55 protein-coding genes (2 of these 55 only partly in view) are annotated in these 56745 nt (G+C 64.8%); 10 read left to right on the top strand and 45 right to left on the bottom strand.

Going from position 1 to position 56745, the window contains the following annotated elements; genetic code table 11:
* From X268_RS10380 to X268_RS10350, 7 genes are all read right to left on the bottom strand, one after another.
* Positions 1-226 carry the 5' end (the start) of a calcium-binding protein gene (locus X268_RS10380; protein ID WP_128924857.1) on the bottom strand. It extends 977 nt beyond the left edge of the window, so 226 of the gene's 1203 nt are visible here — the first part of the coding sequence; its start codon is at positions 224-226; its stop codon lies beyond the left edge, outside the window.
* 518 nt (positions 227-744) lie between these two features.
* Complete coding sequence (locus tag X268_RS10375) at positions 745-2238, bottom strand: ABC transporter substrate-binding protein (protein ID WP_128924856.1); 1494 nt, start codon at positions 2236-2238, stop codon at positions 745-747.
* Between the two features lie 56 nt (positions 2239-2294).
* On the bottom strand, positions 2295-3299 hold the full coding sequence (locus X268_RS10370) for an ABC transporter ATP-binding protein (protein ID WP_128924855.1): 1005 nt from the start codon (positions 3297-3299) through the stop codon (positions 2295-2297).
* Positions 3296-4309, bottom strand: a complete 1014-nt coding sequence (locus X268_RS10365) for an ABC transporter ATP-binding protein (protein ID WP_164937650.1) — start codon at positions 4307-4309, stop codon at positions 3296-3298. The genes X268_RS10370 and X268_RS10365 overlap by 4 nt, the downstream gene beginning before the upstream one ends.
* Before the next feature lie 2 nt (positions 4310-4311).
* Positions 4312-5205 carry an ABC transporter permease gene (locus X268_RS10360; RefSeq protein WP_128924853.1) on the bottom strand — a complete coding sequence of 298 codons (894 nt, stop codon included), beginning with the start codon at positions 5203-5205 and terminating at the stop codon, positions 4312-4314.
* Positions 5202-6152: an ABC transporter permease gene (locus tag X268_RS10355; RefSeq protein WP_128924852.1), complete on the bottom strand. Its 951-nt coding sequence runs from the start codon at positions 6150-6152 to the stop codon at positions 5202-5204. The genes X268_RS10360 and X268_RS10355 overlap by 4 nt, the downstream gene beginning before the upstream one ends.
* An 84-nt stretch (positions 6153-6236) precedes the next feature.
* Complete coding sequence (locus X268_RS10350) at positions 6237-7658, bottom strand: amidase (RefSeq protein WP_164938116.1); 1422 nt, start codon at positions 7656-7658, stop codon at positions 6237-6239.
* 123 nt (positions 7659-7781) lie between these two features.
* On the opposite strand from X268_RS10350, the gene X268_RS10345 reads away from it, so the two are divergent.
* Positions 7782-8669, top strand: a complete 888-nt coding sequence (locus X268_RS10345; protein WP_128924850.1) for a LysR family transcriptional regulator — start codon at positions 7782-7784, stop codon at positions 8667-8669.
* Between the two features lie 7 nt (positions 8670-8676).
* On the opposite strand, the gene X268_RS10340 is transcribed toward X268_RS10345, so the two are convergent.
* The 15 genes from X268_RS10340 to X268_RS10270 form a co-directional block, all read right to left on the bottom strand.
* Positions 8677-9612 carry a carbohydrate kinase family protein gene (locus X268_RS10340; RefSeq protein WP_128924849.1) on the bottom strand — a complete coding sequence of 312 codons (936 nt, stop codon included), beginning with the start codon at positions 9610-9612 and terminating at the stop codon, positions 8677-8679.
* Positions 9613-9617: 5 nt separating this feature from the next.
* Complete coding sequence (locus X268_RS10335) at positions 9618-11264, bottom strand: FGGY-family carbohydrate kinase (RefSeq protein ID WP_128924848.1); 1647 nt, start codon at positions 11262-11264, stop codon at positions 9618-9620.
* Positions 11265-11304: 40 nt separating this feature from the next.
* Positions 11305-12078 (bottom strand): SDR family NAD(P)-dependent oxidoreductase, encoded by a 774-nt coding sequence (locus X268_RS10330; RefSeq protein WP_128924847.1) that lies wholly within the window; start codon positions 12076-12078, stop codon positions 11305-11307.
* Positions 12079-12109: 31 nt separating this feature from the next.
* On the bottom strand, positions 12110-13117 hold the full coding sequence (locus X268_RS10325) for an ABC transporter ATP-binding protein (RefSeq protein WP_128924846.1): 1008 nt from the start codon (positions 13115-13117) through the stop codon (positions 12110-12112).
* 9 nt (positions 13118-13126) lie between these two features.
* Positions 13127-13957: a carbohydrate ABC transporter permease gene (locus tag X268_RS10320; protein WP_128924845.1), complete on the bottom strand. Its 831-nt coding sequence runs from the start codon at positions 13955-13957 to the stop codon at positions 13127-13129.
* Between the two features lie 3 nt (positions 13958-13960).
* Positions 13961-14833, bottom strand: coding sequence for a carbohydrate ABC transporter permease (locus X268_RS10315; RefSeq protein ID WP_128924844.1), 873 nt, complete (start codon positions 14831-14833; stop codon positions 13961-13963).
* A gap of 85 nt (positions 14834-14918) precedes the next feature.
* Positions 14919-16265, bottom strand: a complete 1347-nt coding sequence (locus X268_RS10310; protein WP_164937649.1) for an ABC transporter substrate-binding protein — start codon at positions 16263-16265, stop codon at positions 14919-14921.
* Between the two features lie 215 nt (positions 16266-16480).
* Entirely contained in the window at positions 16481-17431 is a 951-nt protein-coding gene (locus X268_RS10305) for a sugar-binding transcriptional regulator (RefSeq protein ID WP_128924842.1), read from the bottom strand.
* A 6-nt stretch (positions 17432-17437) separates the two neighbouring features.
* Positions 17438-18100, bottom strand: coding sequence for an HAD family hydrolase (locus X268_RS10300; RefSeq protein ID WP_128924841.1), 663 nt, complete (start codon positions 18098-18100; stop codon positions 17438-17440).
* A 79-nt stretch (positions 18101-18179) separates the two neighbouring features.
* A complete protein-coding gene (locus X268_RS10295; protein ID WP_128924840.1) occupies positions 18180-20099 on the bottom strand; it encodes a nitric oxide reductase activation protein NorD in 1920 nt (639 codons plus the stop codon).
* Between the two features lie 9 nt (positions 20100-20108).
* Complete coding sequence (locus X268_RS10290) at positions 20109-20918, bottom strand: CbbQ/NirQ/NorQ/GpvN family protein (protein ID WP_128924839.1); 810 nt, start codon at positions 20916-20918, stop codon at positions 20109-20111.
* Between the two features lie 63 nt (positions 20919-20981).
* On the bottom strand, positions 20982-22328 hold the full coding sequence (locus tag X268_RS10285; RefSeq protein WP_128924838.1) for a cbb3-type cytochrome c oxidase subunit I: 1347 nt from the start codon (positions 22326-22328) through the stop codon (positions 20982-20984).
* A gap of 100 nt (positions 22329-22428) precedes the next feature.
* Positions 22429-22881: a c-type cytochrome gene (locus X268_RS10280; protein ID WP_128924837.1), complete on the bottom strand. Its 453-nt coding sequence runs from the start codon at positions 22879-22881 to the stop codon at positions 22429-22431.
* 113 nt (positions 22882-22994) lie between these two features.
* Positions 22995-23255 carry a cytochrome C oxidase subunit IV family protein gene (locus tag X268_RS10275; protein ID WP_164938115.1) on the bottom strand — a complete coding sequence of 87 codons (261 nt, stop codon included), beginning with the start codon at positions 23253-23255 and terminating at the stop codon, positions 22995-22997.
* Positions 23255-23833, bottom strand: coding sequence for a cytochrome c oxidase subunit 3 family protein (locus X268_RS10270; protein ID WP_128924835.1), 579 nt, complete (start codon positions 23831-23833; stop codon positions 23255-23257). Before X268_RS10270 ends, X268_RS10275 begins: the two co-directional genes overlap by 1 nt.
* Positions 23834-24006: 173 nt before the next feature.
* Between X268_RS10270 and X268_RS39330 the strand changes: the two genes are divergently transcribed.
* A complete protein-coding gene (locus tag X268_RS39330) occupies positions 24007-24174 on the top strand; it encodes a hypothetical protein (RefSeq protein ID WP_164937648.1) in 168 nt (55 codons plus the stop codon).
* Positions 24175-24277: 103 nt separating this feature from the next.
* On the opposite strand, the gene mmsB is transcribed toward X268_RS39330, so the two are convergent.
* The 16 genes from mmsB to X268_RS10190 form a co-directional block, all read right to left on the bottom strand.
* The gene (gene mmsB / locus X268_RS10265; protein WP_128924834.1) at positions 24278-25468 is read right to left on the bottom strand and encodes a multiple monosaccharide ABC transporter permease; all 1191 of its coding nucleotides are present in this window, start codon (positions 25466-25468) and stop codon (positions 24278-24280) included.
* A complete protein-coding gene (mmsA, locus tag X268_RS10260) occupies positions 25465-27042 on the bottom strand; it encodes a multiple monosaccharide ABC transporter ATP-binding protein (protein WP_128924833.1) in 1578 nt (525 codons plus the stop codon). Before mmsA ends, mmsB begins: the two co-directional genes overlap by 4 nt.
* Before the next feature lie 73 nt (positions 27043-27115).
* Complete coding sequence (gene chvE, locus X268_RS10255) at positions 27116-28189, bottom strand: multiple monosaccharide ABC transporter substrate-binding protein (RefSeq protein ID WP_128924832.1); 1074 nt, start codon at positions 28187-28189, stop codon at positions 27116-27118.
* A gap of 74 nt (positions 28190-28263) precedes the next feature.
* Positions 28264-29145, bottom strand: a complete 882-nt coding sequence (locus X268_RS10250) for an SMP-30/gluconolactonase/LRE family protein (RefSeq protein ID WP_128924831.1) — start codon at positions 29143-29145, stop codon at positions 28264-28266.
* Complete coding sequence (locus tag X268_RS10245; RefSeq protein WP_128924830.1) at positions 29142-30218, bottom strand: aldose epimerase family protein; 1077 nt, start codon at positions 30216-30218, stop codon at positions 29142-29144. The genes X268_RS10250 and X268_RS10245 overlap by 4 nt, the downstream gene beginning before the upstream one ends.
* 2 nt (positions 30219-30220) lie before the next feature.
* On the bottom strand, positions 30221-31147 hold the full coding sequence (locus X268_RS10240) for a Gfo/Idh/MocA family protein (RefSeq protein ID WP_128924829.1): 927 nt from the start codon (positions 31145-31147) through the stop codon (positions 30221-30223).
* Entirely contained in the window at positions 31144-31920 is a 777-nt protein-coding gene (locus tag X268_RS10235) for a FadR/GntR family transcriptional regulator (protein ID WP_128924828.1), read from the bottom strand. The genes X268_RS10240 and X268_RS10235 overlap by 4 nt, the downstream gene beginning before the upstream one ends.
* The gene (gene yjfF, locus X268_RS10230) at positions 31917-32897 is read right to left on the bottom strand and encodes a galactofuranose ABC transporter, permease protein YjfF (RefSeq protein WP_128924827.1); all 981 of its coding nucleotides are present in this window, start codon (positions 32895-32897) and stop codon (positions 31917-31919) included. The genes X268_RS10235 and yjfF overlap by 4 nt, the downstream gene beginning before the upstream one ends.
* A complete protein-coding gene (locus tag X268_RS10225; RefSeq protein ID WP_128924826.1) occupies positions 32894-33886 on the bottom strand; it encodes an ABC transporter permease in 993 nt (330 codons plus the stop codon). The genes yjfF and X268_RS10225 overlap by 4 nt, the downstream gene beginning before the upstream one ends.
* Positions 33883-35427, bottom strand: coding sequence for a sugar ABC transporter ATP-binding protein (locus X268_RS10220; RefSeq protein ID WP_164937647.1), 1545 nt, complete (start codon positions 35425-35427; stop codon positions 33883-33885). The genes X268_RS10225 and X268_RS10220 overlap by 4 nt, the downstream gene beginning before the upstream one ends.
* 118 nt (positions 35428-35545) lie before the next feature.
* Positions 35546-36511 carry a galactofuranose ABC transporter, galactofuranose-binding protein YtfQ gene (ytfQ, locus tag X268_RS10215; RefSeq protein ID WP_128924824.1) on the bottom strand — a complete coding sequence of 322 codons (966 nt, stop codon included), beginning with the start codon at positions 36509-36511 and terminating at the stop codon, positions 35546-35548.
* A 418-nt stretch (positions 36512-36929) separates the two neighbouring features.
* Positions 36930-38102, bottom strand: a complete 1173-nt coding sequence (locus X268_RS10210; protein ID WP_128924823.1) for a fumarylacetoacetate hydrolase family protein — start codon at positions 38100-38102, stop codon at positions 36930-36932.
* Between the two features lie 131 nt (positions 38103-38233).
* Positions 38234-39211, bottom strand: coding sequence for a HEAT repeat domain-containing protein (locus tag X268_RS10205; RefSeq protein WP_164937646.1), 978 nt, complete (start codon positions 39209-39211; stop codon positions 38234-38236).
* Positions 39212-39213: 2 nt separating this feature from the next.
* On the bottom strand, positions 39214-39447 hold the full coding sequence (locus X268_RS10200) for a 4Fe-4S dicluster domain-containing protein (protein WP_008141081.1): 234 nt from the start codon (positions 39445-39447) through the stop codon (positions 39214-39216).
* A gap of 31 nt (positions 39448-39478) precedes the next feature.
* Positions 39479-41221 (bottom strand): fumarate reductase/succinate dehydrogenase flavoprotein subunit, encoded by a 1743-nt coding sequence (locus X268_RS10195; protein WP_128924821.1) that lies wholly within the window; start codon positions 41219-41221, stop codon positions 39479-39481.
* Positions 41222-41323: 102 nt separating this feature from the next.
* Positions 41324-42097, bottom strand: a complete 774-nt coding sequence (locus tag X268_RS10190; RefSeq protein WP_128924820.1) for a ferredoxin--NADP reductase — start codon at positions 42095-42097, stop codon at positions 41324-41326.
* A gap of 194 nt (positions 42098-42291) precedes the next feature.
* On the opposite strand from X268_RS10190, the gene X268_RS10185 reads away from it, so the two are divergent.
* The 5 genes from X268_RS10185 to X268_RS10165 all read left to right on the top strand — a co-directional run bounded on the left by X268_RS10185 (position 42292) and on the right by X268_RS10165 (position 46994).
* Entirely contained in the window at positions 42292-42606 is a 315-nt protein-coding gene (locus X268_RS10185; protein WP_128924819.1) for a gamma-butyrobetaine hydroxylase-like domain-containing protein, read from the top strand.
* A gap of 237 nt (positions 42607-42843) precedes the next feature.
* Positions 42844-43617 carry a Crp/Fnr family transcriptional regulator gene (locus X268_RS10180; protein ID WP_128924818.1) on the top strand — a complete coding sequence of 258 codons (774 nt, stop codon included), beginning with the start codon at positions 42844-42846 and terminating at the stop codon, positions 43615-43617.
* A gap of 181 nt (positions 43618-43798) precedes the next feature.
* A complete protein-coding gene (locus X268_RS10175) occupies positions 43799-45220 on the top strand; it encodes an ABC transporter substrate-binding protein (RefSeq protein WP_164937645.1) in 1422 nt (473 codons plus the stop codon).
* Entirely contained in the window at positions 45217-46125 is a 909-nt protein-coding gene (locus X268_RS10170; RefSeq protein ID WP_128924816.1) for an ABC transporter permease, read from the top strand. The genes X268_RS10175 and X268_RS10170 overlap by 4 nt, the downstream gene beginning before the upstream one ends.
* Positions 46122-46994: an ABC transporter ATP-binding protein gene (locus X268_RS10165; protein ID WP_164937644.1), complete on the top strand. Its 873-nt coding sequence runs from the start codon at positions 46122-46124 to the stop codon at positions 46992-46994. Before X268_RS10170 ends, X268_RS10165 begins: the two co-directional genes overlap by 4 nt.
* Before the next feature lie 132 nt (positions 46995-47126).
* On the opposite strand, the gene X268_RS10160 is transcribed toward X268_RS10165, so the two are convergent.
* The 7 genes from X268_RS10160 to X268_RS10130 form a co-directional block, all read right to left on the bottom strand.
* Complete coding sequence (locus X268_RS10160) at positions 47127-48185, bottom strand: YeiH family protein (RefSeq protein WP_128924814.1); 1059 nt, start codon at positions 48183-48185, stop codon at positions 47127-47129.
* Positions 48186-48296: 111 nt separating this feature from the next.
* Positions 48297-48515 (bottom strand): hypothetical protein, encoded by a 219-nt coding sequence (locus X268_RS10155; protein ID WP_128924813.1) that lies wholly within the window; start codon positions 48513-48515, stop codon positions 48297-48299.
* A 164-nt stretch (positions 48516-48679) separates the two neighbouring features.
* Positions 48680-49393, bottom strand: coding sequence for an ABC transporter ATP-binding protein (locus X268_RS10150; protein WP_128924812.1), 714 nt, complete (start codon positions 49391-49393; stop codon positions 48680-48682).
* On the bottom strand, positions 49390-50145 hold the full coding sequence (locus tag X268_RS10145) for an ABC transporter ATP-binding protein (protein WP_128924811.1): 756 nt from the start codon (positions 50143-50145) through the stop codon (positions 49390-49392). The genes X268_RS10150 and X268_RS10145 overlap by 4 nt, the downstream gene beginning before the upstream one ends.
* A gap of 2 nt (positions 50146-50147) precedes the next feature.
* Complete coding sequence (locus X268_RS10140) at positions 50148-51167, bottom strand: branched-chain amino acid ABC transporter permease (protein WP_128924810.1); 1020 nt, start codon at positions 51165-51167, stop codon at positions 50148-50150.
* The gene (locus X268_RS10135; RefSeq protein WP_128924809.1) at positions 51164-52066 is read right to left on the bottom strand and encodes a branched-chain amino acid ABC transporter permease; all 903 of its coding nucleotides are present in this window, start codon (positions 52064-52066) and stop codon (positions 51164-51166) included. Before X268_RS10135 ends, X268_RS10140 begins: the two co-directional genes overlap by 4 nt.
* Before the next feature lie 90 nt (positions 52067-52156).
* Positions 52157-53416, bottom strand: coding sequence for an ABC transporter substrate-binding protein (locus X268_RS10130; RefSeq protein WP_128924808.1), 1260 nt, complete (start codon positions 53414-53416; stop codon positions 52157-52159).
* Positions 53417-53587: 171 nt separating this feature from the next.
* Here X268_RS10130 and X268_RS10125 point away from each other — a divergent pair, with 171 nt between their 5' ends.
* The 3 genes in view from X268_RS10125 to X268_RS10115 are tightly spaced (each overlapping or abutting the next) and all read left to right on the top strand, a layout consistent with a single transcriptional unit that may run on beyond the window.
* Positions 53588-55081 carry an AMP-binding protein gene (locus X268_RS10125; protein WP_128929209.1) on the top strand — a complete coding sequence of 498 codons (1494 nt, stop codon included), beginning with the start codon at positions 53588-53590 and terminating at the stop codon, positions 55079-55081.
* Positions 55078-55725, top strand: a complete 648-nt coding sequence (locus X268_RS10120; protein WP_128924807.1) for a TetR/AcrR family transcriptional regulator — start codon at positions 55078-55080, stop codon at positions 55723-55725. Before X268_RS10125 ends, X268_RS10120 begins: the two co-directional genes overlap by 4 nt.
* Positions 55722-56745, top strand: partial view of a flavin-containing monooxygenase gene (locus tag X268_RS10115; protein WP_128924806.1) — the 5' portion only. 887 nt of this gene lie beyond the right edge of the window; only the first 1024 of its 1911 coding nucleotides appear in the window; the start codon lies at positions 55722-55724; its stop codon lies off the right edge, out of view. Before X268_RS10120 ends, X268_RS10115 begins: the two co-directional genes overlap by 4 nt.

The raw sequence follows: 56745 nt of genomic DNA, 5'->3' as shown, positions 1-56745 counted from the left end.
CCGCGATCAGCGTGTCGTTTCCGCCTTGGGAATGACCGAGCAACACGGTGTGGTCGTCGCCGAAGATCGTGAGTCTTGCATTGAGCGCGTCGACGTTGGCCGTCACGGTGTCGTTGCCGCCGACGACGTCGGTGGAAGCCGGAAAGGCGGGGTCTCCGTCAATGGCCGCGATTTGACCAAATTGGTCAAGCGTGACGTCGTAGGTATCGTTCGGCAGATGCTGCATGGCGTACTCCCATTTCATTGTCGGAAGCGGGCCTGACGCCTGCAGATTTTCGTTTCTTGCAAGACGCGTTGTTGACCACGCTTCACCGGGAGCGAATCTACCTTCGGTAGATGGCAGAGATTTGCAGGAATTCGGGAGAGAGTTTGCGGATGGAACTTCAGCTAGCGTCGTTGCGCTCGAAGCCGAGATCCGGCTTGTCGGTACGTGTGATCCGCAGCACCTGTTCGCTGGCCAGCGCGGGAGCCGTGAAGTCTCGGTCGATCAGCCTCGCCCGGCGGCCTTCCGAACCATGAGGCCGCGCTGATGATCGATTGCCGCTGTTTTGCCCGACGGATCAAGCTCCGGCGCCCCCGTCTCGACCATGAGCTGCGCCACGCGCAAGCCATTGAAATGACTGCGCCCGGCTACTGTGCATGGGGTTGTTTTTCAGTTTTCTGTTTTGGACGGCCCAAACGATTGGCCTCCCCCGATGGGAGAGGCCAAGATTGAAGCGACAGACCCCACGCGATCGAGCGTTGCTACTCCCAGGCCCAAGTCGAGAAATCGTTCTCGAACTGCGGAACTTCCTTCCAGACGCCCTTCAACTTCTTGTTGATGACGGTGGGCCATTGCGGCTGGAACAGGTAGGCGGACACGGCATCGGTGGCCAGCATGCGCTGGGCGTCGCCGAGAAGCTTGGCGCGGGCAGCTTCGTCCGGCGTCGACACGATCTGTTTGTAGAGCGCGTTGAACGCCTCGTTGTTGTAGCCGAGATAGTAGTCCGGCTCGGTAATCTTGACGAGGTCGAACGGTTCGACATGGCTGACGATGGTAAGGTCGAAATTGTGCGGACCGTTGGGTGCGAACACCTGCGACAGCCACTGTGCCCATTCGACGTTCTCGATCTTGGCGACGATGCCGACCTTGGCGAGCTGGGCTGCGACGATCTCGCCGCCCTGCCGCGCATAGGGCGGCGGCGGCAGCTTCAGCGACAGCTCGAGCGGCGTGGTGACGCCGGCCTCAGTCAGCAGCTTCTTGGCCTTCTCGGGGTCGTAGGGGTTGACGCCGGTGGTGTCGACATAACCGAGCGATCCGGGCGTGTAGAAGCTGCCGATCGGGGTGCCGAAGCCTTCGACCGCGCCATCGATCAAGGCCTTGCGGTCGATCGCAGCGAGGACGGCGCGGCGGACGCGGACATCGTCGAGCGGCTTCTTGCGATGATTGATCGCGACGATGGTCTTGGCCCTGGATCCGCCGATCAGCACGGTGAATCGCGGGTCGCTCTTGAACTGAGCGACGACGCGGGTTGCGATGCGCGGAAATGCGTCAACGTCGCCCGACAGCAGCGCCGCGGCCTGCGCGGCCGGATCGGAGATGAAGCGGATCGTCACCTTCGAGAGCTTGATCGCGGAGGCGTTGCGGTAGTCGGCCCATTTGGTCAGCGTGATCGAGGAGCCCTTGGCCCAGGCCCCTAACTGATAAGGTCCGGTTCCGACTGGCTGCGTGACGTTGGTCGCCGCGCTCTTCGGCTCGACGATCGAGCCGCTCGCCTGCCCGAGCAGGAACGGCAGGTTCGGCTCGGAATATTTCAAGGTGAGCACGACCGTGTCGGCATCGGGCGCGTCGACCTTCTCGAACGCCTGGAACAGGCTCTTGTCCTTGTTGGTGCTGGTCGGTGCCGCGTTGCGTTCGAACGAGAACTTCACCGCCGCGGAATCGAACGGCTCGCCATTGTGGAATTTGACGCCCTTGCGCAGCTTGAACGTGTAGGTCTTCAGGTCGGGCGAAGCGGTCCAGCTCTCCGCCAGCAGCGGCGACGTCGAGCCGTCCTCGTTGATCTTGGTCAGGGTCTCGTAGATGTTGTAGAGCGTGACCTCGGCGATCGCTGCGGCGGCGGCATTGGTGGGATCGAGCCCCGGCGGCTCCAGCGTCATCGCCATGACGACGCTGTCCTTCTTGCTCTGCGCCAGCACCGGCAAAGGCGCCGCGGCAAGCACGGCGGCAAACGCGACGATCGATAATTTCCTGAACATGCGCAACTCCCCGGCCCTGTTCTGTTCTTAAGCCTACGCCAATCCAGCTCCGGACACTAACCTTCCATGGCCGCCTGCGGCAACGCCATCACGGCCTCCGCCCTATGGCAGGCGGCAAGGTGTCCCTCGCCGACCTTGCGTAACGCAGGCAGGGCCTCGCGGCAATGCTGGTCGGCAAGCGGACAGCGGGCCACATAGGCGCATCCGGCCACTGCGGCCGATTGCGAGGCGATCGCCTGGCCACCGCGGCGGCGCCGGACGCCTCCGGCGCACGCCCGCGGCACGGCCTCCAGCAGCGCCCGCGTATAGGGATGGGCGCAGCGCTCGAACAGATCCTCCGGCCGGCCCTGCTCGACGATGCGGCCGAGATACATCACCGCGACCTCGTCGCAGAGATAGTCGACCACGGCGAGGTCATGGCTGATCAGGATGTAGCTGAGACCGAACTGCTCCTGGAGATCCTGCATCAGGTTCAGCACCTGCGCCTGCACCGAGACGTCGAGGGCGGAGACGGGCTCGTCGGCAACGATCAGCTTGGGCTGGGTGATCAGCGCGCGCGCAATGGCGATACGCTGGCGCTGGCCGCCGGAGAATTCGTGGGGGTATTTGTCCATGTCGGCATCGCGCAAGCCCACCTGGCGCAACACCGTGGCGACGCGCTCGCGGAAGGTGGCGCGGTCGGCCCCTTCCAGCACCGTCAGCGGCTCAGCGACGATGCGGGCGATGGTCTGGCGCGGATCGAGCGAGCCGTAGGGATCCTGAAACACCATCTGGAAATCGCGGCGGGCGCGGCGCAGCTCGTCGGCCGGCAGACAGTTGAGATCGCGGCCGAGCAGCGCGACCTGCCCCGAGGTCGGCCGCTCCAGTGCCATCACCACGCGCGCGAAGGTCGACTTGCCCGAACCGGATTCGCCGACGATACCGAGGCTCTTGCCGGCCTGGATCTGCACGCTGACGCCGTTCAGCGCGCGCACCTGGCCCGGCGGGCGAAACAGACTCTCGCGCGGCAGGGCGTAGCGCTGTTCGAGATCCCTCACGTCGAGAAGCGGTACGGCGGTCATGCGGTCAGCGCTCCGACGCGTTCCGCCATCGAGACATCGGTCCTGATGCAGCGGACGAGATGTCCGGGTCCGACCTCGACCATCGCCGGAAGCGCGGCGCGGCACTGATCGATCACAAGCGGACAGCGGTCCGAGAATCTGCAGCCGGACGGCAGATCGGCAAGCTCCGGCACAGTGCCCGCGATCGTCTTCAGGCGTGTGCCCTTGCGCGCGCCGAGCTTTGGCCGGGCGCGGAACAGGCCCTGCGTGTAGGGATGGCCCATGCGGCGGAAGACCTCGTCGGTCGGCCCGCTCTCGACGACGGTGCCGCCATACATCACCATCATGCGCCGCACGTTCTCGGCGATGACGCCGAGGTCGTGTGAGATCAGGATCATCGACATGCCGCGCTCCTCGACGAGATCGGCGATGAGGTCGAGAATCTGGCCCTGGATGGTGACGTCGAGCGCGGTGGTCGGCTCGTCCGCGATCAACAGATCCGGCTCGCAGGCGAGCGCCATGGCAATGGTGATGCGCTGGCGCTGGCCGCCGGAAAACTGGTGCGGATAGGCATCGATGCGCTTGGCCGGATCGGGCAGCCCGACGCGGTCGAGCAAGGCGATCGCCTCCTTGCGCGCCTGCGCCGCCGAATGCTTCTTGTGACGTTGCAGCGGCTCGGCCACCTGATGCCCGATCGTATGCATCGGATTGAGCGCGGTCATCGGCTCCTGGAAGATCATGCTGATGCGGTTGCCGCGCAGGCGGCAATAATCCGCATCCGGCAGCCCCGCGAGCTCGTTGCCGTCCAGTTTGATGCTGCCGGAGACCACCGCGCTATCGGGTAGCAGCCCCATCAGGGACATTGCAGTGATCGACTTGCCGCAACCGGACTCGCCGACGAGTCCCAGCGTCTCGCCGCGCTTCAGCGAGAAGCTGACGCCGCGCACGGCCTGCGCCGGCCCGCGGTTGGTATTGAGCCGGACGCCGAGATTGTCGACCTCGATCAGCGGCATGCCGGAGCGTTCGCCCATCGTCATCGCTCCCGCGCCAGTCGTGGATCGAGCAAATCGCGCAATCCGTCGCCGAGCAGATTGAGGCCCAGCACCGCGACCGCGATCGCAGCGCCCGGATAGACCGCGAGCATCGGCGACTGGAACAGCAGCGTCTGCGCATCGTTCAGCATCCGTCCCCAGGACGGCTGCGGCGGCTGCGTGCCGAGGCCGAGATAGGACAGAGCGGCCTCGGCGAGAATGGCAAGCGCGAACTGGATGGTGACCTGCACGATCAGGATCGACAGGATGTTGGGCAGAACGTGCTCGATGGTGATGCGGAAGGCGCCCTTGCCCGCAGCGCGCGCGGCCAGCACGAATTCGCGCGCCCAGATCGCATTGGCCGAGCCGCGCGTCAGCCGGGTCAGCGTCGGGATCTGGAAGATGCCGATCGCGACGATCGAGGTAACCATGCCGGGTCCCACGACCGCGGCAAGCATGATCGCGGAAAGCACCGCCGGAAAAGCGAAGGTGAAATCGGAGAAGCGCATGATGATCTCCTCGGTCCAGCCGCGCCGGGCCGAGGCGACCAGGCCGAGCGTGACGCCGAAGGTGAGACCGATGCTGACGGCGATGACGCCAACCATGATGGTGGAGCGGGCGCCGGCGAGCAGCAGCGAGACGATGTCGCGGCCGAAGGAATCGGTGCCGAGCCAGTGCGCGGCCGACGGCGGCCGCAGCTTCGAGGCGATATCGATCTCGTACGGCGACCACGGCGTCCACACCAGCGACAAGAGCGCCGAGCCCAGCACCAGAAGGCTCAGCATGCCACCGAGGACGAAGCTGCGGTGGCGCAGCGCGCGGCCCCAGAACGTGCGCGCCGGCAAACGGCGCGCTGCCACCGGAACGTCAACCGGCGTGGTCAGAGGCGCGCTCACAGGTCGTGCACCTTGATGCGGGGATCGATGAAGGCATAGAGCACGTCGACCACGAAATTGACGATGACGACCATCGTCGCCAGCAGCATCACACAGTTGCGCACCACGATCAGGTCGCGGTTGGCGATCGACTGGAAGATCAGCCGGCCGAGACCCGGCAGGTAGAACACGTTCTCGATCACGATGGTGCCGGCCAGGAGATTGGCGAATTGCAGCCCCATCACGGTCATGACCGGAATCATCGCATTGCGCAGCACGTGGCTCCACAGCACCTCGCGCTTGCCGAGCCCCTTCGCGCGCGCCGTTCGAACAAAATCCTCGCGCAGCACTTCGAGCACCGCCGAACGCGTGACGCGCGCGAGGATCGCGGCCTGCACCACCGCGAGCGAGATCGCCGGCAGCAGCAGCGACTTCACGCCGAGCCAGATGCCGTCCTCCCAGCCGGCAAAGCCGCCCGCGGAGAGCCATTGCAGCCGCACCGCGAACAACAGCACCAGCAGGATCGCGAACCAGAAATTCGGCAGCGCGATGCCGACCTGCGTCAGCGACATTACGCCGACGTCGCCGAGCTTGTTGTGGTTGGCGGCGGTGTAGATGCCGGCCGAGAGCGCCAGCGTCACCGTGATCGTCATGGCCATGATGGCGAGCGGAACGGTCAGCGCCAGCCGCTCCGCGATCAGGCTGGCGACCGGCGTGCCGTAGACATAGGAGCTGCCGAGATCGCCGACGAGGAGACCCTTGATCCATTGCAAATAGCGAACCGCCAGCGGCTGGTCGAGCCCGAGCTTGACGGTGAGCGCGCGCACCGCATCCGCCGAGGCATCCGCGCCCATCAGCATCTGCGCGGCATTGCCGGGAAGAGCATCCAGCACCAGGAAAATGATCAGGGACGCGCCGACCAGCGTCGCCAGCAAGGTCACCAGACGTCGGAGGAGAAATACGCTCATGCGCGCTCGGCTTCAGGGCTCAACCGCGGCACGAACATCATGTCCGGACGCCGGAGGCAAGCTCTTTGCTGCATGCCCATCTCCTCAAGCCGGCCGGCGGGACAGAAGGTCGCTGGACGCCTCGAACAGCGCGCTCACGCGCAGCAATTCCGCATCGCCGCGGAAACGGCCGACGAGCTGGAGCCCGATCGGCAGGCCGTCGCGGCCAAAGCCGCAGGGCACGCTGATGGCGGGGGGGCCGGTCATGTTGAACGGCATAGTCCAGGGGAACCAGTGCGGCCGAACGCTGTCGAAATGTCGGCCATCAATCTCGATGCTGCCAAACAGATCCTGGCTGATCGGCAGCGCCGTACGCGTCAGGGTCGGCATCGCCAGGATGTGCCCGCGCGCAAGCAGCGATTCCACGCGGCGGAACAGCGCGGTCCGCGCGAACATCGCCTCCTGGTAATCGACGCCGCTCACCTCAGTGGCGAGCGCGAGCTGCTTGAGGAAGGCCTCGCTCAACTCATCCTTGTGCTCGGCGGCGAGCCTGGCAAAGCGCGTGCGCCAGACCGTGTGGTTGATGGCGCGCCAGATCGGCTCGATGTCGAAGCCATCGCCGGAGAATTCCTCCAGCTCGGCGCCGAGGCCTGCCAGCCGGTCGAGGCCGGCCTTGAAATTGGCCGCGACTTCGGCGGACACCGGACGGCCCGGCGGCGTCGGACAGTATAGGATCCGTTGTCCGCGCAGATCGCCCCCCGCCGCAATCGCGCCGACGAAATCGGGCACGGGGAGACCGATCGACCAGGGATCGCAAGGGTCTTCGCCGGCCATCGCCTGCATCATCAGCGCGGTGTCGGCGACGGTGCGGGTGGTCGGCGTGACATAGGTCTGGTTGCCGAACACATCCAGCGCCTGGCTGTGCGGGATGATGCCGTTGCTCTGCTTCAGGCCGACCACGCCATTGCAGGCGGCGGGAATCCGCGTCGAGCCGCCGCCGTCGGTCGCGATCGCAAGCGGCGCGATGCCGCTCGCCACCGCCACCGCCGCGCCGCCGCTGGAACCGCCAGAGGAACGGCAGGCGTCCCAGGCATTGCGGGTACGGCCGAACAGCGGCGAATCCGTCAGGCACTTGCTGCCGAATTCCGGCGTCGTGGTCTTGCCGATCAGGATCGCGCCTTCGCTGCGCAACCGCGCCACCGCGACCGCATCCTCGTTCGGCACATTGTCCTTGTAGGGAACGGCGCCGAAGGTGGTCTTGACGCCCTTGGTGTTGACGATGTCCTTGACGGTGACGGGGATGCCGTGCAGCAGGCCGATGGGCTCACCCGCCATCACCTTGCGCTCAGCCGCGCGCGCCTGCGCCATCGCCTCCTCCCCGCAGAGCGTAATGAAGCAGTTCAGCTCGGGCTGGAGCGCCTCGGCGCGCGCGAGCACGGCACTGATGATCTCGACGGGCGAAATCCGCTTGGCGGCGATGAGGCCGCGCAGCTCGGTTGCGGACAAGAGACAGGGATCGCCGTTCATCGTCACATCACGCTCCGCAGCTGGCCCTCGTTGGCCCAAGGCATTGACAGCGAGAATGACAGTTTTGTTAACTCGCCGTCCAATACGATTTTGGTCGCCAACCCATACGCTTTCGGTATGCCAATGGATCTCCGCCGGCTCCGCTATTTCGTCGCCGTCGCCGAGGCGCGCAGCATCGGCAAGGCCGCCGAGCGGCTGCGGAGGGCGCAGCCGCCGCTCTCGGTCCAGATCCGCAAGCTGGAGGCCGAAATCGGCGCGCCGCTGTTCCGGCGCGGCACCCGTGGCATGGACCTGACCGAGGCAGGCCAGGCGCTGCTGGCGCGCGCAAGCGAGGCGCTGGCGCTGGCCGTCGACGGCGCCGAAGCGGCGCGCGCGGTCGCCGCCGGCAAGCGCGGGCGGCTCTCGGTCGGCTACATGTTCGTGCTGGCGAATGCGATGCTGCCGCGGCTGATCCCCGAGCTGCGCCGCTCGGTTCCCGGCGTCGACCTCGAATTCGCCGAGCTCAGCGCTTCGACGCGGGAGGCGCGGGTGCTCGATCGCAGCGTCACGGTCGCGCTGTGCATGCCGGCCATCAACCATCCCGAGATCCAGGTGGCGCGGATCGGTGCGCAACGCTTCATGCTGGCGATGCCGAGCAGCTCGCCGCTTGCCCGCCTGGGCTCCGTGCCGATGGCGCGGTTGCAGGGCCGGCCGCTGATCGCACTGCCGCATCCGGATCATGGTCCCGCATCGTCCGCCGTGGTCCCCCTGCTGCGCCGCCACCAAGTGGTGATGCCGATCGCGAGCCGAGTGGAGACGGTGCATTCGGCGATGAGCCTGGTTCTGGCTGGCGAGGGCCTTGCCATCCTGCCGGCCTGTGCGCAGCTTGGCGCGCCGCGCGGCATCGTGTTCAGGCCGCTGCGCGATGCCACCGACTCCCTCGACATCGCGGTATGCTGGCGGCGGGATTCCCAGAGCCCGCTGATCGCGACCTTCATCAAATGCGCCGAAAAGGCCGTCGCGCGGATGTGAGGTAACCCTACCAACTCCAATGGATCTCGTGGCTCCAGGGCGGATCGGCGCCCGGGCGCGTGCAGGTCAGGCCGGCGCACTTGGCGGCAAAGGACAGCGCGCGGCGAAGCTCGTCGGCACCGATGTTCTTTAATGCTTGCCGGGCGATACGACCCTGCTTGTGCAGAGCAAACAGCAGCGCCGCCTGAAAGCTGTCGCCGGCACCGATGGTGTCGGCGACCACGACCTGCGGCGCTTGCACCTCGATCTGCCCTGCCCCCGCGTGCCAGGCGACCGCGCCATTGTTGCCGCGGGTGATGACGACGAGGCTGGTGCCCTGCCCCAGCAGAGTGCGCGCGCGCTGCTGATAGGGCTCGTCGCCATGGAGATAGGCGAAATCGACGTCCGACATCTTGACGAGGTCGGCGCTCGCGGCGAACTCCGCCATCCGCGCCAGATAAGACGGCTTGTCCTTGACGAGGTTGGGTCGGCAGTTCGGATCGAAGGAGATCGTCGAGGCCACGCGCGCATCCGCGATCAGCGCCTTGGTCTCGGCGGCCCCCTGGTCGTTGACCAGCGTGGTCGAGCCGACATGGACGGCCTCGATGTCAGCGAACGGAATCGTCCCGCGCCGATAAGTCCAGTTCCGCGTCGCGGTCTCGGCATCGTAGAAGGCGTAGTGCGACTCGCCGGCGACGATGCGGACGAAAGCGAGCGTGGTCTGGTGTTCGCTGCGAGTGGCGAGGCTGAGATCGACATGCGAGGCTACGGCGTGGTCCGCGATCATCCGCCCGAACAGATCGGTCGAGATGCCGCCGACGAAGCCGGCCGGCGCACCGAGCCGCGCCATGCCGATCGCGACGTTGAGGCAGGAACCGCCGACCGCCGGCATCACGGCCTCGCGCCCCTCGGCGTTACGCGTCGGCACGAAATCGATCAGCGCATCGCCGCAGGCAATCAGCATGTTCCTCACCCTCTCGCGATGCCGCCCATGGCGGCACGGCTGCCGCGATCGACTTCGCGCAGCAGCTTGTAGACCTGACGCTTGCGCGTGTGAAACGCGGCCATGTCGGGCGCGGTCGGCTCGCTCTTCCCTCCCAGCGCCGACATCCCAGCCATGGTCTCGCCGATCGAAGCATAGGCGCCGCCCGCTACCGCCCCCAGCATCGCCGCACCCAGCAGCACCGGCTCTCTGGTCTGCGGCAGCGCGACTGTGAGGCCGGTCGTATCCGCCATGATCTGCCGCACCAGCGGACTGCGGCTCGCACCGCCACCCATGATCATGATGCTGGAGCGCACGCCATGCGCGGCAAAGGCCTCGATCACCTCGGCGAGCCCGTAGGCGAGCCCGCACAGGCCGGCGATGAACAGCCGCTCCATCGAGGCAATGTCGGTGTCGAGATCGAGGCCGGCAATGACCGCGCGGGTGTCCGGATCGGCGTAAGGCGAACGGTTGCCGATGAACTCGGGCAGCACATGGATATCGCGGGCCAAGAGGGCGGCGCGACTTGCATTGCCGGCGCGCGCGATGATGCGGCGCTCGAGGAAGTCGATGAGGTCGAGGCCCTCGCTGCGCGCTGCCGCGCTCGCCTCGGCATGAGCCGGATGCGACTTGAGGAGATGGTCGATCGCCGCGCCTGCCGCCGACTGGCCGCCCTCGTTGAGCCAGAAGTCCGGGACCATGCCGGAGTAATAAGGTCCCCACACGCCCGGCACGAAAAAAGGCTCCTTCGTCGTCGCCATGATGCAGGCCGACGTTCCCATGATGTAGGCGAGGCGGCCACAGACATCGCTCGCCCCGCCCGCGCCGTCGCGGCCGCCGATCGCCCCGATGCCGCCGGCATGGGCGTCGATCAGCGAGGCACCGACCGGTATGCCCGCCGGCAGGCCAAGCTCGGCCGCGGCGGTGCGGGTGAGACCGGTGCCGAGCCGCGTGCCGGGGGCGACGATTTCGGTGCCGATGCGAGCATATTTCTCGTTGACGAAGTCCGACAGGCCGATGCGCTTGAAGAATTGCGCGCTCCAGCCGCCGCCGTCATGGGCGAGGTAGTTCCATTTGCAGGTGACGGTGCAGGTCGAGCGCTGCAGCGAGCCGGTCGCGCGCCAGGTCAGATAATCCGAGAGATCGAAGAAGTGGCCGGCACCGTCGAAGCTCGCACGAAGGTGTCGCTTCAGCCATAGCAGCTTCGGCATCTCCATTTCGGGCGAGATCGAGCCGCCGACATAGCGCAACACGGCGTCCTCGGTCTCGTTGATCAGCCGCGCCTCGGCAACGGCGCGATGATCCATCCAGACGATGACATTGCGTTGCTTGTCGCCGGATGCGCTGACGGTAAGCGGCTCGCCCTGCCTGTCGAGCACGACCAGCGAGCAGGTCGCGTCAAAGCCGATACCGCCGACGCTGTCGGGCGCGATCGCTGCGTCCGCCATCGCCGCACGCACCGATCTGACGCAGGCCTCCCAGATGTCCTGGGACGACTGCTCGACGATGTCTCCGGCCTCGTGCCAGATCCTGATCGGATGCCGAGCGGTGGCCAAAAGCGTGCCCGCCTCGTCAAACACCCCTGCCCGCGTGCTCGTGGTCCCCACGTCGACGCCGATATACGCTCGCGGCATTTTCGCTCCCGGTCGCTTTCCGTCTGTTTTGACGGTGAGCCTACCAGCAAGTGTAACCGCCATCCACCAGCACGATGCTGCCGGTCATCAGGCTCGCGGCCTCGGACGAGAGGAACAGCACGACGGAGGCGATCTCCTCGACCTGTCCCATCCGCGCCATCGGAGTTCCACCGATCCAGGCGTCGTACATTTTCGGATTGCTCTTCACGAAAGCGTTAAGCGGCGTCTCGATATAGGTCGGCGCCACCGCGTTGACGCGGATGCCACGCGCGCCCCATTCGGCGGCGAGCGACTTGGTCAGATGATGCACCGCCGCCTTGGAGGCATTGTAGAAGCACTGCTCCTGCGGCTTGTTGACGATGAAGCCGGACATCGAGCCGACATTGACGATAGCGCCGCTCTTCGCTTTCAGCATGTGCTTGCCGAATTCGCGGCAGCACCAGAAGGTGCCGTTGAGATTGACGTCGATGACGTTGAGCCAGTGCTCGTCGGTGACGGTCTCGGCCGGGGTCTCACTGCGGGCGATGCCGGCATTGTTGACGAGAATGTCGACCTTGCCATGGCGGGCGACGAGGGCGTTCGCGACCTCCGCCACCCGCTTGGTGTCGGTCACATCCATGATCGCGGTCTCGACGTCGAAGCCCTTCGCCTTCAGGCTGGCCTTGGCGCTGTCGGCGATCTTGCTGTCGCGGTCGCCGATGACGACCCTGGCGCCGGCTTCAGCCAGCGCTTCCGCGCAGCCAAGGCCGATACCCTGCCCGCCGCCGGTGATGAACGCGGTCTTGCCGTTAAGCTTGAATTTTTCCAGGTACATGGTGGTCTTTCCGTACTATTGCCGTTTCTTCTCAGCTTCGAAGCGCGTTGCCGGCCTCGTCGAAGCGATGGATGCGCGCGGGGTCTGGCAGCAGCGAGACACGGTCGCCGGCATGCAGACTCAATTCGCCGACATAGCGCGCCGTCAGCATGCCGAGCGGGCCGGCATCGACGTAAAGAAAGGTGTCGCTGCCGAGATGTTCGGCGACCGAGATCGTGCCCTGCCAGCCGCTGGCGCCGTCGCGTTCGATCTTCAGATGCTCCGGCCGGACTCCGATAGTGGCCGCGCCGCGTTGCAGGGCATTCTCGCCGGTGACGAAGTTCATCTTGGGCGAGCCGATGAAGCCGGCGACGAAAAGATTGGCGGGCCGCTCGTAGAGCTCAAGCGGCGAGCCGTATTGCTCGATCTTGCCGCCGTTGAGCACGACGATCTTGTCGGCCATGGTCATGGCCTCGACCTGGTCGTGGGTGACGTAGATCGCGGTGGTACCGAGCTGCTTCTGAAGCCGCGTCACCTCGATTCGCATCTGCACGCGCAGCGCGGCGTCGAGATTGGACAGCGGCTCGTCGAACAGGAAGGCCTTGGGCTCCCGCACGATGGCGCGGCCGATCGCGACACGCTGGCGCTGGCCGCCGGAGAGCTCGCGCGGCTTGCGGTCGAGATAGGGCGTCAGGTTCAATGTGGCGGCCGCGGCCTCGACCTTGCGGTTGATCTCGTCCTTCGGCAGGCCCGCCATCTTCAGGCCGAAGCCGATATTGCCGCGCACGCTCATATGCGGATAGAGCGCGTAGGATTGAAACACCATCGAGAGGCCGCGCTTGGCCGGAGGTGTATCGACCACATTTCTGCCGTCGATCAGGATGCTGCCGCCGGTGACGTCCTCGAGCCCGGCGATCAGCCGCAGCAGAGTGGTCTTGCCGCAGCCCGATGGGCCGACGAACACGACGAACGAGCCGTCGGCAATGTCGAGGTCGGCGCCCTTGATGATGTGCACGGGACCGAAGGATTTTTGCACGCCCTGAAGTGTGATCTGACCCATGGCAGCCCCCTACTTCACCGCGCCGAAGGTGAGCCCGCGGACGAGCTGCTTCTGGCTGAACCAACCGAGGACGAGAATGGGCGCGATCGCCAGCGTCGATGCCGCCGACAGCTTCGCCCAGAACAGCCCTTCCGGGCTGGAATAGGAGGCGATGAACGTGGTGAGCGGCGCAGCGTTCGAGGTCGACAGATTGAGCGTCCAGAACGCCTCGTTCCAGGCCAGGATCAGATTGAGCAGCAGCGTGGACGCCAGACCCGGGATCGCCATCGGCGTCAGCACGTAAACGAGCTCGCGGCCAATGGTGGCGCCGTCCATGCGCGCGGCCTCGAGGATGTCGCGCGGGATCTCCTTGAAATAGGTGAACAGCATCCAGATGACGATCGGCAGGTTTCCGAGGCACAGGATGAAGACGAGGCCGATGCGGGAATCGAGCAGGCCGAAGCTCTTGTAGATCAGATAGATCGGCACCAACACACCGACCGGCGGCATCATCTTGGTCGAGAGCATCCAGAGCAGGACGTCCTTGGTGCGCTTGGTCGGCGAGAACGCCATCGACCAGGCCGCGGGAATCGCGATCAGCAGCGCGATCAAGGTCGAGCCGCCGGCGATGATGATCGAGTTCATCGCGTGCAGGACATAGTCGCTGCGCTCCTGCACGGTCGCATAGTTTTCCGTGGTCCAGTGGAAGAACAGGAACGACGGCGGGATGGCGAAGGCCTCGAGCTCGGTCTTGAAGCTCGCCAGCACCATCCACAGGATCGGGAAGAAGATCAGGAAACCGAAAAACCACGCTGCGATCGTCGAGACCACCACCCGCCGCGTCGTTGCCATTCGTGCCATGCTCTAGGCCTCCAGATTGCGGCCGACGATGCGGACGAGGAAGAAGGCGACGACGTTGGCGATCACCACGGCGACGAGGCCGCCCGCGGAGGCACTGCCGACGTCGAACTGGATCAGCGCCTGCGAATAGATCAGGAAGGCGATGTTGGTGGTTTGCAGGCCCGGCCCTCCCCCGGTGGTGACGAAGATCTCGGCAAACACCGTCAGCAGGAAGATGGTCTCGATCAGGAGCACCACCGTGATGGGACGCGCCAGATGCGGCAGCGTGATGTAGATGAAGGTCGAGACCGCACTGGCACCATCCATTTCGGCGGCCTCTTTCTGCTCCTCGTCGAGCGACTGCAGCGCTGTGAGCAGGATCAGCGTCGCGAACGGCAACCATTGCCACGTCACGATCAGGATGACCGCAAACAGCGGCACATCGTTGAACCAGTCGATCGGCGTCAGGCCGAACAGAGAGGCCAGCCAGGCGAACAGGCCGGACACCGGATGCATCAACAAATTCTTCCAGACCAGCGCACTGACCGTCGGCATCACGAAGAACGGCGCGATCACCATCAGCCGCACGAAATTGCGTCCGATCACCGGCTGGTCCATCAACAGCGCAAGGGGAATCCCGAGCAGGATCGTCAGCGCCAGCACCGAGCCGACCAGCACCAGCGTGTTCTGGAGCGAGGCGAGGAAGGCCGGATCGGTGAGGAAGTAGCGGAAGTTTTCCAGCCCGATGAACGACTCGGAGCCGGGATCGAGCAGGCTGTAATGCAGCGTCGAGAAGTAGATCGTCAGCGCCAGCGGGACGATCATCCAGATGAACAGCAGCCCGACGGCCGGCGTCAGGAGCGAGCGCGCAAGGAACTGCGTCTGCCGGGTTGCCATCAACGCTTCTCCGCTGGCGGGAAGAAGGCGGCCATCCATGATGCCGGATGGCCGCAAGTCGGAGCTCAGGAGGAAGAGCTCGGGTTCATTTGATGTAGCCGGCGCGCTTCATCTCGCGCTCGGTCGCCGATTGCGCCGCGGTGAGCGCGGCATCGACCGTCATCGATCCCGCGAGCGCGGCCGAGAATTGCTGGCCGACCTGCGTGCCGATGCCCTGGAATTCGGGGATTGCGGCGTATTGCACGCCGACATAGGGCACCGGCTTCACCGTCGGCTTGTTCGGATCGGCGGCGTCGATCGAGGCCAGCGTCAGCTTCGCGAACGGGGCGACCTTCAGGTAATCCTCATTCTTGTAGAGCGAGGTGCGCGTGCCCGGCGGCACGTTGGCCCAGCCCTCCTTCGACGCCACGAGCTTGGTGTAGTCCTTGCTGGTCGCCCAGGCGATGAACTTCTCGGCCGCTTCGGTCTTCTTGGAGCCGGCCGGGATCGCGAGGTTCCAGGCCCACAGCCAGTTGGCGTTCTTGCCGAGCCCGGTATTGGGCGCCAGCGCAAAGCCGACCTTGTCGGCGACCTTGGAATCCTTGGGGTTGGTGACGAAGGACGCCGCCACCGTGGCGTCGATCCACATCGCGCACTTGCCGGCGTTGAACAGTGCCAAATTCTCGTTGAAGCCGTTGGAGCTCGCGCCGGGAGGACCGGCTTCCTTCATCAGATTGACATAGGTCGTCAGCGTCGTCTTCCATTCCGGCGTGTTGAATTGCGGCTGCCACTTCTCGTCGAACCAGCGCGCACCGTAGGAATTAGCCATGGCCGAGAGGAACGCCATGTTCTCGCCCCAGCCGGCCTTGCCGCGGAGGCAAATGCCGTAGGTTCCGGCGTTCTTGTCGGTGAGCTTCTTGGCCGCATCGATCACGAAATCCCAGGTCGGCTTTTCCGACATCTTCAGCCCGGCCTTCTCGAACAGATCGGTGCGATACATCACCATGGAGCTCTCGCCGTAGAACGGCGCGGCATAGAGCTTGCCGTCGGCGGTGACCGCATCCTTGATCTTCGGCAAGAGGTCGGCGACGTCGTAATCGGCCCCTAAATTGGCGAGCGGCACCAGCCATCCCTTCTTGGCCCAGATCGGCACCTCATAGGTGCCGATGGTGAGCACGTCGAACTGGCCGCCCTTGGTGGCGATGTCGGTGGTGACGCGCTGGCGCAGCACGTTCTCCTCCAGCGTCACCCATTTCACGGTGATATCGGGGTTCTTCTTGGTGAATTCGCCGGTCAGCCCCTGCATGCGGATCATGTCGCCATTGTTGACGGTGGCGATTGTCAGGGTCGTCTCGGCCATCGCGGAGACGGCCAGCAAAAGTGCAGATGCGCCGCAGACGGCGCCCAGGACGTGTTTCACGGTGACCTCCCTTGGACTCGCGCTTTTGAGCATATGCCCACGCGTTGGGCGTATGTTCAACAGAGCGACGGTCATTGTCAAGCAGGCGCGCGGGCGTTCCAGCAACTTATGAGTGCTGCGGTGCGGGAGTGATGGACGGTCCTGCGGGCGGAAGCGATGGCATTTGTTGGGAATGAACGCCGCAGCTTGCTCCTCCTCTCCCGCAAGCGGGAGAGGAGCGCAGTGTCGATTGCCGCGCGAACGCGTTGCTACCGCTCTAGAATCGCCCTTGCCGTCGTCTCGTCCGTGATCAGGCCATTGATCAGCCCGCCGTTCAGCGCCGCGGCGATCGCCGTCACCTTCGCCGCCCCCACCGCGGCGCCGATCGTCGTAGCCTTTGCCGGCACTTCCGGCGGAATGCTGGTGAGGCGCTTGTTGGTGCCGGCCTTGAGCAGGCGCCCCTTTGAATCGTAGGCCCAGCCCGTGATCTCGCCGATGGCGCCCAGCCGCATCATCTCGAACAATTCGTCGCGGGTGACGAAGCCGTCGATGTGAACCTGCGCTTTCTGGTCCATCTGGCCGATGCCGACGAGACGCAAATCCGCCTTGGCCGCCACCGCCTTCACCTTGGCGATCGGCTCGATGCGGACCATCTTGTTGCGCTCGTCCTCGGACGACATCAGGAACGGCAGCGGCATCGGATAATGCCGCGCGCCGGTGCGGTCGGCGAGCCGGCCGACGGTGTCGTAGAAGCTCGCCGAGCCGTCGGCGGAGATGTTGCCGACCAGCGAGACGATCTGGTGATTGGGCCGGTCGATCGGCGTGACGCGCTCGACCGCGGCGCGCACTGCCCGGCCGGTGCCGAGCGCAACGATCACGGGCGTCTCCGAACGCAGCGTCGAATCGAGCAAATTGGCGCAGCGTTCGGCGATGCCCGCAGTGGCCTGCGGCGCGGCGGGATCGGCCGGCACGACCTCGCAATGGACAAGGTCGAAACGCTGCTTCAGGCGCGCCGCAAGCTCCATGCAGGCAGCAATCGGGTGCTCGAGCCGGAACGTGATGAGGCGCTCGGCGAGACACAACGACACCAGCCGCTGCGCCGAGGCGCGCGAGACCTGCAGCATCTTGGCAATCTCGTCCTGGGTATGGCCGGCGATGAAATAGAGCCAGCCGGCACGCGCGGCATCGTCAAGTCGCGATCTGTCGTTCTCGGCGGCCATGCGGGCCTACGCCTCCCAGAAATCGCTCATGCGCGCGAAGACTCGGTCGGCCCCCGCGCCGGACAATATAGCCTCTCCCTCGCGGCTGCGGTAATGGCCGCCGCCGACAAATCCCCAGACGGTCATGCCGGCCGCCTTGGCGGCCTTGACGCCGCTGACGCTGTCTTCGATCACCAGCGTGCGCGCAGGCTTCGCTCCCATCTTCTCCGCCGCGAGGAGAAAGAGGTCGGGCGCCGGCTTGCCATGCCTGACCATCTGCGCGGTGTAGATCCGCTCGCCGAAATGCGCGCGCAGGCCGGTAACATCGAGTGAAAGTGCGACACGGTCCATGTCGCTGGACGAGGCCACGCAAAACGGCACAGACAAGTCGGAGATCACGCCGGCAATGCCGGGGATCGGCTGCAGCGAAGCCGCGAAGGTCGTGAGCACCTGCGACTTCAAGCGCGGCAGAAAGCCGTCCGGCACGATCTGCCCGAGGTCGCGATAGTGCTGCTCGATCGCCTTGGTGCTGCGTCCGAGAAAGAGCTCGAGCGCCTGCTCCTGGCTGAGTGCGATGCCGAACTCGGCCAGCACCTCCGACAGGCAGCGGCAGCTCAACAGCTCGCTGTCGACGAGCACGCCGTCGCAGTCGAAGATGATCAGATCGGGTTTTGGCCGGCCCTGCTCCATCTGGTCATTCGATCATATACTCACGATATGAGCAATAGTTCGGCCAAAACGGAACGATGCGGCGTTGACCGTTCCAGTATCAATGCGCGCCCTGCCGGTATATCGCCGGCAGCGCGGCGGGCAGCCGCTTGATATTGCCGAGGATGGCGTAGCCGCCGCGACCGAACAATGTCGGGAAGTAGGATTGGGCGGTTGCGTCCACCGTGACGCCGAAGGCTGCGATGCCGAGCCGGCGCGCCTCCTGCACCGACTTGCGGGTGTCCTCGACCGCGAAGCGGCCCTCGTAGTGGTCGACGTCGTTCGGCTTGCCGTCGGTGAGGACGATCAGCAGCTTCTTGCGTTGCGGCTGGCGAGCGAGCTCGGCGGCGGCGTGGCGCACCGCCGTGCCGATCCGGGTGTAATAGCCCGGTTTAAGCGCGCCGATGCGGCGTTCCACCACCGCGCTCATCGGCTCGCCGAAGGCCTTGACGGTTTCGAGCCGCACCCAGGATCGCCGGCGCGAGGTGAAGGTCAGGATGCTGTGGTGATCGCCGCAGGCCGAAAGCCCGTGGGCAAGCACCAGCAGCGCCTCCTTCTCGACATCGAGCACGCGGCAGCCGTCGACCCAGGCATCGGTGGACAGCGAGACGTCGACGAGCAGCGTGACGGCGAGATCGTGCCCTTGCGGGCGCATCGCGACATGGATCCGATCAAGACCGCTGCCGCCGCTGCCGGCGCGCAGGTCGCACCGCGCACGCACCAAGGCGTCGAGATCGAGGTCGTGTCCGTCCGCCTGGGCGCGCATCAGCTCGTGGCGCGGCCGCAGCACTTCGAAGCGACGGCGCACCTGGCGGATGTGCCGGCGCATGGCCTCGTCAGGCGTCCAGCTCTCGCCTTGCTCGGTGGCCGCGGCCGCGAGCACACGGCAATGGTCCGGCAGATAGGAGGCGCTGCGATAGTCCCATTCGGGATAGGTGAGGTCCGCATTCAGCCGCGATGGATCGAGGGCTTCCGGCGGCAGGTCGAGATCGAACTTGAACCGGCTCGCCGGCTTGCCGGTGCGGCGGCTGAGCGTGATCTCCTCGAGATCGTCGGCCGCCTTCTGCGCATCCTCGTCGTCGCTGTCGTCGGCCGGACGGTCGACATTGACCATCTCGGCCATCGCGAGGATCTTCTCGAAGCGGTTGAGCACGAAAGGATCGCGGCGGTTGGCATTGTCCTCGCGCTCGCGGACGGCAAAGCGTTTGCGATCGTCCTGCGCCGCGGCTTCCGCGCCCGGCGCACACTCGTCCTCGCCGGCATGTGCAGCCGAGAGCTCGCGCGTCCAGCAATCCCCCCAGAGCGGACACGGCAGGATCGAATGATAACCCGGCGGCGCCTTGTCCGGCAGCGAACCCGTCCCCATCATCGCCGGCCACAGTTTGCCCGCGGGTGCCTTGCCGGCTCCGAGCAAGGCGACGACGATCTGCTCGACCTCCTGCTCGATGCGCGGCAAGGGGCGGCGGGGCCGGGCCTCGGCCGTTGCCGCGGCGAGGTCGGCATAATCCGCGACGAGGCCGGGAAATTGCGTAAGCACGAAGACCGCCGTCTCGCTTGCCCGGCGCAGCACCAGAAGATCCCGCCGCAGCGGATCGCGTTCCGTGACCGTCTCGATCGGCGCCGCCGCGAACCACGCCGCAAGCCAGCGATAGAGCGCCGCGTTCAACGCGCGATCGGGAAAGATCGCAATGCGATCGGGAAGGAAGATGGTCGCGGCGTCACGGCCCGGCTGCGCGAGCCGCTCGTCTCCCAGACCGATGCGCTGGCGCCAGCCGAGACGGTGCCCCGATTTCCGCGCACCTGCGCTCGCGATCTGGACGCCGGTCTCACCGCCGAGCGCACGGAACATCACCGCGAGGCGTCCCCTCACCTCGGCAAGAGCGACAGCGTGATCGTCGTGAACCGGATAGCTCGCGGTGCCGCCGACCATCCTGTGCCAGGCGCGGCCGACCGTCTCCTCCAGTTCGAGGAAATCGAGCATGGCGCGGCCTCACCCGATGACGGCGCGGGCGACGTCCAGCAGCGCCGCCTTCACGTCGGCGTCGTCGGTGAGCGGCTCGATCATGCCGGCCAGCACGGCATCGGCGACCGCCGTACCTGCGGCAATCAGGGTCGCGCAATAGACAACGAGCCGGGTCGACACGCCCTCCTCCAAATCGTGGCCCTTGAGCGCGCGCAGCCGCCCAGCCAGCCCCACCAGCGGCCGCACGCGCTCCGGCGACAGCCCGCTTTCGGCGGACACGACGCCGATCTCCTGCTCTGGCGGCAGGAAATCGAATTCGATGGCCACGAAGCGTTGCCGCGTCGAGGGTTTCAGCGCCTTCAGCAGCGTCTGGTAGCCGGGATTGTAGGAGACAACGAGCATGAAGCTGCTCGGTGCCACCAGCTCCTCGCCGGTGCGTTCGAGCGGCAGGATGCGACGATCGTCGGTCAGAGGATGCAGCACGACGGTGACGTCCTTGCGGGCCTCCACGACCTCGTCGAGATAGCAGATGCCGCCCTCGCGCACGGCGCGCGTCAGCGGACCATCGGTCCACACCGTGTCGCCGCCCCTGAGCAGATAGCGGCCGGTGAGATCGGCGGCGGTCAGATCGTCGTGACAGGCGACGGTGTGGAGCGGCAGTCCCAGCCGCGCCGCCATATGCGCGACGAAGCGCGTCTTGCCGCAGCCGGTCGGCCCCTTGAGCAGGACCGGCAGACGCCGCCGCCAGGCATGCTCGAAGAGCTCGCATTCGTTTCCGGATGGAACATAGGCCGGCAACTCAGGCGCTGAGGTCACCGTGTGAAGGGCAGCTTTCATGATGTCTCTCCGGACTTTCCAGGAAGCAGGCGGTCGCGGCGAACCGCGGCCGCCCTCTCTCGTCTACTCAGCCGGCTGCAGAGCGGCGGGAATCACCGCCTTCTTCACGCGGCCCGGCACCAGCACGGCCCAGACGAACATGAGCGCAGAGATCGCAACGAACACGCCGGAGCCCAGGCGGACCCAGTAGAACATCGCGAGCTGATCCTGCACATCCATGTAGCCTTGGCCGAGCACGCGCTGCAGGTGAACCTGGACCACGCCCGCGAAGGTCAGCGCGAAGGTCATCACCATCATGGCCGTGCACATGATCCAGAAGCTCGTCATCGAGAGCCACTGGTTATAAGGCGCACGTCCCTTGAGCTGCGGGATCGCATAGGCCATCACCGACAGGTTCAGCATCACATAGGCGCCGAAGAAGGCGAGATGGCCGTGCGCGGCGGTGACCTGGGTGCCGTGGGTGTAGTAGTTCACCGAGGACAGCGTGTGCAGGAAGCCCCACACGCCGGCGCCGAGGAACGCCATCACCGAGCAGCCGACCGACCACAACAGCGCGGCGCGGTTCGGATGCTTGCGGCCGGCCTTCCAGGTCATCTGCACCGTGAAGATCACCATGGTGAAGAACGGCGCGACCTCGAGCGTGGAGAACAGGGAGCCGATCCACTGCCAGTAGCCGGGCGCGCCGATCCAGTAGAAATGGTGGCCGGTACCGAGAATCCCTGAGAACAAGGCAAGGCCGATGATGACGTAGAGCCACTTCTCGACGACCTCACGATCGATGCCGTTGAGCTTGATCATAAGATAGGCGAGCACCGAGGCCATGATCAGCTCCCAGACGCCTTCGACCCAGAGATGGACGACGTACCACCAGTACATCTTGTCGACGGCAAGGTTCGCCGGGTTGTAGAAGGCAAACAGGAAGAAGATCGCGACGCCCCACAGCCCAAACAACAGGATATTGGTGATCGTGGTCTTGCGCCCCTTCAGCGCCGTCATCGTGACGTTGAACAGGAACATCAGGCAGACGACGACGATACCGACCTTGATGATAAAGGGCTGCTCGAGGAACTCGCGTCCCTCGTGATAGTGGAAGAGATAGCCGACCACGGCGACACCGGCTGCGCCGAAGAACATCCAGAACTGGATCTTCGCCAGCAGCGGGCTGTAGAGCTCGGTCTCGGTCTCCTCCGGGAGCAGGAAATAGGTTGCGCCCATGAAGCCGATCAGCGACCACACGATCAGCGCGTTGGTGTGGATCATCCTGACGATGTTGAACGGCAGGAGGGTCGACAGGGTGTTGGGCAGCACGTAGATGGTTCCGGCGAGAAGGCCGAACAGGACCTGGGCCAGGAACAGGGTCAGCGCGCCGTAGAAATACAGCATCGCGACTTTCTGGGTTTGATATTTCATCTCGGGTTCTCTCTGTCTGGAAAGAGGAAGGCAGCCTGTTTTGCTTGTTTTTTGAGCATGATCTTTTCGGAAAACCGCTTCACACTTTTCCGGATCATGCTCAGCCGGCCTTGTTCGGCGGCCATTCCTGCCGCTTGATCTTGCTGGTCCATTGCAGGAAGTCGGCGAGATCGTCGAGCTCCTGGTTGGTGAGGTTGAACTGCGGCATCTGCCGCCGGCCCGGCGCGCCCGAGGGCTGCGACTGCATCCAGGCCTTCAGTGTCTCGCGCGCTGCGGCCGGATCCTCATTGCCGCCCCAGCGATCCCAGACGTTGCCGACCTCAGGGGCGAAATAGGCGCCTTCGCCGAGCAGGGTATGGCAGTTGATACAGGAGTTCTTCTCCCAGACATGCTTGCCGCGGGCGACCGACGACGTCAGCATCGTCGCGTCCGTGGACGTCGTGGCCATGTAGTAATGGCTGTGCGCCGTCAGCCCTATGAAGATGGCGAAGAAGAAGGCCGAACCGCCATAGAACACATTTCGGGCGGCCGACTTGGTCAGGCGTTCAGCCATTGCCAATCCTTTCCGGTTTCAAGTCGATAAAATCTGTGATGCGATTTATTGCCGATCGCCGGGAGGCGCTCTTTGTCGAAGCGCAACGAGTGCGACGGTGTGCAGCGCCCCAGTCAGATCAGGGCGACGATGGCGGATGCGAGCCAGGCGAACAGCACCACGATGACGACCCAGGCGCTGACGAGGCCCCGCCAAAGCGCGGGCGCGGCACGAAGGTCGAGGAAATCGAGCACGATACGGCGGCCCTTGACGGCGGCGAAGGTCAGCAGCAAGGCATTGGCCAGCAAGGGATGCGACACCAGCGGCGGGACCAGAACGGTCGCGAGCGCGAGTCCGATCAATGTGATCCAGGCGATGTCGAGACGGTCCGGAATCACGCATGCACCAGATAGATGATGGGGAACATGACGATCCAGAGCAGATCGACCATGTGCCAGAAAGCGGTTCCGGTCTCGACGCCCGCTGCCCGGCCTCCCCGGGAAACTACCGCCAGGATCACGATGCCGAGGCCGACATGCAGGAGATGGAAGCCGGTGAGGAGGAAGTACAGCGTGAAGAACGGACTGGTCTCCAGGCCGTTTCCTGACGCAATCTCACCGGCATATTCGAACAGCTTGACCGCGATGAAGACGCCACCGAGCGCCATGGCGCCAAACAGCCAGCCGCGCGCACGCGCCCTGTCGTCCGCCCGTGCCGCAGTTGTCGCACGCGCGGCAGCCCAGCCACTGGTCACGAGCACGATGGTGTTGATTCCCGCCAGATGCGCGTCAAGCGTCGCCTGACCGGCGGCGAAGACCACCGGCTGAAGCGCACGAGCGATGACGAACGCACCGAGGAACAGGCCGAAGGCGGCGAGCTCGCTGAAGATGAGCACCCAGATCATGGGATCGCCGGGAAGATCTTCCAGGATGCCCCAGCCGGTTCCCTGTTGCTCGCAATCCGTCGCCGACATCTGCCTTCCGTCCCAACACGCGAAACGGATATCCCTGCAGCGCGATCACGACTTTGTCGCCGGTCAAATAGTGCAACGGGTTAGAAGCGCGTTTGCGTTACCGCAACGTCCCGCCAGGTCCGCCGTCATAGGCTGGATTCATCCGACGGTTCCGCAAAATGGCGAGCGATGAGATGAGCGATGCACAAATCGGTCTGATGACCGCGACCCCCATCATCATCGCGTTCGCGATTGCGCTGCGGCGAATGGGGGTGCTGTCGACGGTGGCAACCGTATCGGCAGTGAGCCTTTCCGTCGCGATCGCAGCAGTGCTGTTCACGACGCAATCACCGCTGCCGTAGGGTGGTTAGGAGCGTAACCCGCATGGAGCGCAGCGCAATGCGGGACAGCTTCACTGAGGGACCAAACCCGGATTGCGCTCCGCTACATCCGGCTACGAGGACCTCAACGCCGCTGGTTATACACGTCGATGCACACCGCCCCCAGCAGCACCAGGCCCTTGATGACCTGCTGATAGTCGATGCCGATGCCGAGGATGGACATGCCGTTGTTCATCACGCCCATAATCATGGCGCCGACCACGGCGCCGCCGACGCGCCCTCCCCCGCCATAGGCCGAGGCACCGCCGATGAAGCAAGCGGCGATGACGTCAAGCTCGAAGCCGAGGCCGGCCTTTGGCGTCGCGGTATTGAGGCGCGCCGCGAAGACGAGCCCGGCGAGCGCGGCGAGCACGCCCATATTGACGAAGGTGAGGAAGGTCAGCCGCTCCGTCTTGATGCCCGACAGTTTCGCCGCCTTCGCATTGCCACCCACCGCATAGACCTGACGGCCAATCACGGTACGCCGAGTGACGAAGCCATAGAGCGCGATCAGCGCGGTCATGATGACCAGCACGTTCGGCAGGCCGCGATGCGAAGCAATCAGATAGGTGAAATAGAGCACGGCGCAGGCGAGCAGAACACTTTTCCCGAGGAAGAACGCATAAGGCTCGACCTCGATGCCATGCGATTGCTCGCGCGAGCGGCCCTTGGCGCTGGCATAGACGAGGCCGAGCGCGAGCACCGCACCGATCAGCATGGAGGTCGGATGCAGCGTTCCGGCCTCGGGCAGCAGCTCCGGAATGAAGCCGGAGGACAGCTTCTGGAAAGTCGGCGGGAACGGGCCGAGGGACTGGCCCTGCAGCCCCGCGAGCGCGAGCCCCTTGAACACCAGCATGCCCGCCAGTGTCACGATGAAGGACGGAATGCCGAAAAAGGCCACCCAATAGCCCTGCGCCGCACCGATTGCCGCACCCAGCAACAGGCAGGCGATGAAGGCAAGCGTGTAGTCGATCTTGTACGTCACCATCAGCACGGCGGCCACCGCGCCGACGAAGCCGGCGACCGAGCCGACCGAAAGGTCGATATGGCCGGTGACGATCACCAGCAGCATGCCGAGCGCCATGATGACGATGTAGCTGTTCTGCAGCACCAGGTTCGTCAGGTTGAGCGGCTGCAGCAGCGTGCCGCCGGTCATGACCTGGAAGAACAGCATGATCGCGATCAACGACATCAGCATGCCGTAGTTGCGCAAATTGTTCTTGATGAAGCTGCCGTGCCGGCGCTCCTCGGGCAGCGACACCGTCTTGTCGGTCATGGCTGCGATCCTCCCATCTCCGCGGCCGCGGGCGCGGCGTTCCCATTATTTCGTTCGTTGCGCATGATCGCGCGCATGATCTTCTCCTGCGTCGCGTCCGCGCCCTTGAATTCGCCGACGAAGGCGCCGTCATTCATGACGCAGATGCGGTCGCAGATGCCGAGCAGCTCGGGCATCTCCGAGGAGATCACCACGACGCCACGGCCGGCCTCGGCCAGCTCGTTGATGATACAGTAAATCTCGTATTTGGCACCGACGTCGATGCCCCGCGTCGGCTCGTCCAGGATCAGGACCCTGGGGTCGGTCATCAGCCATTTCGACAGCACCACCTTTTGCTGGTTGCCGCCGGAGAGTTGGCCGGTCTCCTGATAGACGTCGGAGCAGCGGATGCGCATGCGGGTGCGATAGTCGCTGGCGACCTTCAGCTCGGCGATGTCGTCGATCACCCGCTTGGGTGCGACCTGGTCGAGGCTGGCGAGCGTGATGTTCTTGCGGACGTCGTCGGCGAGGATCAGGCCGAGCTGCTTGCGATCCTCGGTGACATAAGCGAGACCGGCGTCGATCGCCGCGGCGACGCTCGGCAGCACCATGTCTCGGCCTTCGAGCCGGAGGCTGCCGCTGATATTGGTGCCCCAGGAGCGGCCGAACAGGCTCATGGCGAATTCGGTGCGGCCAGCGCCCATTAGGCCGGCAATGCCCACGACCTCTCCGCGCCTGACGCCGAAACTGACGTTCTTGATCACCTGCCGCTCGGGATGGATGGGGTGATAGACCGACCAGTTCGCAACGTCCAGCACGGGCTCGCCGATCGTCACGCTGCGCTCCGGGAAACGGTGAGCCATATCGCGGTTGACCATGCTGCGGATGATGCGGTCTTCCTGGATCGGCTCGCTGCGGCAATCGATGCTGTCGACGGTGCGGCCATCGCGCAGCACCGTGATGTGGTCGGCGACCTTGGCGACCTCGTTGAGCTTGTGCGAGATCAGAATCGAGCCGATGCCCTGCTCGCGGAAGGTCATGAGGCGTTCAAGCAGCGCGGCGCTGTCGGCCTCGTTCAGGCTAGCCGTCGGCTCGTCCAGGATCAGCAGCCGCACCCGCTTGGACAGCGCCTTCGCGATCTCGACCAGCTGCTGCTTGCCGACGCCGAGATCGGTGATCAGGGTATCCGGGGATTCCTTCAGGCCGACCTGAGCCAGCAGCTCGCGCGTACGCCGGTACACCTCGTCGCGGTCGATGACGCCGAGCTTCGACGGCGGGTGCGACAGGAAGATGTTTTCCGCGATCGACATCAGCGGAATCAGCGCCAGCTCCTGGTGGATGATGATGATGCCGAGCGCCTCGGAATCGTTGATGTCGCGGAAGCGCCGCTCCTCGCCCTCGAAGACGATGGTGCCCTCGTAGCTGCCGTGTGGATAGACGCCGCTCAGCACCTTCATCAGCGTCGACTTGCCGGCGCCGTTCTCGCCGACAAGCGCGTGAATCTGCCCGGCGTGAACCGAGAAGTTGACGTCGCGCAGCGCCTGCACACCGGCAAAGCTCTTGCTGACGTTGCGCATCTCCAGCATGGCGGTCATCGTGTCATGTCCCTAAATCGCCGTCGTTCCGGGTTCGATGCTTTGCGTCGCCCCGGAACGACGGAGCAGTCATTTACTGGAACTGCGCCTTCTTGTAGTAGCCGCTGTCGACCAAGACCTTCTCCCAATTGTCCTTGTAGACCACGACCGGCTTGAGCAGGTAGGACGGCACGGTCTTGATGCCGTTCTCGTAGGTCTTGGTGTCGTTGACCGCGACCTGCTTGCCGCCGAGCGCGGCGTCGACCATGTCGGCGGTCACCTTGGCGAGGTCGCGGGTGTCCTTGAAAATGGTCGAATACTGGTCGCCGCGCAGCATCGCCTTGATCGAGGGCACCTCGGCATCCTGCCCCGAGATGACCGGCATCGGCTGGCCGGCGCTGCCGTAGCCGACGCCCTTCAGCGAAGAGATGATGCCAATCGAGATGCCGTCATAGGGCGACAGCACGGCGTTGATCTTCTTGTTGCCGTAGTAGGCGCTGAGCAGATTGTCCATGCGGGCCTGGGCGGTGGCACCGTCCCAACGCAGCGTCGCGACCTTGTCCATGCCCATCTGGCCCGAAGCGACGACGAGCTTGCCGCTGTCGATATACGGCTTCAGCACGCTCATGGCGCCGTTGTAGAAGAAATAGGCGTTGTTGTCGTCGGGCGAGCCACCGAACAATTCGATGTTGAACGGGCCCTTGCCCTCCTTCAGCCCCAGCCCCTGCTCGATCGACTGTGCCTGCAAAACGCCGACCTGGAAGTTGTCGAAGGTCGCGTAGTAATCCACGTTCGGCGTGCCGCGGATCAGGCGGTCATAGGCGATCACGGTGATGCCTTTTGCCTTCGCCTGCTTGAGCACGTCGGACAAGGTGGTGCCGTCGATCGCCGCGATCACCAGTGCCTTCGCACCCTTGGTCACCATGTTCTCGACCTGCGAGAGCTGGTTCGGAATGTCGTCCTCGGCGTATTGCAGGTCGGTGTTGTAGCCGCGCTCCTTCAGCACCTTGACCATGTTGTTGCCGTCGTCGATCCAGCGGGCGGACGACTTTGTCGGCATGGCGATGCCGACGGTCGGCTTGTCCTGGGCGGAGGCAGGCGCGCCCGCGATCAGCATGGCGGCGCTCGCGACAGCGATCGCGAGGAACGTCGTCTTCAGTTTCAGCATGTTTCACTCCCTTTGGGTGTCAGACTGTTTCTTGGTTTCGTCGAGAACGTCGGTCGTGGGCTCTTTCTGGTCTCCTATGCGAGCTTGACGTCGGGCTCCGCGCGACCGCGCGCGGAGGCCTCCAACAAGAACGTGCGGCCGGCCTGGGGATCGGCAGCGCGGGCTGCCGCGTCCATGTCCTGCCAAGCCGAGGTGACGAGCAGGCGCGACAGGTCGGGGCCGACGAAGGCCGGGCAGCTCGCCTGCTTGGCCGGCACGCCGAGCGAGCGCAGGCGCTCGCCTTGCGGCGAGTAGACGTCGATCCGACTCGCCCCCCAGCAGGCGTTCCAGATATTCCCGTCGGCATCGCACACCGAGCCGTCGAGCCCGCCGATGCCGGTATGACGCAACAGCACCTCCGGCTCGCCGCGCGGCAGGCCAGTCGCGGGATTGAGCGGCACTGCATAGAGCACGGCGCGCGGGGGGTCGGTAAAATAGCCGGTGGCGCCATCCGGCGAGAAGCAGATCGAATTGGGAATGCTGATGCCGGGAAACAGCGTCGAGATCTTGCCGCGATGGAGCGCGTAGATCGCCCCTGCTTTCGGCTCGGCCTTCTTGCCCATGGTGCCGATCCAGAACGTGCCGGACTGGTGCACACGGCAATCGTTGGAGCGCGTGGTGGGATTGTCCGCTTCGAGCGGACAGAACAGCGTCATCCCACCGTCAGCGAGCTTGCGGACATAGAGACCGTCTTCGGCGACGATCAACTGCCGCTCGGCATCGATACGCCCGAGCGCGCTTGCCATGCGGCCGAGCGCATGGATACGGATGCTGCCGCTGCCAAGCTGCGCCTCGAACAGCCGGCCTTCGCGGATGTCGAACCACCAGGCGGTGTCGGTGGTCGTGTCGTAGGTCGGTCCCTCGCCAAGATGGCAGGGATCGTCGGAGAGAACGGAGGTTGGTACCTGTTCGATCATGGCGCCCTCGCTGCAAAGCGATAGACCGTGTGATGCCGATAGACTCCGCCAGGATCGAGGCGCGGGCTCGGAAAGTCCGGCCGGTTCGGCGCATCCGGCCAGATATGCGGCTCAAGGCACATCGCATCGGACTGACGGATCAGCTTGCCGCCCTTTCCTGAAATCGTGCCGTCGAGATAGTTGCCCGAATAGACCTGAAGTCCGGGCTGGTCGGTGAGCAGCTCCATGACGCGTCCCGAGCGCGGTGCCTCCAGCCGGGCCGCAAGCGCAAGCTTGCCGTCACGCCGGAGGCAGTAGGTGTGGTCATAGCCCCGGCCGTTGCACAATTGCTGGTCGCCTTCGCGGATGCGCTCGCCGACGGGACGGGCAATGCGGAAATCGAACGGCGTGCCCGCCACCGCGCGCGGCGGCTCCGGCAGCGGAATGGCAGTGGGGTCGATGGCGAGGAAATGCTCGGCAGCGACCGTCAAGCGGTGGTCGAGAATGGATGTGCCTGACGTCGCGCCCTCGAGATTGAAGAAGCCGTGATTGGTCAGGTTGACAATGGTCGGCTGGTCGGTCCGAGCTTCCATGAGCAGCGACAGTTCGGTCGGACCAGTGATGCGATAGGTCAAGCGCACATCGAGCTTGCCGGGATAGTTCTCCTCTCCGTGTGGGCTCGTATAGATCAGCGTCACCGCAGGCGCAGGACCCTCGTCGATCTCCGCGATCTCCCAGAGCTTGCGGTCGAATCCATCGAGGCCACCATGCAGCGCATTCGGGCCGTTGTTGACAGCAAGCTGCACCCTCTCGCCGTCAAGCGAAAACCGTCCCTTGGCGATGCGGTTGGCGTAGCGGCCGACGGTGGCGCCGAAGAATTTTCGTTCGGCGAGGTAGCCGGCGAACGTGTCATGGCCGAGCACGACGTCGTCATGGCCGCCGTTCGCATCCGGCGCAATCAGTGCCTGGAGCACCGCACCATACGTGATGACGCGCGCTTCGAACCCGCCTGCCCCTCGCAGCACGATGCGCTCGACATCGCGGCCATCAGGCAGCTTTCCGAACGGGTCTCTTTGGATTTTTGAGCCAGCCATGCCTAATCCACAAACGGTTCGACAATCGTGCGCCTGCCAAGCAGGAAGGCATCGGCGACGAGGCGAAGCGGTGCCAGATCAACGTCGCTCACGCCGGTCGCCGCGAGCTCGACGAAGCGCCGGTAGAGCCCCCGATATTCCTCATCAGGCGCTTCGGCAAGCACCTTGCCGTCGACCGCCATGCGTGCGCCGCCGCTCGACAACGTCAACCGGCCCCGATCAGTGTCGACGACAATATCCCAGCTTTGCGGCCCGGTCTGACGAAAGTCGAACTCGGCGGTCATGGGCAGTCCGTTGATGTCGGTCAGCGTCAGGTTCGCAGCGATTGGCGCCTGGCGATTGGCGGGAAAGGCAAGTTCGGCCGCGGAGACGAACACCGGTGTCGGCAGGATTCGTGTCAGGATCGACAGCGCATTGATGCCGGGGTCGAATACGCCAAGACCGCCCGGTTCCCAGATCCAACCCTGACCGGGATGCCAGACGCGGACGTCCTCCTTCCAGCTGATGTGCACCGATTTGATGCGTCGCTCGGCGAGCCATTGCCGGGCCGGCTCGACCGCCGGCGCATAGCGCGAATGCCAGGTCGCAAACAGCGTGCGCCTGGCAGCAGCCGCCATCGCGATCAGCGGATCGAGCTCGGCAACGCCGGCGCCCGGCGGCTTCTCCAGCATGACATGCTTGCCGGCATCGAGCGCGGCGGCGGCCTGGGCACGACGAACCTGCGGCGGGGTGCAGAGCGAGACCGCGTCGATCGGCGGTCCCTTCTCCAGCAACTCCTCGACGGTCGCAAAACGCGGCAGCCCCGGCAGCGAGGCGTTGCGGCTGGCGACCGCCGCCAGCGTCACGCCCGGCACCGCGGCGATCGCGCCGACATGCTGGTCGCGCGCGATCTTGCCGAAACCGACAATGGCGATGCGAAGTTCGGTCACGCTTGCTCTCCAGTATTCGCAGATGACAGCGGGTCTGCCAGGGCGGTCTCGATCACCGTTCCCTCGTGACGGCTCATGCCGTTGTGAATGACATAAACCATCGCCTCCGAGGCGGCCTCGGCGTCGCCCGCTGCGATGGCATCGACGATCTTCTGGTGCCACCGCAGCACGGCGTCGCGGTCTTCCGGCTCGACCGGAGCGCTGAGCAGGAACGAGGCGCGTAGCGCGGCCTCGATGACGTGGCCGATCGAGCGCATGAAGAGGTTGCCCGAGGCACGCGCCACGGCGACGTGCAGCGCGAGGTCCGCATCGGCGAAGCCGGCGGAGTCCGATGCTTCAAGCCGCATGCGTTCCATGCTGCGCCGAAGCTCGGCGAGATCCTCCGCCGACCGCCGCGTGGCGGCCAGCATCGCCGCGCGCGGCTCGACCGCGAGACGGATCTCGGCGAGATCGTTGAGGAAGCGCTTGTCGATTCCGGCGTCGAGGTGCCAGGCCAGCACGTCGGCGTCGAACATGTTCCAGGCGCCGCGTTCGCGCACGACGGTGCCGACCCGCGCCTTGGTGGTGAGCAGCCCCTTGGCGACCAGGGTTTTCACGCTCTCGCGCAGCACCGGGCGCGATACGCCGAACATCGCGATCATCTCGGCGTCGCCCGGCAGGCGCGTCCCCTCCGCATAGCGGCCGGCGATGATGTCGACGCCGATCGAGCGGGCCACCTCCGCATGGTTGGAATGAGCCCGCCGGGTCGGGATGACGACGATACGCGAGGTCATGTGGCGGCTCCTGCGCTCTTCGTCACCGGCCGGCGCGCGAGCGCGACCAGTCCCTGCTGCAAGGCGATGAAGGCGAACAGCAGGATTCCGGTTGCGATCTTGGTCCACCAGCTCGACAGCGTGCCGTCGAAATTGATGTAGGTCTGGATCAGGCCCTGGATCAATACGCCGAGGAAAGTGCCGATCACCGAGCCCTGCCCGCCCGTCAGCAGCGTGCCGCCGATCACGACAGCGGCGATGCTGTCGAGCTCGACGCCGACGGCGGAGAGCGAATAGCCGGCGCTGGTGTAGAAGGAGAAGACGATGCCGGCGATGCCCGCAAGCAGGCTCGACAGCATGTAGATCTTCACCGTCATCTTGCCGACGGCGACGCCCATCAGACTCGCTGTCGCCCGGCTGCCGCCGAGCGCGTAGACATTGGCGCCGAACCGCGTGAAATGCAGCAGCAAGGCGCCGCCGATCACGATCGCGATCATGATGATCGCGATCGCCGTCAGCCGCCCGCCGCCGGGCATCCGCAGCGCGAAGTCCGACACGGTCGAGTAGACCGGTGCCGTGATCGGCACAGATTCCGTCGAGAGCAGAAAGCTTGCGCCACGGGCCAGGAACATGCCGGCCAGCGTCACGATGAACGGCGGCAGATCGAAGGCATGGATGACGGCGCCCATCGCCGCACCAAAGGCCGCCGACAGCGCAAGGATAGCGACAAAGGCGACCAGCGGCGGCACGCCCCAGCGCTCGATCGCCAGCGCGACGAAGACGGTGGTGAAGCCGATCACCGAGCCGACCGACAGATCGATGCCGCCGGAGATGATGACGAAGGTCATGCCGGTCGCAACGATGCCGAGGAAAGCGTTGTCGGTGAGGAGATTGCCGACGACGCGGCTCGAAGCGATGTTGGGAAACTGCGCCGCGCAGGCCGCAAAGCCCGCGACTAGCACGATCGCCGTGATCAGGGCGGGCGGCGGGCCTCTCATGCTTTGGTCCCCCGCAACCAGGTCATCACACCGGCAACGCCGGACAGCTTGGGCGATTGCAGCAGCAGCACAGCGAGCACCACCACCGCCTTGACCAGCAGGTTGAACTCCGGCGGATAACCGGACAGGAGAATACCAGTGTTCATGGTCTGGATGATCAGCGCGCCGAGCACCGCGAGCACGAGGCTGAAGCGACCGCCGAACAGCGAGGTGCCGCCGATCACAACGGCGAGGATCGCGTCGAGCTCGAGCCACAGGCCGGCATTGTTGGCATCCGCGCCCATGATGTCGGCCGCCGCGATCACGCCGGCCAGCGCGGCGCAGACGCCGCACCAGACATAGACCGAAAGGACCATCGCACGGGTGCCGACGCCGGCGAGCTCGCTGGCCCGCGCATTGCCGCCGGTCGCCTCGATCAGCAGCCCGAGCGCCGAGCCGCGCACCACCGCGCCGGTGAGGATGAGCATGCTAAGTGCAATCCCCGCCGGCACCGGCAGGCCGAGCACCGAGCCATTGCCGAGCCAGACCAGATCAGGCGAGGAGAAGGTGACGATGCGCCCTTCGGTGATGAGCTGGGCGATGCCGCGCCCGGCCACCATCAGGATCAGCGTCGCCACGATCGGCTGCATGCCGAGCACGGCGACGAGAAATCCGTTCCACAATCCGCAGGCGAGCCCGGCGCCAAGCGCGGCCGCGAGCACTACGGCTAAGCCGTGACTGTCGGCAAGGCTCGCCGCGATCGCGCCTGCGATCGCCATGACGGCTCCGACCGACAAATCGATGCCGCGCGTCGCAATCACCAGCACCATGCCGAGCGAGAGCAATGCCACCGGCGTGCCGCGGTTGAGCACGTCGATCAGGCTGCCGAACAGCCGGCCGTCCTGGAGTCGCAGATCGAAGAATTGCGGCGACACCACGCGATCGACCGCGAGGATGACGATCAGCGCCAGGATCTGGGCAAGGCCGCGGCGCGGCAAGAGCGCTGTCATGTGTGGGCCTCAAGCGCAACAGTGACGCTATCGGCGGCGATGGCGGCGAGAATGTTGCCGACGTCGATTGCCTCGCCCGTGAGCTCCTCGACATGGGCGCGGTCACGCAGCACGATGACCTGGTCGGAATAGGTCACGATCTCGTCGAGCTCGGAGGAGATCACGAGCAGCGACAGACCGTCGTCGCAGAGCTCGCGGATCAAGCGGATGATCTCGGCATGCGCGCCGACGTCGATGCCGCGGGTCGGCTCGTCCAGCACCAGGAGCCGCGGGGAGGTCGCAAGCCAGCGCGCCAGCAACACCTTTTGCTGATTGCCCCCGGACAACAGGCCGACGGGACGCTCGGGATCGGCCGGACGAATGTCGAGCATCTTGACATAGCGGCGCGCGATCTCGTCCTGCTCGCGGCGTGACAGCGGCCGGTGCAGCCCACGCTTGGCCTGGAGCGCCAGCACGATGTTCTCGCGCACGGTGAGCTCGGCGACGATGCCGTCGGTCTTGCGCTCTTCCGGGCAATAGCCGAAACCATGGCGGACGCCATCGCGCGGCGAATGGAGCCGCACGGGCGCGCCCTGCACCTTTGCCTGCCCGCGATCGGCGCGCTCGGCGCCGAACCCCAGCCGCGCCGTCTCGGTACGGCCCGAGCCGAGCAGGCCGGCAAGGCCGATGACCTCGCCATGGCGCAGCTCGAGATTGAAGGGCGCGACATAGCCGGCCTTGCCAAAATTCTCAAAGCTTGCGCAGACCTCGCGCTCCCTGCGTTCGCTCGCCGCCGCCCGCGCCCTGGTCGTCTCCGCAAGCTCACGGCCGAGCATCATCCGGATCAGTTCCAGCCGCGGCAAGGAGGCGGTCTCCCGCTCGCCCACCAGGCGGCCGTTGCGCAAGACGGTGATGCGGTCGGATATCTCGTAGACCTGGTCGAGAAAATGGCTGACGAAGACGATGCCGATGCCGCGCCCCGCGAGCTGACGCATGATGCCGAACAGGATCTCGACCTCATGGCGGTCAAGGCTCGCGGTCGGCTCGTCCAGGATCAGCACGCGTGCGGAGAGATCGACGGCGCGGGCAATCGCGGTGACGTGCTGGATGGCCACGGAATAATTGCCGAGCGGCGCGGCGACGTCGATGTCGAGGCCGAAATCCACAAGCAGCGCCTTGGCACGGCGGCGCATCTCGCCCTCGCGCACGATGCCGAAGCGCATCGGCTGGCGGTCGAGGAACAGGTTCTGCGCCACGGAAAGGTTCGGCAGCAAATTGACTTCCTGGTAGACGGTGGCGATGCCGGCCCCGAGCGCCGCCTTGGCCGAACGCGGCGCAATTTCGTCGCCGTTGATCCTGACGATGCCGGCATCGCGTGGGAACACGCCGGTCACGACCTTGATCAGCGTGGACTTGCCAGCGCCGTTCTCGCCGAGCAGCGCATGGATCTCGCCGGCGCGGAGCGTGAAATCGACCTCCTGCAGCGCGCGTACCGCGCCGAAGCTCTTGCTGACCCCGCGCACCTCCAAAAGCGGCGGAGCAGGATCGGGGCTGTTCTCCATGGCGACGTCACTCCCACCGGCGCCCGCTGACGTTGCGGACACCCAGCCTATTCGTTCGCGCGGCGGTTTCGAAGGGGGCGCCGGACCGCCGGGGAGCGGTCCGGCGCGATGTCCGGCCTCAGTAACCGAGACCCTTCTTGCTGTCGTAGATCTTCTGCGGATCGTCGGCGGCGGTATAGAGCTTGGACTCGGTCTGGATCCACTTCGGCGGAACCGTACCCTTGTCCTTGAAGGCCGCGATGGCATCGAGCGCCGGGCCCGCCATGTTCGGCGTCAGCTCGACCGTTGCGTTGGCTTCGCCGGCGGCCATCGCCTTGAAGATATCGGGCACCGCGTCGATCGAAACGGTCAGGATGTCCTTGCCGGGCTTGAGGCCGGCCTCTTTCATCGCCTGGATCGCACCGACCATCATGTCGTCGTTGTGCGCGTAGACCGCACAGATCGACTTGCCGCCGCCTTCGGCCTTGATGAAGCTCTCCATCACCTCCTTGCCCTTGGCGCGGGTGAAATCGCCGGTCTGGCTGCGCACGACCTTCAGGTTCGCGTGCTTGGCGATGGCGGTGTCAAACCCCTTCTTGCGGTTGGTGGCGACGCTGGCGCCGACCGTGCCCTGCAATTCAACGATGTTGCAGGGCTTGCTGCCAACGGTCTTGGCGAGCCAGCCGCCGGCAACCTCGCCTTCGTGCACGCTGTCCGAGGTGACAGCAGTGAGATAGAGGTCCTTGCCGGAGGGATCTATGTCGCGGTCGAGCAGCACGACCGGAATCTTGGCTTCCTTGGCCTCCTTCAGCACCGAATCCCAGCCGGTCGACACGACGGGCGCGAGGAAGATCGCATCGACGTTCTGCGCAATGAAGGAGCGGATCGCCTTGATCTGGTTCTCCTGCTTCTGCTGCGCGTCGGCGATCTTGAAATTGACCTTCCGCTTGGCGGCTTCCTGCTTGGAGACCGACGTCTCGGCCGCACGCCAACCGGATTCCGATCCGATCTGCGAGAAGCCGATTGTGAGCTGACCGGCCTGGGCCGGCAGCGCGAGCAGCAACGCGACCGTGGCGCTGACCGCAGAGAGAGCTTTGAAGGTCATCAGGCGTGTCTCCCAAGATGTTTATCCGGGGCGCCTATTGGTATCTCGGCACCCTCAGGCCTGCCATTGAGGCGGCGGGAGGGACTATTTCATGGAAGTTTGGTTCCGACTAGTCATATTATTTGACTATTCTGCGAAATGATGCGGCGGACGGCCGGGAGCGTGAATGACACGCCAAGCGCGACTTTGTTCCAGCGATGCAACGGGAAGATGAAGGAAAATTGTGCGGTACGGTGGGTGCCACACGCGTCATGGCCGGGCTTGTCCCGGCCATCCAACGCCTTGGGATGCGGCAAGAAGAACGTGGATGCCCGGGCCTTCGGCTCGCCGAAGCGGCTTCGGCCGCGCAGGCGGGGCACGCCCGGGCATGACGACGACCTTCTGCAAGCGGGCTTGTGCGACTTGAAGGCAGAACGAACTAAATCAGCTTTCGCTGCGCCAGGTTCTTCATCAGCGCGCCGATGCCAAAGGTCCAGGGCTCGCACGCGTCGCTGGTGCGCATGCGGTTGACGAGCTTGCCGAGCTCCGGCGCGGAGATCGTGACGATGTCGTCGCGCTTGTGGGTGAAGCCCTGCCCCGGCGCATCACGATCCTTGACCGGCGCGAACATCGTGCCGAGGAACAGCACGAAACCATCGGGGTATTGATGGATCTTGCCGATGGTCTGCGCGACCAGATCGGTCGGATCGCGGCTGATCTTGCTGATCGAGGAATGACCATCGAGGACGAAACCGTCGGTGCCCGTGACGTTCAGGCTGATGTCGAGCTTGCGCGCGTCGTCGAGCGTGAAGGTGTCGTCGAACAGGCGTAGCAACGGACCGATTGAGCACGAGGCATTGTTGTCCTTGGCCTTCGACAGCAGCAGCGCGGAACGGCCCTCGAAGTCGCGCAAGTTAACGTCGTTGCCGAGTGCGCCGCCGACGATCTTGCCGCGGCTGGAGATGAACAGCACCAGCTCCGGCTCGGGGTTGTTCCAGGTCGACTTCGGATGCAGGCCCGCATCCATGCCGGTGCCGACCGAGGACATGGTCGGGGCCTTGGTGAAGACCTCGGCGTCGGGACCGATGCCGACCTCGAGATACTGGCTCCAGGCGTTCTGGTCGATCAGCACCTGCTTCAGGTGCATGGCCTGGTCCGAGCCCGGCTTGAGCTTCGACAGATCGTCGCCGATCAGCCGCGTCACCTCTTTGCGGATGGCCTCGGCCGAGGCCGGATTGCCCTTCGCCCGTTCCTCGATCACGCGTTCCAGCATCGAGATAGCAAAGGTGACGCCGGCAGCTTTCAGGGTCTGGAGATCGACCGGCGCGAGCAGCCAGGGCTTGTTGGAATCGCGACCATCGGGGGCGGTATTGGCCACGATGGCTTCGAGATCGCCGATGCGCTCGCCCTTGGTCGCACCAAGTGCCTTGGCCGGGTTGTCCTCCTCGCACAGCGCGCTGACGGTCGGAAATCTTGCGGTGACGTCAAACACGCCGTCACCACGCACGGCGACCACGGCCGGACCGCCGACCTGCGGCAGCCAGACGCGGCCGACCAGCGTCCCCTTCGTTCCATCCTTGGGGAGAAGGTCTTGTACCGTCAATGTCGTCATGGCCGCGTCCTCACTGTTTCTAGGGACCGGCCGCGTTCGCAGCCGCCGGTCCCATTAGCGAAGACCAATAAACGTCTGGCAGGGGAAGTCCAGAGTGGCCGTGCCGCGCGGCTATGCCCCTGCCCGCGCCTTTATGCGCCCGCGCGCGCTTTGCGCGCCGCAATCTGGTGTAGTGCCCAACGCGCATTCTTGCGGACATCGGGATCAGGATCGTCGGCGATCACGGCCAGGAAGGCCTCGCCATCGGGACGGGCGATCTCTCCGAGCGCGGCGGCCGCCTCTTTGCGCAAGTTCGCCTGGTCGTGATTGACGCAATTGCCGATCGGCCGCACCGCGCGCTCGATCTTCATCTTCCCAAGGCTGCGAATCGCCTTCAGCCGCACCTGCCAGAACTCGTCGGCGAGGCACGCGACCAGTTGATCGGCGGCGAGCGAACCGTTGACGTTGAGGCCGAGCGTTTCCGCCGCCATCTCGCGGACCATCCAGTCGGCATCCTTCAGCGCGCGCGTGATCGTCTCGGCCGCCGGCTTCATCTGCGAGAACGCCAGTGCGCTCACGGCGGCACGGCGCACATGGGCATCGGGATCGTTGATCAACGCGGTCAGCGCTGGAATCGATTCCTCGAGCTTGAGGAAGCCGATCACGCCGATCGCCTGCACGCGCACGGCAGCGTCAATGTCCTGGAGCGCTTCCAGCGCGGGTTTGAGTGTATCCTTGCAGCGCAATTCTTTCAGCGCGCGCAGCGCGCCCATGCGGACGAAGGCATGGGCGTGTTTCACCAGCGGCAGGATTACGTCGGCGCAGGCGGGATCCTTGAACTCGGCCATGCTGTCGGCCGCGGCCGCCGCCACGATTCTTTCGGGATCGACCAGCAGCTTCACCAGCGCGTCCGCAGCCTCCGGCCCGTCGAACTCGCCCAGCGCCATCGCGACCTGCTGGCGCACGCCCGCATCGGGGTCCGCGACCATGTTGGCGAGATGGCCGACCGCGGCGGGATCGCCGGAATGGCCGAGCGCGATGATGGCGACGCGGCGTTCGGCGGGATCGGCGGCCTGCAGCCGCTCGTCGGCGTCTTCGAGATCGTCGTAGGATTCGAACGGGCTCGACATGCTCACCTCAACAGATAGGGAATGTTGACCGTAACGGCGCCGGTCGGGCAGTCCGCTTCGCAGGGCATGCAGTACCAGCACTCGTCATAGGCCATGTAGGCCTTGCCCGTCATGTCGCTGATCCGCAGCACGTCGAGCGGGCAAACGTCGACGCACACCGTGCAGCCCTTGTCCGCGATGCATTTGGCGTCGTCGACGACCACCGGAACCGATGTCTGATAGGACGCGAGAGGCATCAAGAGTCTCCTGTTGCTGTTTTCTGGTGGATCAGGCCGAGGCGCGGATGCGCTGCTTGTCATAGAGGTCCTTCTCGTCGTCCGCGATCGGCACGACGTAAGGCTCCACCGCGCGCTTCTCGCTGGTCATCTTGCCGTCCTGCTTGCTGAGCAGCGTGTGGCAGAACCAATTCTCATTGTCCTTCTCCGGGAAGTCCGTGCGCCAGTGATAGAGGCCCCAGCGGCTCTCCTCGCGATAGAGCGAGGCGTGCGCAGCCATGTCGGCGCAGTCCATGATCGACTGCACTTCGAGGGCGCGGAGCAGCTCGTGCGCGTTGCGCGCGATCATGCGCTCCTGCATGTCCTCCCGCGCTTCCGCAAGGCGCCGCATGCCGAGCTCGTATTTGCGCGTGACCTTCGGCGGCTGGAGATAATCGTTCACCAGGCGCCGGGTCTTGTACTCGATCTGGTTCGGCGGAATGCCGTCCTCGCGCTTGGTCGGCGCCATCACGCGCTCGCGCTCCAGCGCGACGTCGGCCGCGTCGAACTCCGCAAAATCGTGACTGTCGGCGAACTCCATCGCGTCGATGCCGGCGACCGAGCCGTTGGTGAAGGCGCCGAGCATGTAATTGTGCGGCACGCTTGCCATGTCGCCAGCGGCGTAGAGGCCAGGCACGGTGGTACGGGCATTGTCGTCCACGAACACACCCGAGGCGCTGTGGCCGGAGCAAAAGCCGATCTCGGAGATGTGCATCTCGATCGACTCGCTGCGGTAGTCGACGGCGCGCCCTTGCTGGAACAGGCCGCGCGTCGGACGCTCGACCTTGTGCAGCGTGGATTCGATCTCGGAGATGGTGTCGGGGTGCAGATGCTTGAGCTGGAGGAACACCGGGCCCTTGCCGGAGAGGAGCTCGTTGTAGAACTCCAGCATCATCTGGCCGGACCAGTAGTCGCATTCGATGAAGCGCGATCCCTCATTGTTCGCCGTATACGCGCCGAAGGGACCGGCGACATAGGCGCAGGCCGGCCCGTTATAATCCTTGATCAGCGGGTTGATCTGGAAGCATTCGAGGTTCGCGAGCGCGGCGCCGGCATGATAGGCCATGGCGTAGCCGTCGCCGGAATTGGCGGCGTTCTCGTAGGTGCCGAACATGTAACCCGAGGTCGGCAGGCCCAGGCGGCCGGCGGCGCCCATGCAGAGGATCACGGCCTTGGCCTTGATCACCAGCATCTCGGCGGTGCGGGTATTGACGCTCACGGCCCCGGCGATGCGGCCGTCGGCGGATTTCAGCAGCCGCGTTGCCATGTAGCGGTTGGAGATCAGGATGCGGGCGCGGCGGAGCTGGCGGTACAGCGCCTTCTTCACGGTCTCGCCGTTCGGCATCGGCAGCACATAGGTGCCGATGTGGTGCACCTTCTTGACGGCGTAGTCGCCGTTCTCGTTCTTCAGGAAGCGGATGCCGAAACTGTCGAGCTCTTCGATAATGCTGTAGCAGCTCTGCGCATACTTATAGACCGCCTTCTGGTCGACGATGCCATCATTGGCGATGGTGATTTCCTTGGTGTACTGCTCCGGCGTCGCGTAGCCGGGGATAACGGCGTTGTTGAGCCCGTCCATGCCCATCGAGATCGCGCCGGAGCGCTTGACGTTGGCCTTTTCAAGCAGGACGACATTGGCCTTCGGGTTCTTCAGCTTCGCCTTCAGCGCCGCCATCGGGCCGGCCGTGCCGCCGCCGATCACCAGCACATCGCAGCAAACCTCCGAAAGTCCGTCGACGATCTGATCTAGTGCCATCACTTGCTCCTGGTTCGCCGATCCCCGGCGCCTTTGCGTCAGATTTGTTCAGGGGGCGTCGCGGCGATAGCAATTAGTTGTCGCCGGGACGCGATTTGCGCCTCAGCGCTCGACGAAGGCCTTCTCGATGACGAAATGGCCGGGCTGGCTGTGGCTGCCCTCGACAAAGCCACGTGCGGAGAACATGGCGGGGAGCTCCTCGAGCATTGCCGGGCTGCCGCACAGCATGATGCGATCGGTCTCAATGTCGAGGCCGCCCTGCGCGATGTCGTCGAACAGCTGGTTGGAGGCGATCAAGTCGGTGATGCGGCCGCGGTTCCGGAACGGCTCGCGGGTGACGGTCGGGTAGTAAACCAGCTTGTCGCGGATCAGCGGCCCGAAGAACTCGTGGCTGCGCAGGCCCTCTACGACGTGCTCGCCGTAGGCGAGCTCCGAGACCTGGCGGCAGCCATGGGCCAGCACGATGGTCTCGTAATTCTCGTAGACGTCGGGGTCCTTGATCAGGCTGGCGAAGGGCGCAAGGCCGGTTCCGGTCGAGAGCAGCAGCAGGCGCTTTCCGGGAATCAGATTGCCGGTGATCAGCGTTCCCGTCGCCTTGCGGCCGACCAGGATGATGTCGCCTTCTCTGATCTTCTGGAGGCGCGAGGTCAGCGGGCCGTCCTGCACCTTGATCGAGAAGAATTCGAGCGCCTGCTCATGATTGGCGCTCGCCATGCTGTAGGCCCGCATCAACGGCTTGCCCTCGACTTCGAGCCCGATCATCGCGAACTGACCGTTCTGGAAGCGAAAGCCGGGATCGCGCGTCGCGGTGAAGCTGAACAGCGACTCGGTCCAGTGCCGGACCGACAAAACCGTTTCCTTCTGAAATGCGCTCATGATCTCTCCTTCTCGATGACGCCACGGTCTCGAAGAGAGAAGAGTCCGGCAATTCGGAAATGACATTCCCGGTCGATTAGTTTCACATTTCGCGCTTAGTGATCGAACAGCAGGCACGCGGTCGTGCCCGCGCCGGCAATTAGTTGCTAGCCGCGAGCGACCGCACCGGCATAAACAGAGGTCGGAGATTCGTCATGACCATGACCGCATTGGTGGCACCGACCGTAGCCGACTACGAAGCCAGCACCGATCTCGGCGCGCTTCTCGTCCGCACCACGCAGGACGACGCGCTCAGTGTCCCCGCCGAAACACTCCGCCTCTCCTGCAAATGCGCCCACTGTACCCGCGCCCGCTTCGACGGCCGTTTCCCGCAAGCGTTTCCAGGCATTGCGATCACCGAGATCGGCGATCTCGGCTATGGGCTGAACATCTCGTTTTCGGATGGGCACAACAGGGGGATTTACCCGAAGCCGTATCTATTGAGCCTGGCAGGGGCGATAGGCTCTTAGATCGTTCGACCACCCCCACTGTGATGCCCCGGATTGACCGGGGCATCCAGTACGCCGCGGCGGACGTGGCGAAGGCGAGCGCTCCAACACCGGCCTCTGGAGTACTGGATCGCCCGGTCAAGCCGGGCGATGACAGTCGAGTAAATGGCAGAGCGCGCCACTAGCGAGCCGCGAGCACCCCAGCTGGCACGGACATTGCTCCTCTTTAGAACGATTTGAACGTTCCGGAGGCAGACGATGTTGCAGACGGCGAATGGGGTTCGCAGGGCCGTTCCCCCGGCAGTCCGGCCTGCGGGCAGCTCCTCGCTGCTGCTGACCGAGAACCAGCAATGGATCGGCGGGCCGCCACCGCTGATGGACAAGCTCTCGCCGCGCGAGCGGGAGCTGGTGCTGAAGCAGGGGCGGCGAAAAGTGCTGAACCGCGGCCAGACGCTGTTCAGCCAGGGCGGCAAGCATGACGGCATCTGGCTGATCGAGAGCGGCCGCATCCGCGTGTTCTACACCTCGCCGCTCGGGCGCGAGATCACGCTGGCCTATTGGCATGTCGGCAATTTCGTCGGCGGGCCCGAAGTGTTCGAAGGCACCGTGCACCAATGGTCCGGCGTCGCGTCCAGCAATTGCAGCGTCGTGCACCTGCCCGGCAAGGAGCTGCGGTCCCTTGCCGCGGAGATCCCGAACCTTGCCATCGGCCTGATCGAGGGCCTCACCTTCAAGGGCAAATGCTATTCGGCCCTGGCGCAGATGCTGGGCACGCGCTCGATCACCCAGCGCCTTGCGCATCTGCTCTTGCACCTCGTCGAGCTCTACGGCGTCGACGATGCCGACGGCACCGTGATCGCCGCGGCCTTCACCCACGCCGATATCGCCCACATGGTCGGGGCCACCAGGCAGTGGGTCACGATCAGCCTGAAGCGCATGCAGGAGAAGGGAATCGTACAGGCCAAGCGGTCGCAGATCGTGGTCTGCCGCACCGACGTGCTGGAGGAGATGCGCGGTCACGCATCTGACTAGAGGAATTTGCGGCCAAGGCCGGTGCACAGGCAAGCGGCTTTATAGTGCAGGACTGCCCAAGGAGTATGCAATCAGTCTTTCCCGGCAACTAATCGACTGCGGTCATCATTCCGGATTTGCCCTGCCCCCTCCCTCACCCAATCATGGCAACCACAGCACATCCAACCGAATGAGGATGAGAATGGTCCGCCATCTTCCCACGCTCTCGATCGCGATGTCGGTGACGTCGCTGGCGTTATCAATCGCGCAGCCGGCCTCGGCGGAAACCGTTACGCTCGGCATCGGAACGCAGGACACCACGACCAACACCGTGACCGCCGGCGTCGTGATCCGCCAACTCAAACTCTTCGAAAAATACCTGCCGAAGGACGGCAAATATTCCAACATCAAGTTCGAGCTGGAATGGCAGAACTTCACCTCCGGTCCGCCCGTCACCAACGCGATGATGGCGAACAAGCTGCAGATCGGCATGATGGGCGACTATCCGCTGATCGTGAACGGCTTCACCTTCGAGAGCAATCCCGAGAGCAAGAGCAGACTGATCGGCATCGCCGCCTACAGCCTCTCCGGCTCAGGCAACGGCCTCGTCGTCCACAAGGATTCGCCCTATTACGACCTCGCCGATCTCAAGGGCAAGCTGGTCAGCGTGCCCTTCGGCTCAGCCGCGCACGGCATGGTGCTGAAGGCAATGCAGGATCGCGGCTATGCGTCAGATTTCTTCCAGCTCGTGAGCCAGAGCCCGGAAGTCGGTTCGACCAATCTCCAGGAAAAGAAGATCGACGGGCATGCCGACTTCGTTCCCTTCGCCGAGCTGCTGCCGTTCCGCGGCTTTGCGCGCAAGATCTTCGACGGCGTCGAGACGAATCTGCCGACCTTCCACGGCATCGTGGTCCGCACCGATTTCGCCGAGAAATATCCGGAGGTCGTCATCGCCTACCTCAAGGCGGTGATCGCCGCCAACCGGTGGCTGCGCGACGATCCAAAGCTCGCCGCCGAAAAAATCCAGGAATGGACCGGCATCAGCAAGGAAGTCGTCTACATCTTCCTCGGCCCCAGCGGCAACATGACCACCGATCCGACGATCAAGCCGGCGCTGATCGATGCCGCCACGACCGATGTCAAGGTGCTGCAGAATCTCGGCCGCATGAAGGAGTTCGATCCGAAAAAATGGGTCGACGACAGCTACATCCGCAAAGCCTACGCCGAGATGAAGCTGGACTATGACGCACAGCTCGCCAGCACCAAGAATTACGAGATCTCGGGCGAAGACACCTTCTGCAAGAAGCCGATCGCCGATCCCCGCAAGGCCGGAGAGGTCTGGGTCGATGATGCCGGCATCATCCCCTTCTCGTCCGCGGCTTGCGCGCTCGGCGCCTACGCAGACTACAAGGCCAAAGGCAAGAAGATCAACGTCGCCTACGTCTTCGACACCACCCGCGGCATCAAGCTGTTCGCCGACCAGGCTTTCTTCGCGGTCGGCGATGGTGACGTCGCGCCCTTCCTGCTGAAGAAGGATGCCGAAGTCTATGCGGCCAAGATCGGCGGCAAGGTGCTCGGCTTTGAGGATGCGGTGAAGGCGGCGGTCGGCGGAGGCAAGACGTGAGCAGTCCCGCCCTCGTCCGACATCCCGAGGACAGCATGCCGGTAACAGCCATCGCAGAGGCGGGCCCCGCGCCCGCCGTCACGCCACCCGCCACCCCGCCCTCCTTCGGCACGCTCGCGCTGCGCTGGTACCGGCTCAATCGGGCAGGGCTGCGCGCGACCGCGATCGGCGTCATCTCGCTGCTCGCTTTCCTTTTGGCCTGGCACCTGCTCACGACCTATCGCGTCGTGTTCTTCGTGCGCTTCACCAACGTGCCCTCGCCGCTAGCGGTCTATGCCAGCTTCAGCAAGGCAATCCACGATCCCAAATTCCTGATGCATATCCTGCTCAGCTGCCGGCGCATCTTCATCGGCTTCTCGCTTGCCGCCATCGTCGGCGTGCCGCTCGGGCTGATCATGGGCCGCTTCAAGCTGGTGCATGAGATCATCTTCCCCGTCGCCGAAGTACTGCGGCCGATCCCGGCGATCGCCTGGGTGCCGATGGCAATCATGCTGTGGCCGACCAACGAGCAGAGCATCGTCTTCATCACCTTCCTCGGCTCGTTCTTTCCGATCCTGGTCAACACGCTGCACGGCATGTCGCTGGTCGACCCCGTGCTGGTGCGCGCGGCGCAATGTCTCGGCGCGCGCGAGCGCTCGATCTTCCGCGAGGTGTACTTTCCGGCCTCGCTGCCGCACATCTTCACCGGCCTCACCGTCGGCATGGGCGTCGCCTGGGTGTCGCTGATCGCGGCCGAGATGATCTCGGGCCAGTACGGCATCGGCTATTTCACCTGGGAAGCCTATTCGCTGGTCCAATATGCCGACATCGCGCTCGGCATGATCGCGATTGGCGTGCTAGGCCTCGGATCGAGCCTGCTGATCCGGGGCGCTGGACAACTGGTGATGCCGTGGAGATCGACATGAGCGAGTTGGTTGCGAACACGTCGAAGGGCCATATCGAGGTCAGGAACTTCTCCCTCGCCTACGAGACCATCGAGGGACCAGTCCAGGCCGTCACTGATACGCAGATCCATGTGAAGCCCGGCGAGTTCGTCTCGATCGTCGGCCCTTCCGGTTGCGGAAAATCGACGCTGCTCAACGCCGTCGCCGGCTTCCTTAACCCCACCACCGGCATCGTCACCGTTGACGGCGAACGCGTGAACGGCCCGAGCGCCGAACGCGGCATGGTGTTCCAGCAATACTCGCTGTTTCCCTGGAAAACAGTGCGGGAGAATGTCGAGTTCGGCCTGAAGATGCGGGGCATGCCGCGCTCGCAGCGCGAGCGAGCGGCACGCACGCTGCTGGGGCTCGCCGGGTTGGAGGCCTTCGAAAAGCACTACCCGGAAAAGCTCTCCGGCGGCATGAAGCAGCGTGTCGGCATCGTCCGCGCGCTGGCGACAGGACCTAAAGTGCTGCTGCTGGACGAGCCGTTTGGCGCGCTCGACGCGCAGACGCGCGTCATCATGCAGCAGATCCTCACCAACATGTGGCAGCGGCTGAAGATCTCGGTGCTGTTCGTCACCCACGACATCGACGAAGCCATCTTCCTGTCCGACCGCGTCTATTGCATGACCGCCCGCCCCGGCTCGATCAAGGCGGAGATTCCAATTCCCTTGGAGCGGCCGCGGCAGCAATCCATGATGATGTCGTCGGAATTTTTGGCACTGCGCCGCGGGCTGATGTCGCTGATCCGCGAGGAGAGCCTCAAAGCGATGGGCGGCGAGATCAACGACATGGGCATGCAGGGGTTGAACATCGAGCTTCACGGACACTCGCTGGCGGATGTGATTTGACTTAGCCCTTCCGCTGCGATGACGGTCTCGTAGGGTGGGCAAGGCGAAGCGTGCCCACCCTGTCGCAATTTGAGAGAGATCGTGGGCACGGCGCTTCGTGCCTTTGCCCGCCCTGCGGCAGTGTCGCCCTGGTTATTTGAACCAATGCACCAGCGCGATGCTGATCCCCAGCAGCAGCATCAGCGACAGCGTCACGGCGGCGGTCACTCTGCCGCCGACATTGGCGAGCACGCGCACATCGACGCCGAGGCCGAGTGCTGCCATCGAGACGACCGTCACGAAGCTCGTGATCTTCGTCACCGGTCCCACCACCGTGGCGGGCACGATCTCCAGCGACCGCAGGGTGGCGAGTACGAGGAAGCCGAGGATGAACCAAGGGACCAGGCGGAAGAACCCGACATTGGTCTTCTTGGCGTTGCTCTGCCAGCGCGAGGCGACGAGCGACAGGCCGACGACCACGGGCCCAAGCATCAAGACGCGCATCAGCTTCACGAGCGTGCCGATCTGCGTCGAGACGAGGCCGGCCGGAACCGTCGCGGCCAGCACCTGCGGGACCGCATAGACGGTGAGGCCTGCGAGGATGCCGTATTGCGTGGCCGACAATTGCAGCAGCGGGATCAATAGCGGCAGGCCCAGCACCATCATCACGCCGAGGATCGCGGTGAAGGAGATCGAGGATGCAATCTCGTCATTATTGGCGCCGATGATCGGCGCCACGGCGGCGATCGCGGAATTGCCGCAGATCGAGTTGCCGCAGGCGATCAGGATCGAGAGCCGCGTCGACAGACCCAGCATCCGGCTCAGGCCGAATGAGACGCAAAGCGCGATGACGACGATGGCGGCGATCGAGGCCAAAAGCGCGATGCCCGAGGCGGCGATGGCCGCGAAGCTGATGGAAGCGCCCAGCAGCATCACCGCCACTTCAAGGAGCTGCTTGGCGCTGAAGGCGATGCCGGCCTGCCAACGCGGGGACGGCTTCCAGAAGCTGCGCACGGCCATGCCCAGCAGGATCGCCATCACCAGCGCCTCGACATAGGGGTGCTCGAACACGCCCAGTTCCGCCCGCTCAAGCAGGGCCGAGACGCCGCCGACGGCGATACAGAGGAGAATGCCGGGAATCAGCGCGACGACGCGGCTAGTGGCTGTGATCGGCTTGGCGTCGGCCGGGCTGGATGCTTGATTCTGCGACACAAATCTCTCCCAGAGGAGAAGGATTTATACGCATCGCGATCCGATTGGGGAATAAGTTTTCGGCATATCAGGGCCGAGGGAAGTTCTATCCTCAGCCCGGAGCAAAGCGGCTCAGAAAATCAGGCTCTTGGCGAGCGAGGCGAACCGGGTGAAGCCATCATAGATGCCCGGCTCGAAGAAGGCCGCACGGGCCACCACAATGCCGGCGACAAGCGACCAAAACAGCGTGGTGCCGACCCGCAGGAGGAGCTTCGAGGCGCGCGACTTCGGCTGGGCGTCCGTTGCGGACACCAATTGCTCACCGAAGGGCTCAAATGCGGTGCGTTCCATAGCTGCCGATCCATCAATTTCTGACAGAAATGTCGTCGTTTCGGCGCGAAACAGCAATGGAAGCGATTGGCGTTTTTGCCCTCCGGAGGGAAAACTCCTTCCTCACGGCAGGATCACGGCAACAGTTTTCTTCTTCCGGCCTATTTGGGCACCGGCGGCGCGGGCTACAGGGCCAGATAACGCCGCCGTATGCCGTCGTTGGCCTTCAGCTCGTCGATCCCGGCCGCATAGACGATCTGGCCCTTGTCGATGATGGTGGCGTGGCTCGCCAGCCCCAGGCAGAAATGCATGTTCTGCTCGGCGATCAAGACGGTCGATCCAATGCTTCGAAGCTGCCGCAACAGCTCGCCGATCCGCTGCACGATGATCGGCGCGAGCCCCTCGCTCGGCTCATCCAGCAGCAGCAGCGCGGGGTTTCCCATCAGCGTGCGCGCGATCGCCAGCATCTGCTGCTCGCCGCCGGAGAGGCGCCCGGCGATGCGATGGCGCAGCGGCTCCAGCAGCGGGAAGACCTCATAGATGCGCTTGATCGGCCATTCGTCCTGCCCCTCCGGCCCGCGCTTCTTCCCGATCACCAGATTGTCCTCGACACTGTGCTCCGGAAAGATCTGGCGATCCTCCGGCACGAAGCCGAGGCCGGCACGCGCGATCGTATGCGGCTTCTGGCCGGAGATCACCGAACCGCGCAGGCTCCCCCTGCCCCGCCGCGGCGGCGCCAATCCCATGATCGCCTTCATCGTCGTCGACTTGCCGGCGCCGTTGCGGCCGAGCAGCGCCATGGTCTCGCCCTGCCGCACCGACAGGCCGACACCGAACAGGATCTGGCTGGTGCCGTAATAGACGTCGAGATCGGCGACTTCGATGACAACGGCGCTCATGCGGCGGCTCCCGCATGCTCGGTGCCGAGATAGGCGTCGATCACCGCGCTGTCGTTGCGAATCTCGTCCGGCGTGCCGGTGGCGAGAATGCGGCCATAGCAGAGAACGACGATCTTCGGGGCGATCTTGAACACGATGTCCATGTCGTGCTCGATGAAGACGACGGTGATCTTCTGCGTCTCCCAGAGCTCGCGCACCTTGTCGATCATGCGCCAGCGTTCTTCCGGCCCCATGCCGGCGGTCGGCTCGTCCAGCAGCAGCACCTTTGGCTCGAGCACCAGCGCCAGCGCGATGTCGAGCAGCTTCTGGTCGCCATGCGACAGCGTCGCGGCGGTGCGATGGCGCTTGCCGGCAAGACCCAGCAGCTCCATCACATGCTCGGCGCGGTCACGCGTCTCCGGCAGCGGAAAGCGCCTGTGCAGCACCGCGGCGGAGCGCTGGTCAGCGCTGACCGCGGCGAACATGGTCTCCTGCACCGTCAGCGATTTGAAGATGCTGGCGACCTGGAAGGCGCGGCCGATGCCGTGACGCACAATCTCTGGCGGCGAGCGGCCGACGAGATCGACACCGTCGAGCAGCACCTGTCCGGAATCGGGCTTGAGCGCGCCGGTGATCAGGTTAAAGAACGTGCTCTTGCCGGCGCCATTCGGTCCGATCACGGCGGTCAACGAGCCGTCGGGGAAATCGAGCGAGACGTCGTTGGTCGCCCTCACGCCGCCAAAGGATTTTGCGAGGTTGCGGATCTCAAGCATGGCTAGCGTCCCTCGCCTGCGTCGCGTCGGTGTACGAACCATTCGGCGACGAAATCGAGCAGGCCTTTGCGCAGGCCCAGCGCGAAGAACAGGATGACCACACCGAGCACAATGCCGTGGTACTCCGTGAACCGCGTCACGGTGTCGTTGAGCAGCAGCAAGAGCACGGTGCCGACCATCGGACCGAGGAAAGTCGACACACCGCCGAGCATGTTGATGAAGATCGCCTCGCCCGAGATGGTCCAATAGGCGAACTCGGGATAGGCGCCGGAGACGAACAGCGCCATCACCATGCCGCCCATCGCGGCGAACAGCGCCGCCAGCACGAACACGGTGAGCTTTGCGCGCCAGACGTCGATGCCGAGGAAGCTCGCGCGCGCGGCGTTGTCGCGGATCATGCGCAAGGTGTAGCCGAACGGCGATTGCGCGATCTGGCGCATCGCGAGCAGGCCGAGGATCAGCAGCGCACAGCTAGTGACGTAGAGAGGGACGTGGTTGGAAAGATCGATGCCGAAGAACGCTGGGCGCGGGATGCCGCCGCGCAGGCCCTGATCGCCGCCGGTGAAAGATGCCCAGGACAGGATGGTCGAGTGGATCAGCATCTGGAAGGCGAGCGTGACGAAGGCGAAATAGATCTCTTTCAGCCGCACGCAGATCGCGCCGATGATTGCCGCAACGACCGCGGTGATCGCCAGCGTCGCCACGAAGGCAAGCGGAACGGGAACGGCGAGCTTCTGCATGATCAGGCCGAAGCTGTAGGCGCCAAGCCCGAAGAACATGCCATGGCCGAACGAGGTCAATCCGGTGTAGCCGACCAGCAAATTGAGCGAGGTGGCGAACAGGCCGTACGCCGAGCAGCGGATGACGAAATCGAGCAGCGCCTTGCTGCCCGTGAACAGCGGCAGGCTCGCCAGCACCGCGAAGGCGGTCAGGGCAATCAGGACGTCGCCATAACGATGAAGCGCCGCCCCGCTGCGCACTGGCGCCAGCGTCTCGGCGCGTCCGGCCTCCAGCTCGGTCATGCCGCCTCCTTGCCGAACAGTCCGGTGGGTTTTGAGACCAGCACGATCACCATGAACAGATACATCAGGCCTTCGGTGAACAGGGGGAAGCCGAGCGAGCCGAACGAGCGGATCAGGCCGAGCAGCAGCGCGCCGATCAGCGCGCCCAGGATCGAGCCCATGCCGCCGATCACCGTGACGATGAAGGACTCGATCAGCACCGAGAATCCCATGCCGGGGGTCAGCGACCGCACGGGCGCGGCGAGCGCACCGGCGAGGCCCGCCAGCATGCCGCCGAGCGCGAACACGCCGCCATAGATCAGGCCGGTGTTGATGCCGAGCGCCGAGACCATGCCGGGATTTTGCGCGGCCGCGCGGATCACCTTGCCGATGCGGCTGCGCGACAATCCGATGCCGAGCACGACAGCCGCGACCAGCGCAACGCCGATCAGCAGCAGATAATAGGGTGGCACCACGCCGCCGGCGATGAACAGCGGCATGACCTGGAATGCGGACGGCATGCCCATCGACTTGAACTCGGGCCCCCAGATGATGCGCACGACATCGTCGAAGATCAGCACGAAGGCGTAGCAGATCAGCAACTGCATCAGGACATCGGCGCCATAGACGCGGCTCATGAAGACGCGCTCGAAGATCAGGCCGAGAACCGCGGTGCCGGCCGCCCCCGCGAGCATCGCGAGCGCGAAGCTTCCCGTGAGCTGATAGGTCGTCATCGCGAAATAGGCGCCGAACATGTAGAAGGCGCCGTGGCTGAAATTGACGACCTTGAGCACGCCGAAGATCAGCGTCAGCCCGACCGCCACGAGAAACAGGAGCATGCCGATGATGAGGCCGCTGGTGGTCTGCGTCACCAGGCAGGCGGAGCTGGCAAGGCAGCCGGCAAGCGCGTCGATGTCCACGGAAGCACTTTCATTGCAGCGCGCCTGACGCGGCGCGAAGAGGCAAACGAAAACGGCGGAGACGGCCATTCGTCTCCGCCATGGGTCGGATCAGGTGTAACCCTTGCTCTTCTTCCACTCGGCCTCGAGCTCGAAGATGGTCTTCCAGTCGCCGGCCTTGACCTCGGGCACATAGGGCTCCTGCGGAATCGTGGTGCCCCAGCCGATGGCGTAACCGACCAGCGTGTGGTCGTCGCCGCGCATGGTCACGGTGCCGTCGGCGCCGAACGGGCACTTGATCGTGAGGCCCTTCAGGACTTCGGCGATCTTCTTGCCGTCCGCCGAGTTCGCCTTCTTTGCAGCTTCGGCCAGGAACATCACAGCGGTGGCATTCTGCCATGACCAGTTGGTCGGATATTCGTTGTACTTGGCCCTGTAGGCATCGCCCCAGGCGGCGTTCTCCGGCGTGGTCGGAAAGGTCTTGATGTAGCGGTTGCCGGAGTGAATGCCCTTGGGCAGGTTCTTCACCACCGTGAGCGCGGTGTAGTCGGCCATGTTGACCGCGAACACCTCCATCTGGCTGAACATCGCGTAGATGTTGGCCTGGTCGATATAGGAGGTGAGATCGCCGCCCCAGAGACACGAGTACAGCGCCTGCGGCTTGGCCTGCAAAATCTTCGTCACCACCTCGGTGTAGTCGGGCTGGAACAGCTTTGGCCAGGACTCGCTGATGATTTCGACGTCGGGCGCGAAGCGCTTCAGATACAGCGTGAACTCACCGGTGGTGTCGCGGCCATAGGCGTAGTCGGGCGAGCACGTCGCCCACTTCTTCAGGCCCTTGGCCTTGGCGATCGAGGCGGCGTAGCTGCCGCCGACGATGGAATCGTGAATGCCCTGGCGCACGCAGCGGAACGCATTGGGGATATGCTGCTTCGGATCGGCCGTGAGCGAGGACGCTTCCGAGCAGGTGTGGATGCAGAGCACGCCGAGATCGCGCGCGACCTCGTGCACCGCGAACGAGCCGGACGATGCCTCGCCGTCGAGCAGCAACTCGCAGCCGTCGGTGTTGACGAGCTCGCGCGCGACGCGGGCGGCTTCCTGCGGCTGGCCTTTGGAGTCGCGGATCACCATCTCGATCTGGCGTCCGGCAAGGCCGCCGGCAGCGTTGACCTTCTCCACCTCGAGCATCACCGCATTGCGCGAGGACGTGCCGAGCTGCGCCACACGGCCCGACAGGATCGTCGGCATGCCGATCTTGATGGTCTTGGCTTTCGCACGCGCCACCCACGGCGCGGCAAACGTCATCGCACCGGCGCCCATCAGCGCCAGTGTTGAACGGCGGCTGATGCCCGGCGTGCGGGTTCGCTTCATTTTCCCCTCCCTCTTTCGGGTCGGCGTTTCCTGATCCCTGCCGGAGATCGTCTCGTCTCCGTGTTCCGAGGATTTCAGAGGGTGGGGGGTGACGTCAAGCCAAAGATGAATTACGAGTCAGAATTCATCGAGGCAGGAATCGAGGCCTGCAACAGGCCCAACATCCGCGAAATGACCAATCTTTCGAGCTTCATCGCCTTTCATGCCCGGCGCTCGCCGGATCGGCCCGCGCTGAAATATCGCGGCGAGGAGATTTCCTACGCGGCGTTCGATGGACGGGTCCGAATGGTGGCGGGCTGGCTCGCCGCGCAGGGCATCGGCGCCGGCGACGTCCTCGCCGTGCTCATGAAGAACAGCGCGGCCTTCCTGGAGCTCGTCTTCGCCACCAGCCACCTTGGCGCGGTGTTTCTGCCGATCAACTTCCGCCTCTCGCGCGAGGAGGTCGGCTACATCGTCGGCAATGCCGGCGCGCGGCTTCTGATCGTCGATGAGGAATTGGCTGCCAATGCCGCGGGCACTACGATTGTGGTGCTCGACCAAGCCGCGCAGCAGAGCGCCACGCATCTTGCAGCCGATGCCCCGCCCGCGCCGATGCATCGCCGCGCGCCCCCCGATCTGATGCGGCTGATGTACACCTCGGGCACGACCGACCGCCCCAAGGGCGTGACGCTCACTTACGATAATTTCTACTGGAAGTCGGCGGATCAGACCATCGCGCTCGGCCTCAATGCCGGCACGCGCCTTCTCGTCGTCGGTCCGCTCTATCACGTCGGTGCGCTCGACCTGCCCGGCATCGCCGTGCTCTGGCATGGCGGTTTCATCCGCATCGAGCGCAGCTTCGAGCCGGAGACCGCGCTAGCTGCAATCGCCGAGGACAAGCTCAACGCCGCCTGGTTCGCACCTGTGATGACCACCGCGATGCTCACCTGCCCGGCACGTGACCGTTATGACGTCTCCAGCCTGCAATGGGCGATCGGCGGCGGCGAAAAGACACCGGAGGTGCGCATCCGCGCCTTCTCCGAATACTTCCGCAAGGCGCGCTACATCGATGCTTACGGCCTCACCGAAACGGTGGGCGGCGACACTTTCATGGAGGCCGGCCGCGAGATCGAGAAGATCGGCTCGACCGGGCGCGCCATCGCCCATGTCGAGATCGAGATCCGCGACGAGGATGGCAAGACCTTGCCGCCGCACGTCAACGGCGAGATCTGCCTGCGCGGACCCAAGATCACACGCGGCTATTGGAATGACCCAGAGAAGACGGCGTCCGCCTTCTTCGGCGATTGGTTTCGCAGCGGCGACGTCGGCTATCTCGACGACGAAGGCTTCCTGTACCTCACCGACCGCAAGAAGGACATGATCATCTCCGGCGGCGAGAACATCGCCTCCTCCGAGGTCGAGCGCGTCATCTATGAATTGTCCGAGGTGCGCGAAGTCGCGGTGATCGGCCTGCGCGACGCACGCTGGGGCGAGCGGCCGGTCGCCATCGTGGTCTTGGCGGAAGATGCCGCGCTGGAGCTCCCTGCCCTCACCGAGCACTGCCGTGCCCGGCTGGCGAGCTTCAAGGTGCCGAAACAGCTAATCATCCGCGACAGCCTCCCGCGCAACCCATCAGGAAAGATCCTCAAGCGCGTACTGCGCGCTGAACTGGAGACCGTGGCATGACGCAAGGGCCAGCCACCGCGAAAATCACAAAGCTCAACCGCGTCGAGCGCAACGCCTGGACCAAGCAGAAGATCTTCGACGCCGCGACCAAGGTCGTCGGCAAGCACGGCTATGCCGAAGCCTCCGTCGCCCGTATCACCGAACAGGCTGGCGTCGCGCAAGGCACCTTCTACAATCATTTCGAGAACCGCCAGGAACTGCTCGACCAGCTGCTGCCGAAGATCGGCCTCGACATGGTCCAGTTCATCCGCGCCCGCACCGGTAATGCGCACGCGGCGCGGCAGGAGATCGAGCGCTTTTCCGCCTTCTTCGACTTCATCCGCGAGGTGCCCGAGTTCCTGCGCATCCTCAACGAGGCCGAGTTCTTTGCGCCGATTGGCTATCAGAAGCATCTCGACAACATCTCGGTCGCCTATGTCCGCATCCTCAGGCGTGCGCGCCTCGCCGGCGCCATCGAGGACTTCAGCGACGAGGAGTTCGAGGCGATCGTCCACATGCTGATGGGCGCGCGCGGCTATCTCAGCCGTCGCTACTCCTACTCGGCCGGCGGCGTCACGGCGGTGCCGGACCACGTGATTTCCGCCTATCGCAAGCTGATGACACGCGGCCTCTTCAATCCGCCCGGAGACCAGGACACGCCATGAACATCGACTCTCCGCCCAGGGCGCTTGACCTTGCCTCGGCCATTGCAGAAGGCGACATCCGCTGCCTGCTGATGGTGTTGGTGCACATGACCGGCGACGAGAAATGGCTGGCGCCGCCGTACTTGCCCAAGCGCGACATCCGCCTCATCCCCGATCCCGAGGCCGGCGTGCCCCGCCATATCCAGGACGAAATCCGCGCCGCGGTGGTCGAGCTATTCTCCAACGGTACGCCGAAACCCGTCATCACCGATCCCGGCGAAGAGCTGCTGCTGAAGATGATGCGTGCCTGCCTCGGCGAAAACGTCGCGCCGGAATATGCCCCACTCATGCGCGAGGAGATGGGCTTTGTGCCGCGCGAGGCGCGCTGGACTAGCCGCCCCTCCGACCAGAAGCTCGCCGAGCAGCACGTGCTGATCGTCGGCGCCGGCGTCTGCGCCATTGCGCTCGGTGTGGCGCTCGGCCATCTCGGCATCCCCTACACCATCGTCGAGAAGAACGCCGAGCTCGGCGGCACCTGGTGGATCAATCGCTATCCCGGCTGCGGCGTCGATACGCCGAACCATTCCTATTCCTACTCGTTCGGCTCCGGCAATGCATGGACGCGCTATTTCTGCCAGCGTGAGGAATTGCTCAGCTATCTTCAGAAGGTCGCGGAGGAATACGGCATCCGCAAGCATCTGCGCGTCAACACCGAGCTGACGGCGTCGCGCTGGGACGACGGCAAGAAGCGCTGGATTTCGACGCTGAAGACCAGGGACGGCGAAGAGACTTTTGAATCCACCGCGCTGGTCTCGGCCATCGGTCAGCTCAACGATCCCTCCCGCGCGCGCTTCAAGGGCGAGGACAGCTTCAAGGGCACGCTCCTGCATTCGGCGCTGTGGTCCGGCGATATCAACGTCGACGGCAAGCATGTCGCGGTGATTGGCACCGGTGCGACCTCGATGCAGCTGGTGCCGTCGATCGCCGGCCGCGTCGCCTCGATCACGGTCCATCAACGCAGCGCGCAATGGGCGCGGCCGG

Origin of the sequence: Bradyrhizobium guangxiense (genome assembly GCF_004114915.1) — a bacterium.
Taxonomy (GTDB): Bacteria; Pseudomonadota; Alphaproteobacteria; order Rhizobiales; family Xanthobacteraceae; genus Bradyrhizobium; species Bradyrhizobium guangxiense.
The sequence above is the reverse complement of the archived record's forward strand: the minus strand, read 5'-3'. Positions and strand labels throughout refer to the sequence as shown.

Bases quoted from the DNA above. Each gene is read 5' to 3' on its own strand.
- X268_RS10310 (WP_164937649.1), bottom strand. From the start codon at position 16,265: ATGCTCAAAAGCGCGAGTCCAAGGGAGGTCACCGTGAAACACGTCCTG.
- X268_RS10330 (WP_128924847.1), bottom strand. From the start codon at position 12,078: ATGTACCTGGAAAAATTCAAGCTTAACGGCAAGACCGCGTTCATCACC.
- X268_RS10355 (WP_128924852.1), bottom strand. From the start codon at position 6,152: ATGAGCGTATTTCTCCTCCGACGTCTGGTGACCTTGCTGGCGACGCTG.
- X268_RS10185 (WP_128924819.1), top strand. From the start codon at position 42,292: ATGACCATGACCGCATTGGTGGCACCGACCGTAGCCGACTACGAAGCC.
- X268_RS10210 (WP_128924823.1), bottom strand. From the start codon at position 38,102: ATGACGACATTGACGGTACAAGACCTTCTCCCCAAGGATGGAACGAAG.
- X268_RS10375 (WP_128924856.1), bottom strand. From the start codon at position 2,238: ATGTTCAGGAAATTATCGATCGTCGCGTTTGCCGCCGTGCTTGCCGCG.
- X268_RS10370 (WP_128924855.1), bottom strand. From the start codon at position 3,299: ATGACCGCCGTACCGCTTCTCGACGTGAGGGATCTCGAACAGCGCTAC.
- X268_RS10235 (WP_128924828.1), bottom strand. From the start codon at position 31,920: ATGACCTCGCGTATCGTCGTCATCCCGACCCGGCGGGCTCATTCCAAC.
- X268_RS10225 (WP_128924826.1), bottom strand. From the start codon at position 33,886: ATGACAGCGCTCTTGCCGCGCCGCGGCCTTGCCCAGATCCTGGCGCTG.
- X268_RS10350 (WP_164938116.1), bottom strand. From the start codon at position 7,658: ATGAACGGCGATCCCTGTCTCTTGTCCGCAACCGAGCTGCGCGGCCTC.
- yjfF (WP_128924827.1), bottom strand. From the start codon at position 32,897: ATGAGAGGCCCGCCGCCCGCCCTGATCACGGCGATCGTGCTAGTCGCG.
- X268_RS10175 (WP_164937645.1), top strand. From the start codon at position 43,799: ATGGTCCGCCATCTTCCCACGCTCTCGATCGCGATGTCGGTGACGTCG.
- X268_RS10220 (WP_164937647.1), bottom strand. From the start codon at position 35,427: ATGGAGAACAGCCCCGATCCTGCTCCGCCGCTTTTGGAGGTGCGCGGG.
- ytfQ (WP_128924824.1), bottom strand. From the start codon at position 36,511: ATGACCTTCAAAGCTCTCTCTGCGGTCAGCGCCACGGTCGCGTTGCTG.
- X268_RS10365 (WP_164937650.1), bottom strand. From the start codon at position 4,309: ATGGGCGAACGCTCCGGCATGCCGCTGATCGAGGTCGACAATCTCGGC.
- X268_RS10270 (WP_128924835.1), bottom strand. From the start codon at position 23,833: ATGTCGGCGACGGATTGCGAGCAACAGGGAACCGGCTGGGGCATCCTG.
- X268_RS10165 (WP_164937644.1), top strand. From the start codon at position 46,122: ATGAGCGAGTTGGTTGCGAACACGTCGAAGGGCCATATCGAGGTCAGG.
- X268_RS10335 (WP_128924848.1), bottom strand. From the start codon at position 11,264: ATGCCGCGAGCGTATATCGGCGTCGACGTGGGGACCACGAGCACGCGG.
- X268_RS10295 (WP_128924840.1), bottom strand. From the start codon at position 20,099: ATGCTCGATTTCCTCGAACTGGAGGAGACGGTCGGCCGCGCCTGGCAC.
- X268_RS10245 (WP_128924830.1), bottom strand. From the start codon at position 30,218: ATGGCTGGCTCAAAAATCCAAAGAGACCCGTTCGGAAAGCTGCCTGAT.
- X268_RS10200 (WP_008141081.1), bottom strand. From the start codon at position 39,447: ATGCCTCTCGCGTCCTATCAGACATCGGTTCCGGTGGTCGTCGACGAC.
- X268_RS10325 (WP_128924846.1), bottom strand. From the start codon at position 13,117: ATGGGTCAGATCACACTTCAGGGCGTGCAAAAATCCTTCGGTCCCGTG.
- X268_RS10280 (WP_128924837.1), bottom strand. From the start codon at position 22,881: ATGGCTGAACGCCTGACCAAGTCGGCCGCCCGAAATGTGTTCTATGGC.
- X268_RS10120 (WP_128924807.1), top strand. From the start codon at position 55,078: ATGACGCAAGGGCCAGCCACCGCGAAAATCACAAAGCTCAACCGCGTC.
- X268_RS10340 (WP_128924849.1), bottom strand. From the start codon at position 9,612: ATGCTGATTGCCTGCGGCGATGCGCTGATCGATTTCGTGCCGACGCGT.
- X268_RS10300 (WP_128924841.1), bottom strand. From the start codon at position 18,100: ATGGAGCAGGGCCGGCCAAAACCCGATCTGATCATCTTCGACTGCGAC.
- X268_RS10145 (WP_128924811.1), bottom strand. From the start codon at position 50,145: ATGCTTGAGATCCGCAACCTCGCAAAATCCTTTGGCGGCGTGAGGGCG.
- X268_RS10195 (WP_128924821.1), bottom strand. From the start codon at position 41,221: ATGGCACTAGATCAGATCGTCGACGGACTTTCGGAGGTTTGCTGCGAT.
- X268_RS10305 (WP_128924842.1), bottom strand. From the start codon at position 17,431: ATGGCCGCCGAGAACGACAGATCGCGACTTGACGATGCCGCGCGTGCC.
- X268_RS10345 (WP_128924850.1), top strand. From the start codon at position 7,782: ATGGATCTCCGCCGGCTCCGCTATTTCGTCGCCGTCGCCGAGGCGCGC.
- X268_RS10180 (WP_128924818.1), top strand. From the start codon at position 42,844: ATGTTGCAGACGGCGAATGGGGTTCGCAGGGCCGTTCCCCCGGCAGTC.
- mmsB (WP_128924834.1), bottom strand. From the start codon at position 25,468: ATGACCGACAAGACGGTGTCGCTGCCCGAGGAGCGCCGGCACGGCAGC.
- X268_RS10140 (WP_128924810.1), bottom strand. From the start codon at position 51,167: ATGACCGAGCTGGAGGCCGGACGCGCCGAGACGCTGGCGCCAGTGCGC.
- X268_RS10125 (WP_128929209.1), top strand. From the start codon at position 53,588: ATGACCAATCTTTCGAGCTTCATCGCCTTTCATGCCCGGCGCTCGCCG.
- X268_RS10155 (WP_128924813.1), bottom strand. From the start codon at position 48,515: ATGGAACGCACCGCATTTGAGCCCTTCGGTGAGCAATTGGTGTCCGCA.
- mmsA (WP_128924833.1), bottom strand. From the start codon at position 27,042: ATGACCGCCATGCTGGAGATGCGCAACGTCAGCAAGAGCTTTGCCGGT.
- X268_RS10205 (WP_164937646.1), bottom strand. From the start codon at position 39,211: ATGTCGAGCCCGTTCGAATCCTACGACGATCTCGAAGACGCCGACGAG.
- chvE (WP_128924832.1), bottom strand. From the start codon at position 28,189: ATGCTGAAACTGAAGACGACGTTCCTCGCGATCGCTGTCGCGAGCGCC.
- X268_RS39330 (WP_164937648.1), top strand. From the start codon at position 24,007: ATGAGCGATGCACAAATCGGTCTGATGACCGCGACCCCCATCATCATC.
- X268_RS10285 (WP_128924838.1), bottom strand. From the start codon at position 22,328: ATGAAATATCAAACCCAGAAAGTCGCGATGCTGTATTTCTACGGCGCG.
- X268_RS10190 (WP_128924820.1), bottom strand. From the start codon at position 42,097: ATGAGCGCATTTCAGAAGGAAACGGTTTTGTCGGTCCGGCACTGGACC.
- X268_RS10320 (WP_128924845.1), bottom strand. From the start codon at position 13,957: ATGGCACGAATGGCAACGACGCGGCGGGTGGTGGTCTCGACGATCGCA.
- X268_RS10290 (WP_128924839.1), bottom strand. From the start codon at position 20,918: ATGAAAGCTGCCCTTCACACGGTGACCTCAGCGCCTGAGTTGCCGGCC.
- X268_RS10150 (WP_128924812.1), bottom strand. From the start codon at position 49,393: ATGAGCGCCGTTGTCATCGAAGTCGCCGATCTCGACGTCTATTACGGC.
- X268_RS10130 (WP_128924808.1), bottom strand. From the start codon at position 53,416: ATGAAGCGAACCCGCACGCCGGGCATCAGCCGCCGTTCAACACTGGCG.
- X268_RS10315 (WP_128924844.1), bottom strand. From the start codon at position 14,833: ATGGCAACCCGGCAGACGCAGTTCCTTGCGCGCTCGCTCCTGACGCCG.
- X268_RS10250 (WP_128924831.1), bottom strand. From the start codon at position 29,145: ATGATCGAACAGGTACCAACCTCCGTTCTCTCCGACGATCCCTGCCAT.